Here is a 56,176-nt window from a genome sequence, read left to right on the forward strand (position 1 = left end):
AGTGATCGAGATCGCCATGGACTGCGGTTTTCCCGACCACGGGCAGTTTTCCTCGAAATATCGCGCCAGATATGGGGAGCTGCCGTCTCAAACGCTCAAGCGGGCCAGGGGCTGACGAGCGCTTTCTGCGACCGGCATTCTCGCCAACGGAACAACTGGCTGAAAAAAAGAAGGCCGTCAGCGCTCCCACGCTGACGGCCCTCGAAAACCGGACCGCTCCGGGCCGGTCATCCACTTACCTTACGCGATTAGAGGCGCGTCAGGGTCACAGCGGAGATGACGATCATAGCCAACATGCAAGCGGGAATCAGCCAACCCATTTGAACCTCCCTCTGGGAAACGCCATTGATGGCGTCGTTATTTGCAGCTTTATGCGTCGATCAGTACATCGGAGGGGCTGCTTTTTGTCAAGCCCTAACGCGCCTCGCCAAGCTTCTTCGACGCTCCGAGGCGCCTGCGCCGCCGCCTGGCCTGAGCTTGCGCTCGGGTGGCGACGTTGCGCCGCTCTCAGACGGCTCCGCGCTGGATTCATGCGAACAAACAGCCCTGACGCGCGTTGCAGGCCATCACCCGCCCAAAGCAGGCGCGGCGCTCCGCCCGCGCCTCGGATGGAGACCGCAATGCGAGCCAGGCTTTTTCTCTCTGTCGCCATTACGGCGTTGTCTCTGGGGATAGCCCCCAGCTACGCCCAGAACACCGCCCGGGACCAGACCGGCGGCGAGCCGCCAAAACCCGCCAAGGAAGAGCCTGCGACGCACCATGCCAAGCCGGCCGAGCCGGGCGCGCGGGAGCAGCATGGCGAGATGCAGAATCGCGAGCGCGGCGAGGTCCAGGGAGAGCGGAAGGCCGGCCCGTCTGGCGCCAATGAGCCCGGCGAAAAGGCTGCGCGTTCGGAGGAGCGCCGCCTCGAGGAACATGGCGCCGCCGCGAAACACGGCGAGAAAAAGGATGAGCGGCATGGCGCCGTGAACGAGAACGCCGAACAGACCCCTAATGCGAAAGCCGAACGGCGCCAGCACCATGGCGCCCGGCAAACGCCGGCCGGTCATCCTGGCGCGGAAACGCAAGGCGCGAAGGCCGAAAAGCAAGGGGCGAAGGAGCCCGAAAAGCAGGAGAAGACCGGACGCGCAGGCGTCTCGCCGAATGAAGGCGCCGAACGGACCGGCCCCGCGGCGACTGAGAACGAGCGGCAAAGAGCGGCGAGCCCCGAGCAACGCAACAAAAGCGCAGCCGAACGCGCGCCTGGCGCAGCCGAACGCGCTCCCGGAGCCGCTGAGCGCACTCCCGGCGCAGGCGAACTTACTCCCGGCCAGGAAATGAAACGCGGCGCAGAGGCGACGCCCCAGGGCGGCGTGCAAGGACGGGAAACTTACGGTTACGCCGGGCGGGAGGCGCAGCGTGGCGGCGTCCAGCTGAACGCGCGCCAGGAAAGCCGCGTGCGCGACATCATCGAGCAGCGCGGCGCGCAAAGGATCTCGCGCAATGAATTCGATCCCCGCATTGGCGTCGTTGCGCCGCCCAATGTGACTTTCGCCCCGCTGCCTCCGGAAGTGGTCTCCATCGTCCCGCAATATCGCGGCTATGATTTCGTGCAGGTGGAGAATGAGATCGCCATCATCGATCCGAGCGATCGCCGGGTCGTCAGCCTGCTCGACGTCGGCGGGCCGATGCCAGGCGGCTCAGGATATTACGAGGAGCGAGAAGGCCGTTATGGCGGCGGCTATGAGCGCCGTGAAGGCGGCCGATATGGCGCCGCGCGCGGTCGCGAATATGGCCAGCGGGAAGGTGGCGGCGCGTATGGCCGGCGGGAGCGAGGCGGTGAAACCTATGGCTACGCCCCGCGCGTGCGGCTGGACGCCCGCCAGGAACGCGCGCTCTATCGCGGCGTGATGAGACAGGCGCGCGAGAATTTGCGCCAGGTCTGCGTCCATGTCGGCGACCGTGTGCCGGATTCCGTCGATCTCGCGCCCGTGCCGCGAAACGTCGCTCTCGATGCGCCGGATATCGAACGTTACGATTACTTCGTCCTCAACGATCAGGTCGTGCTCGTCGATCCCGATAGCCACGTGGTGGTGGACATTGTCGAGGAGCCGAAGTGATCAAAGCGGCGCCGGGCTTTTTTCCGCCCGGCGCCGTTTCTCGACCTTACGCCTTGTGCCCTTTCACGAGCGAAGAGTGGCGTTCATGCCCATGATGCCGATGGGCCTTATGCTTGACGGGCTTCGGCTTGGCAGGCTCACTCGCGGCCGGGGCCGGCTCTTCCGTGGCGGCGAAGCTCGGTTGGACGAAAGCGGCGCCGGCGATGAGAAGGGCGAGAGAGAAGAGAGCGCTTTTCATGTCTTAAGCTCCATGTTGTCCCCAAGACGCGAGATCAATCGCACAAGCCCGCTGAACTCTCTCTGAAACGGATATTCATCTTCGGTTCAGACCAAAGCATCAGCTGAGCGATAACAGCGGAAGCCCAACAATTTGCTGCACATTTTAGTGTCGTCCTTGCCGGTGCTTGTGTAAGCTGAGGCGACATACAACTGACATTCGCGTAGTGAGTAGGGGATCAAAAGGTGGACGACTATACGCGCGACTACCCTCGCGATTTGCGATACGAGCCTCCCCGAAAATCCGGCATCGAGACCGTGGGCGATTTGCCTTGGGGATCGCATTTTTGCCTTTTGTACAACACTGCGGAAGAGCTGATCGAGATTCTGATGCCCTATTTCGCCGAGGGCCTCGCCGCAGACGAATTTTGCATGTGGGTAACCTCCGAGCTGGTAAACGTCGAGCAAGCCAAGGCCGCGCTGAGGGCGGCGGTTCCCGATCTCGACTCGTTTATCGGCTCCGGCCAGCTCGAAATTATCAGCTACGCAGACTGGTACCTCCAGGATGGCGAATTCGACGCGGATCGCGTGCTTCGCGCATGGACGGACAAGCTCGCGGCCGCAGAGCGGCGCGGCTTCGAGGGGCTGCGCCTGACTGGCGATACGTTCTGGCTCGAGAAAGTCGCTTGGCAGGGATTCATCCATTACGAGTCGATGGTCGATCGCGTGATGGGATCGAAGCGCATACTGGCGCTCTGCGCTTATCCATTGTCCTCGTGCAGTCCCCGCGAGATTTTCGACGTCGTCGCAAACCACGACTTTGCGGTCGTCAATGAGCAAGGTCGCTGGCTGTCGTTCAAAAGCGCGAACCGGGGACGCATGGGCCGCGCCCTGCGCGAAAGCCAAAGACGGCAACATGCGATCCTGGAGACCGTCCAGGACGCAATCATCGCTTTCGACGCCGCCGGCGCGATCTATTCGATCAACGCCGCGGGCGCGAACATGTTCGGCTATGGAGAGGACGAGCTTCTGGGCGCGGACATTCTGTCGATCCTGCCAGAGAGATGGGCGACCGATCTCAGCGAGCATAAATTCAAGGCCAGCAAGGAGACAAAGGGGCGGCACAAAACCGGCGAGCTGTTCCCCGCCGAGATCACCTTGGCGGCGACCCACCACGATAACGCTCCCCTATTCGTCGGAAGCGTCCGCGACCTGTCCGAGAAATATCGGGCCGAGACGCGCCTCAAGCAGATACAGATCGATCGCCTGGCGGCGATGGGCGGCATCGCGGCCGGGCTCGCGCATGAGCTCAACCAACCGCTTTCGGCGATGAAGACCTATCTCAAGGTGGCCGAGCGCCTAATCGAGATTCCGCCCGAGAAGCGCCAGCTCAAAATAGAGGAAGCCTTGGCGCGCGCATCGGCGCAAGTGGACCGCGCTGGACGCATCATCAGCAGCCTACGCGGCCTCGCCTCTCATGGCGAGCCCAACAAGCTCATTCTAAGCCTCCATGAATTGATCGAAAAGACATGCGAGTGCTTCTCGACTTCGTTCAAGGACCGCAACGCCGAGATCATTCTCGACCTCGGCGCCAGCAAGGATACGGTCCTCGTCGATGGTGTTCAGATCCAACAGGTTCTCACCAATCTGATCAAGAACGCCAAGGAAGCGATGACGGACGCACAAGCTCGCCGCCTCGTTATCTCGACCCGCACAACCGAAGACGAGAGAATCCAAATTGACATCTCGGATAGCGGCCCGGGAATTCCGGAGCATATCAAGAGCCAGCTGTTCGAGCCCTCGCCCTCGACAAAGGAAGGCGGCATGGGCGTCGGACTGCCGATGTCGCGCGTGATCATCGAAGCGCATGACGGGAAGATATGGGCGCAACCCAATCGCGAATCCGGGGCGGTGTTCAGCTTCACATTGCCGCTGATGGACGCAATCGGCAGCTACGAGGAAGCCGCGGAGTAGCGCACTTGCGGCTTTGTCATTCCCAGCGGGCTGAAAGCCCGACCGGGAATCCAGAGTCAGAGTAGCTAGTTTTGCTCTGGATTCCCGATCGCTCGCTTCGCGAGCGTCGGGAATGACGGGGAAACGATCGAGATACAAGCCTAACCCTGCTCGCGGACTCGCTCTCGCTCGATGAGCCGCTCGCGCAGCGAGTGATAGATGGGCGGATCGTTCAGCAGCGTTGGCGCCAACATGGCCAGGAAACAGGCGGCGAGCATCGGCAAGAGCAGGAACACCGCACCTGTCATTTCGGTGACGAGCACGATGCCGGTGAGCGGCGCGCGCACCACGGCCGTAAATAAGGCGGTCATACCGACAATGGCGAAGGCTTGCGGCTGAATATCGAGCCCAGGCAGCAACAGCCCGCAGACGACGCCGAAAAAGAGTCCCGCCAGCGCGCCCAGGGCAAGGAGCGGCGCAAAAATGCCGCCCGGCGTTCCCGAGCTGTAGGAACCGGCGCCGAGCGCAAATCTCAGCGCCAGCACGAAGGGCAAAAAGAACACATCCTGCGAGCCTGAAATCGCAACCTGGGTGAAGGCGTCGCCGCCGCCGACGAGCCCCGGCGCAAACCAGGCAAGTGCGCCCACCATTGCGCCGATCATCGCCGCTTTGTTCTCGGGAGAGAGCCGAAGCCGCTCGACGGCGGAGAGCGTGGCGAGCAAAACCCTGTTGTAGACGACCCCGAACAACCCCATGACCGCGCCGAGGATAAAAAACAGCGGGCCGATCGAGGCCGCAGGATAGGCGAGCTTGGGAATGGTGAAATCAGGCGCGTCGCCGAGCAGCAGATGAGCGACGGCGATGGCGGTCGAGGACGCCGCCAAAGCCGCAATGGCGACGCGCTGGTCGAATTTCTGGGTCAGCTCCTCCAGCACGAAGACGGCGCCGGCCATGGGCGCATTGAAGGCGGTGGCGAGCCCCGCCCCTGCCCCCGCGGCAAGCAGCGCGCAATTATCCGCTTTGCTGCGCCGGAAGGCGTCGCCGGTCAGATGGCCGATGACGGCGCCCATTTGCACGCTTGGCCCCTCGCGCCCGAGCGCGAGGCCGGCGCCGATGGCGAGACAGCCGCCGAAGAATTTTACGGGCAGCAGGATGAAGGGCGCCGGCGCGGCCTCACCATGCAGCACAGCCTCGACATGCGGAATGCCGCTCCCCGAGGCATGCGGCGCAAAGCGGCGCACCATCCAGACGGAAATGAGGGCGGCGATCGCGCAGAGACCGACGACGACGAGAAACCCAACGACCGCCCCGCCCTCCGCCCATTGGATAATTGCGTCGCGCAAACGATCCGCCGCCATCAGCGCCAGTCGAAACATCGCGCCGACAAGCCCTGCCAGGCCGCCGACGAGGAGCGCCAGGACCGAAAGAAAGAAAAGGCTCATATGGCCGCTCTCGGCTGCGACCTCGCTCTCGACCTCGGCGCGCATGTTCATCGCGCCTCGCCCACGGGTTTGATGTCGACGCTGACGGAGAGCGCCTGGCGCCCTGCCCCGACGATCACGCCGTCAATTGGCGACACATCCGCGTAATCGCGGCCGATCGCGACAACGATGTGATTATCGTCCGCATACATTGCATTGGTCGGATCGAGGTGAATCCAGCCGAAGGGCTCGCCGCACCACACGGCGACCCAGGCGTGGGAGGCGTCGGCCCCCTCTAAACGCGCCTCTCCCGGCGGCGGCTCGGTGCGAATATAGCCGCTGACATAGGCCGCCGGCAGCGCGAGGCCGCGCAGCCCCGCGATCATGATATGCGCGAAATCCTGGCACACGCCGCCACGCGCCTCGAAAGCCTCTTCGAGCGGCGTCGCCACATGGGTGGCCTCGGGATCATAGGCGAAATCCGCCTTGATGCGGCGCATCAGCTCTTGCGCGCCTTCGAGCACGGGGCGGCCGGCGGGAAAGCTCGCGCGAGCGTAATCGGTAGCAGGCGCGTAAAGCGGCGCCTGTCGGCTTGGGAAAAGCCAATGCGCGGGCGACTCCCGGTTCAGCGAGCGCGTCGCCATCGCGGCGCGGGGAATGGTCTCCCACACGGGAGTCAGTCCAGCCGCCGGCGGCTCCTCGCGCGCCACCTCGACCCGCGCCGAAACGGAAATGCGCAATGTCTCATGCGCCTCGCGGATCGTCGCCTCCACAACGCGATTTCCAAAGAAATCGACGCTCTCGCGCGTTGTCTCGGGCGACGGCGCGGCGTCGACGCGTGCGCGCAGGACCCGCTGGCCCTTGCCGTCACGCGGCGTGAGCCGGATCGCGCAGCGCGTCGAGGCGACGGCGGTCTCATAGCTGTAGGTCGTGACGTGGCTGATGTCGTAGATCACGCGAGCTTGGATCGCTTGTCGGCTGGCGCCGGGTCGCTGGAATGCGAGAAATACCGTTCAGAAACCGCATTGGCTAGCGCCATCAGCCGCTGCTCGACGACGGCCACCCGCTTGCCGTCGAGGCAACGCGCGTCCTCGGCCTCCAAATCGGCGCGCAGAGACACGGCGAGGCGGCGTTGCGGCTCCATCATGCCGTCGTCGACGAGCGCCGGGAGCGAAGCCAGATGTTCGTCTATTCTCCGCATCTGAAAGGCGACCGAACGCGGATTGAATGGGTCCAGCAATGCAATGTCGAGCGTCGGCGCCAGCGCCGCCCCCGCGAGATAGCGCGAGCGATAGGTGATGTGAGAATCAACAAGCTCCAGTAATGCGTCTAGCGTTTCGATCGTCGCATCATTATCCGCAAATTGCCGGGTAAATCGGCACGTGTTGATGGCGCGCTCGATGCGCTTGCCGAGATCGATGAAAGCCCAGCCGGAGACGCGGTTGAAATTCTCCTCCATGAGGCCCGAGAGCGCCGCGAGCGTTTGCAAGGCGCGCTCCGTGAGCTCCAATATTTCCGGCTCCAGCGGCGGGCGGGCCGCCGCGCTTTCGAGCCGCGCCTCCAGCCGCACGAGCAATTGCCACATGTCTTGCGACAAGCGCTCGCGGATGATGGAGGCGGCGCGCCTCGCCTCCCCGACAACGGCGCGCGCTGAGCCAAAGAAATCGGCGTTGCTCGCGGCGGTGAGCGCGATGATCGCGCCCGGATGCGCGGCGGCGAAAGGCGCGGCGGCGCCCCAGTCGAAGAGCAGACGCTCGCAACGCTCGATCGGCTGGCGCCCCTGTATCGTGTTGCTCTGAATCTCCGTCATGCGGTTACAGAGGCAGCGCACGATGCGCAACGTCGCTTCCGCGCGCTCCAGATAGCGGCCCATCCAGAAGAGATTGTCGGCGGCGCGGCTCGGCAGATGGCCCGGAACGCGCACGACCGGAACATCATTATTGGGCGGCAGCAGCGTGGTCGCATGCTCGGACGCCTTTTGACCGATGACCCAGACGTCGGCCGTTTGCGCCCCGGCGCCCATGGTGATGGCGCGCGCGTCGCGGCGATCCGAGACGCGGCAGAAGCCGCCGGGCATAACCTTCCAGCCCTCGGGCGTCGCGGCGGCGAAAATGCGCAGCGAGAAAGGCCGCGGCGTCAGCGCGCCATTGTCCCAGGCGGGCGTGGTCGAGAGCTTCACCACCTCCTGCCCGACATAATCCATGCCGCGCGCATTGATCGCGGCAATGAGCCGCTCCTTTTGCGCCGCGTCGAGCTCCGCGCCGACGGCGGCGGACGCGCCCAGGAGCCCCTCCGCTTTGTCGCCGAAGGCGCCGGCGATGGCGCGGCTGTCGAAATCGCGTAGGATTTCGGCCCGCTCCGCCTCCTGCCCGCACCACCAGGTGGCGACATTAGGGAGCCGCAGGCTCTCGCCCATGAGCCGTTGCGCCAGCGCCGGCAGGAAGCTCATCAGCGCGCGCGATTCGACGAGCCCCGCGCCCGGCATATTGGCCATGGCGACCGAGCCGCGCCTTATGGCGTCGAAAAAGCCGGGCGCCCCCAGCCGCGAGGCGGCGTTCGCCTCGAGCGGATCGAGCCAATCGGCGTCGACGCGCCGCCAGACCACGTCGGCGCGCTTCAGCCCCGCGACCGTGCGCACATGCAGCTTGCCCTCGCTCGTCGCGAGATCCTCGCCCTCGACCAGAAGAAAGCCGAGATAGCGCGCGAGATAGACCTGCTCCGTATAGGTCTCGCTCCACGGCCCCGGCGTCATGAGACAGATGCGCGGATCGTTGCGCGTCGCGGCCGCCGCGAGCCCGGCGCGGAAATCGCGGAAGAAGCCCGCGAGCCGGCGCACCTTCATCTCACGATAGAGGCTCGGGAAGGCGCGCGCGAGGATGAGACGGTTCTCGATGGCGTAGCCGGCGCCCGAGGGCGCCTGGGCGCGGTCGCCGAGCACCCACCATTTGCCGTCCGGGCCGCGCCCGATGTCGACCGCATAGAAGCGCAGCCAGCGCCCGCCGACGGGCGCGACCCCGCACATCGGGCGGATGAATTCCGGCGAGCCGGCGACCACAGCCGCCGGAAGCGCGCCCTCCGAGATCAGGCGGGCGTCGCCATAGACGTCATGGAGAATGCGATCGAGCAGCTCGGCGCGCTGGGCGACGCCCGCCGCGATCTCCGACCACTCGCTTTCGGTGAGCAGTAGCGGCAGGCGGCCCAAAGGCCAGGGCCGCTCGCGCGCCTCGCCACGCACGCGATAGGTCACGCCCATGTCGTTGATGCGGCGCGCGGCGGCGGCGAAGCGGTTCTCGACGCCCTGCCGCCCGAGGCCCGCCAGAGTCTCGAGCAGCGTCGTCCAATGGGCGCGTGGGCGCCCGTCCGGGCCGATCAGCTCGTCGGGGACGCCCGGCATCGGTTTATAATTGGCGATCCACGCCGCGAGTCGCCTGGCTTCTTCGCCCAGAGCGGCTTCGGCGTCGTTCACCGGCGCGTCGAGTTCAACGGCCAAATCGCCTCCGCAAATCCAGCGTCAGCGGGAACTCGCCCGCGGGCTCCTCGCGCGGCGGCTCGATGCGGCCGGGCGTATGGCCGTGGCCCTGGAAGCGCGAGAGGCGCCGCGACTCGGCCTCGTGAAAATTGACCGGGAAGGTGTCGTAATTGCGCCCGCCCGGATGCGCGCTGTGATAGACGCAGCCGCCCAGCGACCGGTTGCTCCAACTGTCGACAATGTCGAAGGTGAGCGGCGCATGGATGGGGATCGTCGGATGCATGCCCGACGCCGGCTGCCACGCCTTGAAGCGCACGCCGGCGACGGCCTCGCCGGGCGTTCCGGTCGAGTGCAGCGGCACGCGGCGGCCGTTGCAGGCGATGACATGGCGGTTGGGCACGATGTTCCTCGCCCGCACTTCGAGACGTTCGACAGAGGAGTCTACATAACGCACCGTGCCGCCCGCCGCCCCCTCCTCGCCCATCACATGCCAGGGCTCGAGCGCGTGGCGGATTTCGAGCTGCACCCCGCCATGCTCGACGCGGCCGGCGAGCGGGAACCGAAATTCATATTGCGCCTTGAACCACTCCGCCTCGAAGCCGTAGCCCGCGCTCTTGAGATCATCGAGCACGCCGAGGAAATCGGCCCAGACGAAATGCGGCAGCATGAATTTATCGTGCAGCGCCGTTCCCCAGCGCACGCAATCGCCGTCCTGCGGCTCGCGCCAGAACCAGGAGACGAGCGCGCGCAGCAGCAATTGCTGAGCGAGGCTCATGCGCGCGTCCGGCGGCATCTCGAAGGCGCGGAACTCGACGAGGCCGAGACGGCCCGTCGGCCCATCGGGCGAATAGAGCTTGTCGATGCAGATTTCCGAGCGATGCGTATTGCCGGAAACGTCGACGAGCAGATTGCGATAGAGCCGGTCGACGAGCCAGATCGGATAGCCCCAATCATTCGGCCCCGGCGTATTGGCGAGCGCAGTCTCCAATTCGTAAAGCGCGTCGTGCCGCGCTTCGTCGATGCGCGGGCTCTGGCTCGTCGGGCCGATGAAGAGGCCCGAGAACAGATAGGACAGCGAAGGGTGCCGCTGCCAATAGAGCACGAGGCTCTTCAAGAGATCGGGCCGGCGCAGGAAGGGCGAGTCCGCCGGCGTGACGCCGCCGAGCACGACGTGATTGCCGCCGCCCGAGCCGGCGCATCTCCCGTCCGTCATGAATTTGCTGGTGGTGAGCCGCGCGTCGCGCGCCTCTTCGTAAAGCGCGCTGGTGTTCTCGACCGCTTCACGCCATGAGGCGACGGGGTGCACATTCACCTCGATGACGCCGGGGTCGGGCGTCACCTTGATAACTTCGAGACGCGGATCGACCGGCGGCGGATAGCCTTCGATATGCAGCGGCATGCCGAGATCTTCCGCCGTTGTCTCGACGGCGACGAGCAGCTCGAGATAATCCTCCAGCCGCTCCAAGGGCGGCATGAAGACGCAAAGAACGCCGTCGCGCGGCTCGACCGCGAGCGCCGTTCGGACAATGCCCTCGACAGCCGACTGGCCGAGCTGCTCGCCCCGGCTCGACCGCGTCTCACTGTAAACCTGCTGGAGATGCGACGGATCGGGCAAAGGTCCACGATCCTCCAACGGATCCTGGTTATGGACATAGGGATAGACGGAAGGCGGAACCCAGGGCAACGCGTTCAATGGCAGGCGCAGACCGACGGGCGAGTCGCCCGGCGCCAGGAATAGTCTACCGCGGCGCAACGGCCAGCGCTCCGACATCCAGCGCGGCTCGGCGCGCGCATTCCAGCGCTGGATCGGCAACACATAGCCGGTCGGCGTCGAGAGGCCGCGCTCGAAGACGCGCAGCATGCGCGCGCGCTCTTCGGGGTCTTCGATCTTGGGATCGAGCGGATCGACGTTGACCGGCAGCTGCCCCTCTTTCACCATCCAAAGCGCGGGGTCTTCATAGGCCGGGATCACATAATCCTTGCCGACACCGAGCGTCTTGGCGAGCTCGAAACTGAAGCGCCCCGCGTTGACGGCGTTGGCCACATTCGAATTGGGAGACATGCCCGCGACCAGCGCGGGATTTTTCCAGATCGGCTTGCCGTCCTTGCGCCAATAGAGCGCGAAAGCCCAGCGCGGCAGGCTCTCGCCCGGATACCATTTACCCTGTCCGTAATGCAGAAAACCGCCGGGGCCGAAACGGTTTTGCAGGCGGCGGATGAGATCATCCGAACGCGCGCGCTTGGTTGGACCCACCGCCGCCGTGTTCCACTCGGGCGACTCGAAATCGTCGATCGAGATGAAGGTCGGCTCGCCGCCCATGGTGAGGCGCACGTCCTGCGCCTGCAAATCCGCGTCGATGTTTTCGCCGAGACGATCGAGCCGCTCCCAGGCTGCATCCGAGAAAGGCGCGGTGATGCGCGGCGCCTCGCGTATGCGGTCGACGCGCATCTCGAAGGCGAAGTCGCATTCTGCGGGCTCCACCAGTCCGGAGACCGGCGCGCAGGAGCGGTAATGCGGCGCGCCGCACAGCGGCAAATGCCCCTCGCCACAAAAGAGGCCCGAGGTCGCGTCGAGGCCGATCCAGCCCGCGCCCGGCAAATAGACTTCCGCCCAGGCGTGAAGATCGGTGAAATCGTGATCCGTGCCCTTGGGGCCCTCGATCGGATCGACGTCCTCTTTCAGCTGGATGAGATAGCCGGAGACGAAGCGCGCCGCGAAGCCGAGCCGCCGTAAAATCTGCACGAGCAGCCACGCGGAATCGCGGCAGGAGCCGGAACGCTGCGCCAGCGTGTCGTCCGGCGTCTGCACGCCGGGCTCCATGCGGATAACATAGCTGATGTCCTGCTGGAGGCGCATATTGAGATCGACAAGAAAGTCGATCGTGCGCCGCTTCTCGCACGGGATCGTGTTCACATAGTCGTCGAGCGCGGCGCCGGCGGACTCGATTTCGAGATAGGCGGCAAGCTCGGTCGCAAGCTCCGCGTCATAGACGAAGGGAAACTCTTCGGCGTAAGGCTCGATGAAAAAGTCGAAGGGATTGAACACCGCCATCTCAGCGATGACGTCGACCTCGATCTTGAACTCGCGCGTCTTCTCGGGAAAGACGAGCCGCGCCTGCCAATTGCCGTGCGGGTCCTGCTGCCAGTTGATGAAATGCTCGGCGGGGAGGATTTTCAGCGAATAGCCGGCGACACGGGTCCGGCAATGCGGCGCTGGCCGCAGACGGATAATCTGGGGTCCGAGGGCGACCGGACGGTCGTATTTGTAATGCGTGACGTGGTGAAGCGCGACCTGAATAGACAAAGGGATCACCGCCTTCGCGACAACGGCATATTGCGCCGCAGCAGCGAATTAGCGGGAGCGCAAGCGGGGAAGTCAATCCAATCCGCAGGCAATCTGCGGATTTTGACGGCAATTCCCGCAGGATGACCGGGGGTTGGGCAGAAGTTGCACAAGCGGCGGGCGGCGGGTTGGAATTATACTATTTACGCTTGAACGGCTCGCGTTGGGAGGTGTCATTCTCGGCGGGCCGCAGGCCCGACCGGGAATCCAGAGCCACAAAAGCGCTGGTTTGGCTCTGGATTCCCGATCGCTCGCTAAAGCGAGCGTCGGGAATGACACTGGACCATGGTAAATCTTCCTAAGATCGACCCTGAGAGCGAGCTTCATCCTTTGAAAAACAAATTCCTCGACGCCAGCAAATATATCGACGTCGACCATCCTGCCGTCGCCGAAGCCGCCGCGCGTATCGCAAACGGCGCGCAAAGCAAGACGGACCTTGTCCGCAACGCCTTCACATTCGTTCGCGACGACATCCGTCATAGCTGGGACGACCGACGCAGCGGCAAGCCAACGTGCAAAGCGTCGGAGGTTCTTCTGGAAGGCACGGGATGGTGTTACGCCAAAAGCCATCTTCTGGCTGCGCTGCTGCGCGCCAACCACATCCCCGCCGGCCTCTGCTATCAACGCCTCATCCTCGATGAGGCGGCCGCGACCTACTGCCTTCACGGTTTGAACGCGGTCTACCTCGAAGATCACGGTTGGCTGCGTCTCGATGCGCGGGGAAACAAGCCGGGCATAGACGCGCGCTTCGATCCGCCGGGGGAGTTCCTGGCCTTCGCTCTCTCACATCTGGGAGAATTTCAACTGCCGGAAATCTGGCCCGAGCCGCTCAACGAGATTACGCGCACGCTCGAGGCCTGCGAGAGCGATGAAGCGGTTTTCCTCAACCTACCCGACGTAACCGTCTTGCCTCACCTGATCGCCTCCAACGGCAACCGCAGCCGATAGGTCAGCCCCTTCTCGCCGAAATCCAACGCCGCCTCGCCGCCAAATTGCCTGGGCGTCTCCAGCAGGATGAAAGAGCCGAACCCCTTGCGCATCGTGGTCACGGCGGGCGGACCTCCGCTTTCCGACCATTGGAAAACAAAAAACGATTGGCCGTCGACTGTCTCGATCGCTTTCTCGATCGCGACCGCGCCGCGCGGCGAGGACAGCGCGCCGTGCTTCACCGCATTGGTGACGAGCTCGTGAACGATGAAGGAAATGGCTTGAGCGGCGCGCGCATTCACGGCGATGTCGACGCCCTTTGACGCGATTTGGTCTTTGAAGCTGCCGACGCCGATGTCGATCAGCTTATTCAACGGAATATTCTTGAACATCGATTCTGAGAGCACGGCATGCGCATCCGCCATCAGCTGGACGCGCTGCGTCAAAATCTGCGCCGCCTCTACGATGTTTCGTCCCCGGATCAAAGTGCGGCGGATGGTGGCGAGAATGACCGCGAAAATATTGCCGACGCGATGCTCCAATTCGCGCGCCAGAATCGCCTGCCGCTCCTCGTGCTGCTTGCGCTCGGTAATATCCGTCACTGTCGCAAGCACGGCCCTCTGGCCGTCCCACTCGATGGGATTGAGGCCGATTTCGAGGGGAAACTCGCTGCCGTCCCTGCGCCGCCCGCTCAGATCGCGTCCAGCGCCCATGGCGCGCGTCTCGGGCGCCCGCTGAAATTTCTTACGCAAGCCGACGTGAACACTGGCAGATTTGGCGGGCACGAGAATTTCCACGCGCTTGCCGAGCAACTCGGAGCGTTCATAACCGAAGAGCGCCTCCGCGCTGTGGTTCAATCCGATGATGGCCCCGCCCTCGCCGACGATGACGATGCCATTGGGCGCCGACTCGATGAGAGAGTGCTGGTTATGCGCCTGGGCGGCGATGCGGTCGATCGTCTGCTCGAAGAATGAAACGACGGAGACAGTCCCAACGCTGACCAAGCCGAAGGCAAATAGAGCAGTATCCGTCGGCGGCGGGCCGAATATTCCGGCGACAGTGCGGTTCAGGCAGAGAACCCATATCGCGACCATCGACGCCGCCGTCGCGAAAAGGCCGACCCCGAATCCGCCTACAACCGCGGCGATCAACACCGCGGGGAAAAAAGTAATGAAGTGAACGCCTGCCCCTAGCGGACCGGCCGCGGCCCAGCGAACCCACGCCGCCAGCGCTACCGCCGCCAACGCGACCCCGTATGCGGCCAGGGGGCTCCGTCGCCTGACGACTGGCGACAGCCGCGCGCCCAGCGCCGTATCGATGCGCATCTCTCGCCTCCGATGAGGCGATCACATAGTGGCCAAGCCTGCCGGGACGAGAGCGCCGCGCGCCAAATTGTTACGCCTGGCGGCGCCCGCCCTTTTTTCATCCAGCTCCACTGCAAGGGTGGGCGGAGGGAGCGCGTAAGACGCTCACCTATAAGTCGCGGTGGAGTGGCGGACCTCGAAACCTTCAAAGCCTTGGGAAGCGAGCGCCATGCTCACTTCGATCCCATTGTTGAGAGAGCGAGGACCAAGCACAACTTCTTTTACGAGACGCGGGCCAAGCCCATCGAGGGGGAGGTCGATGTAAGCTACGATACCGCCTTTCCGTGCGCGATAACGTATCTGTTGTTTTTCGTTCGATCGGGTATCCTCCGAGCTCCCTTCGCTATCTCTTAGACTCCAACGTCCGTCTTTCAGCATCTCAACAATAGTCGCCCTGATAAGACGAACCTCTTTTTCTTCAGAAAACGCTGGATTCTTCATCAGACAAGAATCAAATGCCAAAATAAACAAGAACTCCTTGAACTCGCCGCGTAGTTCAGGCTTGCTATCTGTGGCCTTCCAGATTGCCTGTGCGAAAGACAGAAATTTGCGAAAATATTCAAGCTGCTCGGTTTCGTCATAGACAACCTGACCAAAACGCACTGCGAGCCTTCCAAGAAGCGAGGTATCAAGGCCGAGAGCCACTCCCGCGCCATCGTCGGCGTATGCCCGCCACTGACTGAGGACATCCCCATCCCTTGAAAAGCAGCCTATGAGCGGAAGGCTGGAAAGCTGGAGGCCAGAAAGCACTGTATCAATTTCGTCAAGAAATTTCCGGTCGTAGTTCGCCAAATCAGCATTAGCAGCTGCAATAAATTTATTGTATGCCCAGTGCATTTCGTGAAAGTCATTCATTGTGTTTATGTCTGAGAGACGCAAACATTTATTTTGGATGATTGCAAGGAATGTATCCACGCTGCAATAGTGATATAAAATCGGGGTCGAGGCCTCATCAACAACTCCGAAAGAAGAAAGCCCCTCGATTGACTTTTCTTTAATCATAAGCTCCCCGCTTTGATTATCTTTTCTTGAATATCACCCCGCCGCCCGCAACTGCGCCACGCGCACCGGCACCGGCGGATGCGAGAAGTAGAAGGTCGCATAGAGCGGGTCGGGCGTCAGCGTCGACAGATTGTCGCGCGTCAGACGCGTCAAGGCTGAGATCATCGGCTCTTTGCCAACGATCTGCCGAGCGAAATCATCGGCCTCGAACTCATTCTTGCGCGAGCGCCAGGCGAGCAAGGGACGCAGCAGATGCGAGAGCGGCTCCTTGGCGAGCAGCAGCGCGACGATCACCACGCCGGGATCATTGGGCAGGCCAAACCAGCCCGCGAAGGTCTCGTTGCCGAACGCCCAATACAGCACCGCGAAGCCAACAAAGGCGAGGATCGCCGCCTGAAGAATCATGCCCCGCACATGGCCGAATTTGAAATGGCCGAGCTCATGCGCGAGGATCGACTCGATCTCGTCGACGGAGTGTTTCTCCAGCAGCGTATCGAAGAAGACGATGCGCTTGGCCTTGCCGAAGCCCGTGAAATAAGCATTGCCATGCGCCGAGCGCTTGGAGGCGTCCATCACGTAAAGGCCGTTGGACTCGAAGCCGCATTTGGCGAGCAACGCCTCCATGCGGGCCTTCAAAGTCCCCTCCTCCATCGGCGTGAACTTATTGAAGAGCGGCGCGATGAAGGTCGGATAGATCACGGTCATGGCGACGGTGAGCGACATGAAGGCGACATAGGCGACAAGCCACCAGGTGTCGGGCAAGGCGCCGAGCAACCAGAACATGCCGTAAAGCAGCGGCGTGCCGATCGCGGCGCCGAGCAAGGCTTCCTTCGCTTCGTCGAGAATGAAAGTCTTCAGCGTCAGGCGATTGAAGCCGAAACGCTCCTCCAGCCAAAAGGCGTTGGTCAGGGAAAAGGGCAACTCCAGGAGATGCCCAAACCCCGCGACGGCGAGCACGAAGACGACGCTGCGCGTCAGACCCGGCGCGAGAAATTGCGACACTAGCGCGTAGAGCGGCGCCATCCAGACCGCAAGCCACAGGATGGAGACGGCGGCCTCGTAGAGCGTCTCTCCCATCGCGAGACGCGTGCGGGCGATGGTGTAGTCGGCGGCCCGGCGATGTTCGTCGAGCGGGACGTCACGGGCGAAATCAACTGGCACCGCCTCACGGTTCGCCGCGACATTGTCAGTCTGGCGTTTACGCAGATAGACGCCCAGCGCTGCCGATAGGGCGATGGCCAAACAAATTACGACGCCCATGGCGCTCATTCTGTCTACTCCGAGTTTCTGATTTTCATCAAAAATAGGCGCTTCGTCCCAGCTTTGCCAGAGTAGAGTTCCTCACAGCGCCGGCCGTGCGCAGTCGCTTGCCTTTTCGACAGCTTGAACAATGCTTTGCGCTTCTCGCCTGAACTCGGTTTCAGAAAAAATTGAAACTTTGTCTCAATCATTCGGCGAGACAAGCTCTCTAGGAATTCACGCCACGCCCAATGCAGCGGCGCTCGAGCCTTCGAGACAAACGGAAGCTCGGGAATATGCCGAAGTGATTTCGGCCCTCCCACCGTCGCAGCGCTCCGCTGTGAAATCACCCCAACCAGAAGGCGCGTCGCGGCAGGCGAAGGCCAAGGCGTGGACTAATCATGCGTCGTTCCAGAAAGAACATTGCCGCCCTTTTCCTTTCCGGCCTGGCCGCCGCCACGGTCGCCACGCGGGCGCATGCGGTCGAGAGCTTCGACGCCCATAAGGAGAGGATCCAGACGGAAGCCGCGCAGAAGGCTTCGGGCGCCGCCCCGGACACGCGCGAGCGCGTCCCCGATGGCCGCGGCCGCGGCATCCTTGCGCCGCCCTGGGCGCCGAAGGTTTCCTCGGGCGTTTACAAGAATGGGATTTCCTATCACGGCGGCCCGCTGATCCTCGGGACGACTAATGTTTATTATATCTGGTACGGCAATTGGGGGACCAATACGGCCCAGACAATCCTGCCGAACCTCGCGGCCTCGATCGGCGGCAGCCCCTATTTCAACATCAACACGACCTATTACAATGGCTCCGGAACGCGCGTTTCGAACCTCGTTAAATTCGCGGGCTCCGCGACCGACAATTACAGCCAGGGCGCGACGCTGAGCGACACCGCGGTTCAGTCGATCGTTTCCAATGCGATCGCCACCAATGCGCTGCCCAATGACACGAACGGCGTCTACTTCGTCCTGACCTCCGCCGACGTGAAAGAAAGCTCGGGCTTCTGCACCCAATATTGCGGCTGGCACAACCACGGCCTGATCGGCGGCAAGGACATCAAATACTCCTTCGTCGGCAATCCGGACCAATGCCCCTCGGCCTGCGAGGCGCAGAGCGCGTCGAGCCCCAATAACAATCCTGGCGCCGACGGCATGGCGAGCGTCATCGCCCATGAGTTGGAAGAGACCGTCACCGATCCCCAGCTCAACGCCTGGTACGATTCCAGGGGCTATGAAAACGCCGATAAATGCGCCTGGACGTTCGGGACGACGTCCACGGCGTCGAACGGCTCTAAATACAATGTCACGCTCGCCGGCGCGCAATATCTGATCCAGCAGAACTGGGTGAACGCCTCCGGCGGCTACTGCTCGATGAAATACTAACCACGAGTGTTGAAACCATGCGTCTCCCTGCGGTCCTGATCCTGCTCGCGCTCTCGTCCGCAGGGAGCGCATTCGCCCAGTCGCCCGCGCCGATCGGCCTTGCCACCCGTCTGGTGGTCGTCTACTCGCGGCTCGAAAACGAGCTGACCGACAAAGCAAAGCTCGACCAGCTTCTCTCCCCCGACTTCGAGGAGATGCACGTCGCCCGTGACCCGGCCGCAGCCGAACCGGTCGTCCGGCACATCCCGCGCGACGAATGGATCAAACAGGGCGCCGGCGCGCCGTCCATGGCGCAAATGGCGGTCCACGACCAGGACGCCCTCAGGATCGTCAGCTATGTCGCCTCGGCGAACGGGCGGCAGAGCTATGTCGTCGATGTCTGGAAAGGCTCCGAGCTTCAGCCGTTCCTCGCCACACGCTACCGCACTGAGCTGTGAGCGGACCGCGAGCCTTCAGGCTCCCTCCACCTAAAGCGGCTGGAAAGGCTCGCGGTCCGTGGCCAGCCCCCGACGTGTCACCGCCCGAGCAGCACGTCCCTGGCGGCGTTGAGCGCCGAGGCGCGCTCGACAGAGCCGCCATGATCCGGATGGGCGCGTTTCATCTGCGCGCGATAAACGCGCTCGATCTCGCGTTTGGAGGCGTTGGCGCCGACGCCGAGGACCTGCCGGGCCTTGGCCTCCGCTGTCGTAGGGGCGCTTGCCGACGACGACGTTTCGCGGTGACCGAAGCCGCTTGCTGTCTCCGTCTCTGGCCCGCGGGCGCCGGAGCGGCGGCGGCTTCTCTGGGACTGCCCTGTTTTGGACGACGCGCCCCGTGGCTCCTCACGCGCTTCGACGAGGCCGAAGTCTTCCAAAGCTTCTCGCAGCCGATAGCCAATGTCGTGACCAAGCACGAGGAAAAATGCGACGAGCGCAGCAAGCGCTGCGCCGCGCTCAAGCAGAAAGACCAGAGGCGATAGCTGCGCGCTTCGCCCGTCCGCCGCCAAAGATGTAAGCAGATAGTCGAGCTTCTGCGGCGACACGCCGGGGAAGATCCACGTCGTCAGACCAAGCCCGACGACGCTCAATGCCCAAAAGGCGTTGGACCAGCCGCGCGGCCGGGGATTGGCGTAACCGCGCCGGCAGCCATAGGCGAAGGACATCAGCATGGCGAAAAGGCCGCCGAAGCTCTGGAACCCGGCGAGCGCCGCCAAAGCGCGCCGCTCCGCCGCGCTCGCGGCAGCCATCAGCGAAAAATAGCCCTGCTCCGCGTAACGGCGCATGTCTTCGTCGCTCGCGGGCAGCGCCGCCAGCTCGCCCGGCGCGGTCGCATGCAGCGCAAGGACTCCGAGCAGCGACAGGCAAGAGACCGCCAGCGCCGCGATCAGCGCCGGCGCCAGCATGCCCCGGCTCTCGCCTCTCTCGATTTCACGCCAAGGCGCGTCGAAGGGGTCGAAGCTGATGGCGCCCTCCCCTCGCTACGCCGCGACGCGCCGGCCGCGGTTCATCACCGCGAAAGGCGCGCCGCTCAGCAATATGTCGAGCGCAGCGAGGCTCTGATGCTTGCCATTGACCGACAGGCGCGGCAGCGCGTGTAAATAGTCGCGATGCTCGGGAAAGATCATTCCCGGCCGCGTGGTGACGGCGCTCTCGAAGCCGAGCTCCGTGGCAAGCGCGAATTCGCGCGCGCCGGCCGATGTGGGATCGCCGACCGGATAGCAGAAATGCTTGGGCGCAGCCCCCGTCTTCTGCTCGATGAAATCGCGGCTATCCGCCATCTCGCGCCGCGCTTCGGCCGCGTCGAGCTTTGCGAGACGCGCATGCGTGACCGAGTGCGCGCCGATCGTCGCGAGTTCGTGACGCGCAAGCGCCGCGATACCCGACCAATCGAGGCAAGCGTCAGCTGTGAGGACATGGGAGTCGACGCCCGCCTCTCCCGCAAGGCGAGCGACGACATCGAGCAGCTGCTCCTCTGCGCCGTCGCGGATCGCCCAATAGATATAGCTGAACGCCTCCCGCTTTTCCTGCGCCGTGGCGCAGGCGCGCACGATCCGCCGCCCGGCTACGACGACCTCGACCCGGGAAAGACGGCGCAGCGCCTCTTCCATCTCGAGCCACCAAAGCCGCGCCGTTTGGTCCGCGAATCCGCACGTCACATAAGCGGCGAAGGGCGCGCGCCGCCGCTCCAGCACCGGCAAGGCGTGCTCCACGAGATCGCGATAGCCATCGTCGAACGTGAGAACGACAAAGGGGCGCGCGGGAGCCTCGCGCCCGCGCAGCAGATCGAGCGCCGCGTCGAGCGAGAGGAGATCATAGCCTCGCGCGGCGAGATGGGTGAGCAAAGCGTCGAGGAATTGCGGCGTGATCTCGAGGCCGGCGTTGGGCGCGAAAGCCTCTCCCCGATCTGGCCGCACGCGATGAAACATCAGTATCGCGCCGAGGCCGCTGGTGAAGGGGGCGGCGAGTCGATGCACGCCGCTGGCCTTGAAAAGCTGCATCCCGGCTTCGATCGCAAGCTCCCGCCAGGTCGCCATGAAACCCTCAATCGACATAAGAAAGCCTTCATAGCTTTAGGGCCAAGTTTCTAACGATGTGTTATGCGCCTTGTGGCGATTATCTTGGTCGGCGCACGCCCTCGGTGGCGCGCTTCTTGGCGGCGAGTTTTCATGAGACGCATGGTTACGGAGTTGGAAACCATTCAATGCGCGCCCGAGAATAGGCGCGCAAGCGCCGCCGGCTCCATCACCATCGACGTCTTCGCCACTTTGGAGGAAGCGCGCGGGGACTGGGCCGCACTCTCAGAAAAAGCGACTGCCAGCCCCTATCAAACCTATCTCTTCCTCTCCGCCTGGCGCGAGACGATGGGCCGGGCGGATGGCGCGCGGCCGTTCGTCATCGTCGCGCGCAACGCGGCCGGGCGGCCGCTCGCGCTCCTGCCCTTGTGCGTCGAGCGTCATGCGGGGCTCGACATCGCGCTTTTCCTCGGCGGGCGCGAAAGCAATTTCAATCTGCCGCTGCTCGACCCGGCCGCCGGCGTCACGGAGACGGACTTGCGCGGATTGCTTCAGGAAGCCGCGCGGCGGGCGCCCACCCGGCCAGATCTCATCTATCTGCGCAATCAACCGCGACGCTTCGAAGGGGTGAATAATCCCCTTGCCTTTCGAACAGCCAGGCCGAGCGCCAGCTTCGCCTATAGCGCGACGCTTCCGGCGACAATCGGAGAGCTGACCGCGCGCCTTTCAAAGGATACGCGCAAGAAATTACGAAGGAAGGAGATGCGTCTCGCGGAGCGCAGCCCTCTTTGCTACGAGCATTGCGTGACTGGCGCGCGCGCCGAGAAAATCATCGACGCGCTGATCGCGCAAAAATCCGTGCGCTTTTCCGACATTGGCGCAGAAGGCTCGCTCGATATGGGGCGCGTGCGCGCGCTGCTTACGCGCCTTTCCGCCGGGGCCGGCGAAGGCGCCATAGAATTTCATGCGTTGAGCGTCGGCGAGCGCATTGTCGCGACCTATGCGGGGATCGTGCGCCGCGGCCGCTTCTCCGCCATGCTCAATTCCTTCGACATGGACGCAGACATCGCGCGCTCGTCGCCTGGAGAGCTGCTGCTGCACGCGCTGATGCGCAACCTTGTCGCGCGCGGCATGACGCATTTCGATCTCGGCGCCGGCGAAGCGCGCTACAAGAACGCCGTCTGCGACGAAACGATCGAGCTATGCGACGACGTCATCCCCCTCTCGACGAGAGGCGCCCTCGCCGCGCCGCTGTTCTCGGCGTTTCTCTGCCTCAAACGGTACGTCAAGCAGAACCCGAAGCTCACGCGGCTCTACCGCAGAGCGCGCAGCTGCCTGTCCTAAGGAAAGTCCGTCAATGCGAGTGAAGCGAAGCAATCCAGAGCCGCGATCGCCGCCCTGGATTGCTTCGTCGCTTACGCTCCTCGCAATGACGGATGCCTTACCGGACCGCCGCGCTGTAGAGAACGTTCGTGGTGATCGCCTCGCATTGCCCCAACAGCGCAAGATTTCTCTCGCGAACCCGAGCCAATGTTGCGGCGTCGAGCTGGGCGAGCGTCCCGCGATAGCCGCTTCCCATGGCGATCAGCCACCAATCATCGGGGGAGCTGATGGCATGGCTCCCGGGTTCCGCAACAATCTCCGCCTCGGCAATCCCGGCTTCGGCAAGCATCTCGCGCAGGCCTGTAGGCGTCGAAATCCGCTCCCACGGGTTGAAGCCCCTCAGAAGATCCGGGCGTTCGTCGCGGATGGCTTCCCAGAAGGCCGAGTTGGCAGGCTCGAACAGGTCGGGTCCCCATGTGGTGATGGCCAAGCGCCCGTTTGGGCGCACCATGCGCCAAAGCTCTTTCGTGGCCGCGACCATGTCGGGCACAAAGAAAATCCCAAAGACGCAGACGACGACATCGAAGCTCGCGTCGGGATAGCCAAGCGACAGCATGTCCGCCGCCTTGAATTCGATATTGCCGAGGCCTTTCTCGCGGGCCTTCGCCTCCCCCAAGGCGACGAGCCGTTCGGCGAGATCGACCGCGACGACTTTCCCTTCGGGCCCAACGGCTTCAGCAACGGGCAGCGCCGAGCCGCCGCTCCCGCAGCAAACGTCCAGGACGGTTTCGCCCATCCGCAACCCGAGACGCTCGACCGTGCGTCGCCCGAAGCGGTGCCAGAAAGAGCTGACAGGGTGGTCGAAATAATCGGCCGCCGCATTGTAAGCCGTGGCGGCTTTGGCTTTCGCCGCTTCCAACTCGGTCATTTTCATAGGTCCGCTTCTCAAGCGGCAAGGTCGTCCGCGCTCGCGGCGTCTTCGAGAAGATGCGCATCTGCGCCTTCTTCCGCCAGCGTCGCGCGCAGGGCTTCCGCGGCAGCGTCCCCGCCGAGCACGAAGGCGAGGTCGACATGCCACGCAAGGTCGAGCGCCTGCGCCGCCGACGCCGCAAACACCACGAAGTCATAAGTATGCGCGACCGCGGCGACAAAGAGGGAAAGATCGCGTCGCTCCGCGCTTTCCGCGAGGCCACCCGGCATCACATGCAGGCGCGAGCAGATGTCGCGGTGGATCGCCTCGGCGAAATCCGCTTCGCCCGCCAGCAGGTCCGACAGGCCTTTCGGCGTGCGGCCGGGCGAATGCACCAGCGCCTCCAAGCTCCTCACGCCCGCATCGGCCGCCACCAGCAGCGTGCGTCCGCGCCGCGCGAGACTGCGGCTCAAAGCAATCGCCGTCTCGATCGGCTTGCCGCCTTTCTCACAGGGCGTCACCAGCACCTTCACGCAGGAACTCACGGCGCGCGCGCTCTCGATCCGGCGCAAGGCGTCGGCGTCGTCCCGCCCCGGGTCTTTGTCGATGATTTCCGCAGGCGCGGCTTCGAGCGCAGGAGCCAGTTCGACCTGCGCCGCCGCCGTCGCACCGGCAGGCGCTTGCGCCGCCACTTTCGTGGCCGCTCCTGCCGCCGCAATGCCGGACGACGACGCCCGCGCGCGGCCGCTCAGCAATTCCCCGCCGACGACCGCGCCCATGGAAAGGATCAGAGTGGCGAGCACAGCGAAGGCCGTGATCGGAATTTTCTTTGGGAAGGAGGGAAGCTGCGGGGCCAGGGCGCGCTGGATGATGCGGGCGTCGGCGGGCGTCGCCTTCACGCGTTCGCGCGCCAAGGCCTCTTGATATTTGGCGGTCTCCGCCTCGAGCTGGTCCTTGAGAAGCCGCGCCGCGCGTTCGAGATCGCGCAGCTTCACTTCCTCCGAGCCGGCGGCGCCGGCGACGCGTTTTTGGTCTTCGAGGGCGCGGGTCAGATTTTCAACGCGATTCGAAGCGATGCGGGCGTCGTTTTCGAGCGTGTGCGCGGTGCGCTCGGCGGCTGCGCGCCATTGCATATCGAGATCGGTTAGCTGCGCAGTCAGCTCCTTGATGCGCGGATGCTGCGGCAGCAGCGTGCGCGACTCAAGCGCAAGCTGCGCGCGCAAGGAGACGCGCTGCTCGAAAATCCGGCGCATGACCTCATTATTGGCGACGTCCGGAATTTCGCCGATGCGGTTCTGACGCAGCATGTCGCGCAGAAGATTGGCTTTCGCCTGCGCATCCGCCTGCGCGCCGCGCGCGATGGAGAGCTGGTTGTTCAGCTCGCCGAGCTGCTGCGTCGAAATGACCGTATTGTTCGAGCCGACGAGAAGACCCGTTTTGGCGCGGTAATCCTCGACCTTGGCTTCAGCCTCGGCGACGCGCGTATGCAGGTCCGAGACGAGCGTGGCGAGCGACTGAGCAGCCGAGCGCGCGATATCGCGCTTGGCTTCCTGCTGCATCTCGATATAGGCGTCGGCGACGGCGTTGGCGCCGCTCGCCGCGAGATCGGGATCGCGGGAAGAGAATTCGATCGACAGGACGCGCGTCTTCGTCGGCGAGAGCACACCGAGCTTCTCGCCGAATTTTTCCAAAATGCGATCCTCGGGCGACATGCGCGTGGGATCGCGCGCGATGCCGAGCAGGACCATCACGCGGGTGAGGGCTCCCACGCCATTGGCGAGCGGATCGAACTCCGAATTTCCCTGGAGATGGAGCTGTTTGATGACCCGGCGCGCAAGATCGCGCGAGGTGAGCAGCTGAATCTGGCTCTGAACGTTTTCGGCGTCGGGCTCGCTGGCGGAAACGCGCTCGCCCTTATCGACGCGTGTGAAAAAGCTGTCCTGGTTTTCGAGAAGCACTCTCGCGTCGGCCGTGTAGCGCGGCTTCACCATATTGACGAAGATGAGCGCCCCGACGAATGCGACGAGGGTCGGGCCGAAAACCCACCAGCGCTTTTTGGCCAGCACGCGGCCGATCCGTGACAGATCTATCTCGCCGGTCGTGGCCTCTGTCTCTAATGGAACAGCCGAACGCATCGCTTACTCCGAGGGTAAAGCGTCCCCGTGATACGAAATTATGGTTGAGGCCGGGTAAACGCCCCGGTTCGGGCGGGTCAAAGTTTTTTTAACCATGAAGCAATAAAACGTAGCCGTCGCGCTGCGGCGGTCATTTGATTTGTTTAAAGGCACGGAACGGAAATGGCGAAGACAGTCGCCTCAAAGAGGGCCGCGCGCAACGCGCTTACCCTAGCGATGGCAATGATGACGAGCGCTTTCCTGTCGTCCTGCGCAGCGCCCGGCGATTATCGGCCGGAGCTCTTCGCCGCCACCGCCAATGCGCCCTATACGCTGGCCGCCGGCGACAGGTTGCGGATCATCGTCTTTGGCCAGGACTCGCTTTCCAACAATTATGCGGTCGATGGCGCAGGGCGCATCGCCATGCCGCTCATCGGCTCGGTGCCGGTGCAAGGACGCACCGTGCCCGATGTCGAGCGCGAGATCGCAGCGCGGCTGCGCAATGGCTTCATCCGCGAGCCGCGCGTCTCAGTGGAGGTGGAAGCTTTCCGGCCTTTCTTCGTGCTGGGAGAAGTGACGAACGCCGGTCAATTTCCCTATGTCGAGGCAATGACCGCGCGCACGGCCGTCGCCATCGCCGGCGGCTTCGGACCACGCGGTTATCAAGGCGCCGTGGATGTCACGCGCGTTATCGACGGCTATCCCGTCACCGGGCGCGTGCCGCTCGATACGCCTATCCGGCCTGGCGACACGGTTACTGTGAGAGAACGAATTTTCTAGATGGAAGGGCGGTTGTGGCCCATTGCAATAAAGCTGAGGATGGACACGAGGCCCTGCGCGTCCTGCATGTGATGCGCTCGCCGGTCGGCGGCCTGTTCAGGCATGTCGTCGACCTCGCACGCGCACAGACGCAAGACGGCCATAGCGTGGGCGTCGTCGCGGATTCGCTGACGGGCGGCGACGCGGCGGCGCGCGCCCTCGAAGAGCTTTCTCCCCATCTCGCCCTTGGAATAACCCGCTTTCCCATGCGGCGTTTGCCCCACCCGGGCGATTTCGTGGCGGGCTGGCGCGTTGCGCGCCTGATCCAGCGCCTTTCGCCGGATATTGTCCACGGGCATGGCGCCAAAGGCGGGCTCTATGCGCGCCTCCCCGCCTTGGCGCCGCTGTTTCCCAAGCCGGCGCGACCGTTGGCGCGGGTTTACACGCCGCACGGCGGAAGCCTTCATTTCCGGACGAACACGCTTTCCGGACAAGTTTTCTTTACCGCCGAGCGCATAATGGGCCGCGTGACGGATTTGATGCCCTTCGAAAGCGACTTTGCGCGGCGCCGCTTCAACGAAGCGGTCGAGCCGCCACGGGCGCTGACGCCCGTCGTCCACAACGGCCTCGCGCCGGGGGAATTCGAGCCGGCGCCGCCCGTGGCGGACGCTGCGGATTTTCTCTTCGTCGGCGAGATCCGCGCAGCCAAGGGCGTGGAAGAATTGCTTTTCGCCCTTCGCGCTTTGCCCGATCAATTCAGCCTTGCGCTCGTAGGCTCCGGGCCGGACGAGGCGGCCTTTCGCGATTTGGCCGACCGCATCGGCCTCACGCCGCGCGTCCGCTTCCTCGATCGCATGCCCACACGCGATGCGCTGCGTCAGGGCCGCATTCTGGTTGTGCCGAGCCGCGCCGAGTCCCTGCCTTACATCGTGCTGGAAGCGCTCGCGGCGAGAATGCCCGTCGTTGCGACGAATGTTGGCGGCGTGCCAGAGATATATGGGGATGAGGCGCATCGCCTCGTTCCTCCCAATGACGCGCCTGCGCTCGCCGCCGCCATGCGCGACATGCTCGAGACGCCGCCCGAGGCGCGCCAGGCGCTCGCCGATCGCATGGCGCATTTCGTTCGCTCTCGTTTCACCATTGCGGCCATGAACGAAGGCGTCCTGCGCGGCTATCGCGACGCCCTTGTCTCTGCGCGTGCGCGCTCCTTGCCTGGCGCGGCGTCGTAACCGGGGAGAGACGGAAAAATGTGCGCTTTTGCCACCGGCGACATGAAGGGCGCGCCGCCTCAAAAAGATCCCGCCGAAAAGGGAACGAGCGAGAAAGCATCGTTGAACCCGACGCTGGCGGAAATCGCCGGCAATAGCGCCCCGGGAAAGGCCTATTCGCCGATTGTGCTCGCCGGGAGCGTGCGGCTCGTCGAGTTCGTCATGCTCCTCGCCGCCGGCGTTCTGGTTCACGAGCTGCACGTCGCGCCGAACTGGGGAAGGTCGCTCGACTATTACCTCGTCATGCCGGCCATGGCGCTGGCAGCAATTGCGGTCATGCAGTCTTTGGAGCTTTACACGCCCGCCTCCTTCCGTGCGCCGACGCGTGACGGAATGAAAGCAGCGGCCGCCTGGTCCCTCGTCTTCATCGTCGCTCTCATTGTCCTATTCTTCTTCAGGCTCGACGATTCTTTCTCGCGCGTCTGGCTCCTTGGCTGGTATGCGACGGGCCTCGCGCTGCTCGCGGGCGAGCGGCTGGCGCTCTCTGTCATCGTTCGCGCCCTCACCCGCCAGGGCAAGCTCGAGCGCCGCACCGTGATCGTCGGCGGCGGCGAATTGGCCGATCCCGTGCTGCGGGCGCTTGCGGCGCAAGATAACGGCGATCTTCGCATTCTCGGCCTCTTCGACGATCGCGCCGACGAGCGTTCGCCCGACGTCGTCGCCGGCTATCCGAAACTCGGCAATATCGTCGATCTGGTGGAGTTCGCGCGTCACACGCGCGTCGACCTCATCATCTTCACCCTGCCGATCACGGCCGAGGATCGCATTCTGGAGATGCTGCGTAAGCTCTGGGTGCTGCCGATCGACATCCGGCTGGCGGCGCATACGAACAAGCTGCGGTTCCGTCCGCGCTCTTACTCCTACATCGGCAGCGTGCCGGTGATCGACATTTTCGACAAGCCGATCGCGGATTGGGACGTGGTCGTCAAAAATATCTTCGACAGGGTCGTCGGCGCCCTCTGCCTGATCCTCGCCTCGCCGATCATGGCGCTCATCGCTATCGCGGTGAAGCTCGACTCGCCCGGGCCGGTCCTGTTCAAGCAACTGCGCCACGGCTTCAACAACGAGAATATCGAGGTCTACAAGTTCCGCTCGATGTACGTCGACAAGCTCGACCACTCGGCGGCGAAGCAGGTGACCCGCAACGACCCGCGCGTCACGCGCGTCGGCCGCTTCATCCGCAAGACCTCGCTCGATGAATTGCCGCAGCTCTTCAACGTGGTCTTCAAAGGCAATCTATCGCTTGTCGGCCCCCGTCCGCATGCGATCATCGCACGCGCCGCCGAGCACGTTTACGAAGAAGTCGTCGATGGTTACTTCGCCCGTCATCGCGTCAAACCGGGCATCACCGGCTGGGCGCAGATCAACGGATGGCGCGGCGAAACCGACACGCCGGAGAAGATCCAGAAACGCGTCGAATGCGACCTCTACTACATTGAGAACTGGTCCATACTGCTCGACGTCTATATTCTCGCCATGACGCCATTCGCGCTCATCAAGGCTGAAAACGCCTATTGAGCGCCAGCAGGAGAACCCGCGTGAACAAAGGCGCGATCATTGCGACTATCGCGGCGCTGCAGGGCGCAGCCGGCGTGTCTCTCGCCGCGGCGGCCGCGCATGTCGACGCCAATCCGCTGCTGACGACGGCGAGCCAGTTCCTGATGTTTCACGCCGGCGCCGGATTGGCGGTCTCGGCGTTGACGCGGGGCTCTCCGCTCTTTCCGCGCTTGCTGACGAGCGCCGCATTCGCCCTGCAGGCCGGCGTGACGCTGTTTTCCGCCGACCTGGCGGCGCGCGTCTATCTCGGAGGCAAGCTCTTCCCCTTCGCTGCGCCCACCGGCGGCTCGCTGACGATCATCGCCTGGCTTGCGCTCGCTCTCTGGGGCGCATTGCGAATCGGCCGCGCTGACTGCGACTGAAATGCAACAGTCGAGAAGCTTTTGTCAGCGGACAAGACGAGCGCTGGACTCGTGCGGTGATCGGCCGCACCATTCTTGCTTATGTCTGTCTCTGACGCGCCATACCCCAGATCCGGCGGCGCATCGAGCGATGCGACGCAACGCCCGAGCGACCCCTTGCTCGGGCGCAGGGTGCTGATTGTCGAAGACGATCCTTATATCTCGCTCGCTCTGGAAGAGACCCTGACGGACTTTGGCCTTGTCGTCGCCGGCTCGGCCCGCACCCTGTCCCAAGCCCTGCGTCTTGCGCTAGGCGCCGCCTTCGACATCGCCCTCCTGGACGTCAACATAGGGCCGGACCGGATCGACCCGGTCGCCGACGCAATTTCCGCGCGCCGAATTCCCTTCGTCTTTACGACCGGTTGTGGGCGCGCCGGCCTTCCGGAAAATCATCCCCTGCGGCCGATTATCGAGAAGCCTTTTTACGTCGAAGAGATCCTGCGGACCTTGCGAGAGCAGCTCGCCCACGCCCAAAATGACTGACTTCTCCCCTCCAGCGCTCCCCCGATTCGCGGGAGAGTGAGCCTGCCGCCTTCGTGAACAATCATAATCTCGGGTCGGCGCCACTTTGTCGCCGCGCTTGCCCGCGAGAAATCAAAAGAACAGCGAAGGAGAGAATGAGCGTGTCGTCGGATTGGGAAGGCGGTCCCAAGGAGGCGCCGCGCGCCAGAGGCAGATTCGCGCAGGTCGCGGTCAGCAAGCGAAATCTGCTGATCGCCGCGCTGGCAGCTCTTCTCAGCGTCTGCGTCGCGGCGGTCGCGATCGCGCCCTGGCTCTATTCTTCGACAGCCGCGCAATCGGCGATCGCCGTACAGATCCAAGACGCGACAGGCCTTTACATCCAGGCGCGCGGCACGCCGCGCCTCCTGTTCGCGCCTCGTCCGAGCGTTTCGATCGAAGGCGTCGCTTTCGCCGATCACAACGGCGCCCTCGTCATCCAGGCGGAAGAGCTTTTCGGCGGGCTGAAGCTGCTGCCCCTTCTCTCCGGCCGACTGGATGTCGACTCGATCACCTTGAAAAGGCCGCGCATAAAGGTCGATCTCGATCAGAAGCCGATCGATGCGCCCGGCGCCGCCGCGCGCGCCGCCGCCACCCAGCCGGCGAGCCCCGCCGCTCAAAAGGCCGATAATTTCCGCCTCGGCGTCCTCAATCTCGTCGATGGTTCGCTCCGGCTGAGACGAAACGGCAAGGACTATGCCGCTGACCGCATTTCGGCGACGCTCGACTGGCGCAAAGTCGGCGAGCCGGCGGCGCTGACGAGCGCCTTCGACTGGCGGGGCGAACGCCTGCAGCTCATTCTCTGGGTCGCGCGGCCCGGCATGCTCCTGCGCGGCGACCCCTCGGTCGCCACCGCCCGGCTCGACGGCGAAAGCCTAAGGCTCGAGGCGCAAGGGGTGGCGGAAGCGAACGCCAATGGCCGTTACTCCGGGCGCGTCGCCGGTTCGGCGACATCGGTGCGAGACGCATTGAGTCTCTTCGACCTCGACGCGCCCCTGCCCGGCCCGTTCGGGGACGCGCAGTTTTCCGCCCAGGCTGTGATCACGGCGCGAGAAGCGGCGCTGAAAGAGCTGCGCGTCCATGTCGACGGCAATGCTTTCGAGGGCGAGCTCACCCTGCGCGACGACGACGGCAAGCCAAGCCTCTCGGCTGCCCTGAAAAGCGATTTCGTGGCGCTGAAGCCGATGCTAGCCGACGCTCCTCCCTTGCTCGGGCCCGACGGGCAATGGAGCCGGGAGCCGCTCGATCCGCCCAATCTTTCCGGGGCCGACGTCGACCTCAACCTCACGGCCCGCCACGCTCGCTTGGGTCGGCTCACGATCGACGAGGCCCGCATCTTCCTCGCGCTGCGAGATGGTGTGCTCGATCTCTCCCTGGCTGAAGCTCAAGCCTATCGGGGCAGGCTGAAGGCGCACGCCACGTTCAAACCAGCCGACGGCGCGCTCGCCGTGCACGCCTCGGCGCAAACAACCGGCGTCGACGCCCGCGCGCTGCTCTGGGACGCATTCGGCACGCAGACGCTGGGCGGCGCTCTGGATTCATCGCTCACCCTCGACGCCTCGGGCGGCGCTGTATTCGATATGATGCACAGCCTGAACGGCAGGTTTTCGGCGGCCTTGAGCGACGGCGAAGTCACGGGGGTCGATTTCGAGCGCGCGCTTCGCCGCTTTGAGAAGCGTCCGCTCTCCAGCGCCCAGGCCGCCCGCTCGGGCAGCTCCGTGCTTCAAAGGGCAAGCGTGAGCCTGCTCATCGAGAATGGCGTTGGGGCGTTGAGCGACGGCGCAGCCTATGGCCCTGGTTTCGCCTTGCGGTTCGAAGGGAGCGCCAATCTGGCCGAGCGCATCCTGTCGTTGAAAGCCGCCGCCCAGGAAGCCGACGCCTTAGGCAAGCCGCGCGACAAAGGCCTGCAAATCGCTTTCGATCTCAATGGCGGATGGGACGAGCTGCGCCTCGCGCCCGATCCTCAGGCCTTCATTCGCCGCTCGGGCGCCGCGGCTCCTCTGCTGCCGGAGCCCCCGCCGGCGGAATAACTTAAGCCGCCTCCGTCTCACGCGGGGCGTGCTCGAGGAGCTCGGTCAGCGAGCTTGGAATATCGAGATAACGGAACCGACGCAACTCGAACCCGATCCCGACCAGGCCCCAGGGCGGCGTATAGGTCTGCCAGGGCCGGATTTCGCCCAGGACCACGACATAGCCGCCGTCGATAGCCGGCGCGATGCGCTCGACTGTGTATATCGCGCCACGCAGCAGGCCGCCGTCGCCATAGCGTCCGGGCCCGGCGTCGACGCAGACGACCTCCGTTCCGGGAGGGGTGTCCGGGCTGATCATCTTGCTTCCTCATCCCAAAGGCGCTCGCCGCACGCCGCGCCCTCATGCGGTGATATGGAGGGCGCGGCGGCTTCGGAAGCAAGACGCAAATCGTCAGCGCAGGCCACTCACCAGAATTTGAACAAGCCAAGCAGGCCTTTTTTCAACTTCTTACGATCGAGCGCCGCGAGTTCGTCATAGATTTTTCGGGCATCCGAGCGCAGCGCCAGCAATTCGTCGTCCGGGACGTCGAAATTAATGGCGGCGAGGCGTAGCTGACGACGCGCTTCGTCGAGCCGGGCCTGTGCGTCGGCAATCAGAGCATGCAACATTGTTCTCCCCTCTTCAGGTGAGCGCGGCCGATTTTTCGGCGCTTATTGCCCATCCGCGTGCATTTTAAGCGCAAATGGCGGAGATGAAAATGGACGCTGCTGCGCTGCGAAAAGAACGGGTTAATGAAGGCGGCGCGCCACGCTTCGCCATCGTCATGGCCGGGCTCGTCCCGGCCATCCACGCCGTGCAGCTGACCGAGGCGCGGGGGCGCGTGGCGGAGGAACTGGGAGCGCCACGAAAGCCTGCGAAAGCTCATCCATGGCGATCGCACCTCCAAGTGGACTGCGCCCCTCGGCGTGGATGGCCGGGACAAGCCCGGCCATGACGGTCCCCGAAAAGTGTGGGGTTCCCGCAGGGGCCAAAGCGCCAGAATTTGCTGATTTTTTGAGGTGGAGGCCTCGGAGGGAGGCAAACAAGCAAGCAATTTCAATTGCTTAATTCCAAGGTGCGGGGAAAATGCCGACATTGAATATAAACGGCATTTTTCGACGCCCCCCGCACCTAAGCAGGGCGATTCTGACCTCACGTGCGGCCACAGGCCCCTCCCGCTCCGAGCGCCATTTTCGTGTCAGCTCTGCGACCGGTTGACTGTTTAATCCGGCATTTCGCCTACAATTGCGCCCCGCAAAGAAGCAGCCCGGTTATCCGGTATTAGGTAGCAAACACACCTAGTAAAATTAAAGCAAAGGTAGTGTCCTAATTTGAAGCGTCGTCCTCAAATTTCCTCAACCGTTCAATCAGGCTGCCAAGCTCGGCCTGGCATAGCTCTAAATGGGTGCGTATCTCATTTCTCTCTGCCTCCCGAAGAGGATTTGAATAAAGCTCGCCCCAATCGATTTGGATTGACTCCCTGAGCGTATGGATATCCCGGAGGAGTTTCTCTATTTCGCTCATTTGGCTCCCCTACGCACCACCGCGATTGCGGCTTTCAGCGTGTCCTGCGGCGACCATACGCCGCTCAAATGCAATATTGCGAACATGCGCCGCATGTCGGTTCCTTCAATAGGATCCGACCACACATCGTCGCGGCTTGCTTTGGGGTTGCCTCTGGGTTGGAAACCTCAACCACGCCTTCCCACACGGCGCGGCGCTAGGTAGCAAGCAGGCCTAGCCCATTGCGTAAAATATAAGACACTGATTTACGTGCAGTTTCTATTCTGGAAAGTTATCCACATCCTGATGGTCGATCTCGCCGCACCGGCGCCCAAGGGGGCGGCGACGCACTGACTGGCAGGCCTGATGACGTCATCCGAGGATTAAGGATCGTTAGCTAAGCCTACCCGAGCGCCGTTGCCGCAGCCAGAAGGTCTGCCCCTAAGAAGCCAAGCGCGAACATCGCGCCGACGCCAATCGAAAGAATACGCCAGAAGGCCTGCTCTCGCGTCATGTGCGTGAGCCCTCGCGAAGTGGTGGAGCCCCACACCCCCATTTAGGATGACAGGCCATCAAATCGAGCGGCGCCTTGGAGGCGCGCGGACTGATGTTCTACCGCTGTGGATACGGCTTTCCGAGAGGACCGCCGATTGGCAGCACCGTAAACAGGGGCTCGGTAGCGGTGATCGATAAGAACTCGTTGGCGATCATCGTCCGTAACCGCTGTTTTCAGGCCACCTCTTTGAAGGCCGCGGCGGATTGTGCATAGGCCCAAGGCATCAGTTCGTCGAGCTTACTGGCGAGATGGCCGTTGACGATCTTAGAAAGAGCGTCAGCGATGTAGGCCAGCGGATCGACGCCATTGAGCTTGCAGGTCTCGATGAGCGAGGCGACGATCGCCCAGTTTTCGCCGCCTCCGTCCGAACCCGCGAAGAGAGCGTTTTTCCGATTGAGGGCGATGGGACGGATTGCACGTTCGACGACATTGGAGTCGATCTCGATGCGCCCGTCGTCGATGAAGCGTGTCAGGCCGTCCCAGCGCGAGAGCGCGTAGCGGATCGCCTCGGCGAGCTTGGTCTTCTGGCTGATCAGCGCGAGTTTTTCACGCAGCCATGGCTCGAGCGCGTCGAGGATGGGGCGGGATTTCTCCTGCCGCGCGTCCCGACGTTTGCCGGCGCTTTGGCCGCGGATGTCGCTCTCGATGGCGTAGAGTTCGCCGATGCGCGCCAGAGCCTCGCTGGCGATCGGCGCGGGACCTGCTGCGGCGAGTTCGTAGAAGCGCCGGCGGACGTGAGACCAGCAGAAGGCGAGCGACACGCTGTTCTTCTGCGTCAGCGCGCGATAGCCGGCGTAACCGTCGACCTGCACGACGCCCGTGAAGCCAGCAAGATGCGTGAGCGGCTGCTCGGACTTTCGGTTTTGCGCATAGACATAGACTGCGATTGGCGGATCGGCGCCGCCCCATGGCCGGTCGTCACGCGCATAAGCCCAAAGTTGGCCAGTCTTGGTACGCCCGCGCCCGGGGTCGAGCACCGGCGCCCTTGTCTCGTCAGCGAAGATTTTCGTCGACGATCTGATGTGTTCCAGAAGCCGCTCGTGCACGGGCCGCAAATGCCAGGCGGCGCGACCAACCCAGTCGGCGAGCGTCGAACGGTCGAGGGCGATCCCCTGCCGGGCGTAGATCTGTGCTTGGCGATAAAGCGGAAGATGATCGGCGTATTTGGAAACGAACACATGTGCGACTGTCACCTCCGTCGGCAAGCCGCCTTCGATCAGCCGCGCCGGGGCCGGCGCCTGCACGACCGCGCCCTCGCAGGCGCGACAAGCGTATTTGGGTCGACGCGTCACCAGCACGCGGAACTGCGCTGGCACGACGTCGAGCCGCTCAGAGACATCTTCGCCGATCTGGTGGAGCGCGCCCTTGCAGCAAGGACAGGCTTTATCCTCGATGTCGATGATGGTTTCGATGCGCGGGAGATGGGCAGGTAGCGCGCCACGGTTCGTGCGGCGCTTTCTGGCCGCCTTTTCACGTTCGGCGGCGGACTTGGCTTCCCCCTCCGCCGCGGCGCCCGCTTCCGTCTGCTCGACCTCTTCGAGCGCGAGCAGCATCTGGTCTTCGGGAAGGGTCTCGGCGCGCCGTCCAAAGCGATGGCGCTGCATCTCCTTGATGATCTGAACGAGACGCTCGTTGCGCGCCCGCTCGGCAAGCAGCATCGCCTTCAGTTCGTTTGGATCGTCGGGAAGCGTCTCGATCGCCTGCGCCATAGTCGCAGAAGACCATATTTTCCGCCGCCTTTCGACGTTCTTCGATGCCCTGATTCACTGTGTCGCGGCTTATCCCGGCAAGGTCGGCGCCGCCGTCTCTTTCGCCGCGCGCACGCGGCGAAAGTCGAGCCCCTCCAGCAGCGCCGAAAACTGCGCCGCGGACAACCGCATCACCCCGTCTTCGATCTTCGGCCAGCGGAACTCGCCATCTTCCAGCCGCTTGGCAAAGAGACAGACGCCCGTGCCGTCCCAGAACACCAGTTTGATGCGATCAGCCCTTTTCGCGCGGAACACATAAACAGCGCCGTCAAAAGGATCTGCCTGCATCGTCTCTCGGACCAGCGCAGCCAAGCCCTCGGCGCCCTTTCGGAAGTCGACGGGCTTCGTCGCCACCATGACGCGGATCGCGCCTGTCGGCCCGATCATGAACTCGCCTTCAAGGCGTCGATAATCGCCGTGACCATGCCCATGGGCGCGTCACGCCAGATCCAGACGCTTGCACCGTCAATTGCGAGCTCAATCACGTGCGGGCGAGCAACCGGTCTGCTCTCCGACCCCAGAGCGACGGGCGCTTCCTCTCGTCGCTCGACAACAACCGGCGCAAATGAAACAGCATCGAGTTCCGCTTGCCGTCGCGCCTTTCGTCGCCACGAAAACAATTGCTGCGGCGCCAGCCCATGCCGTCGCGCGACAACTGAAACTACCGCGCCAGGCGCAAGCGACTCTTCGACGGCTTGCGCCTTCTCCGCAACCGACCATCGTCGACGACGTTCGCCGCCGCCCGTGATCACTTCGATCCGGCGCACCGCTCCGCCATTAGGCTCAAGCGTAGGGTCAAGTCTGGACACAAGCCTTATCTCCAAATCAGGAGATCAGACTCGCTGCTTTCAGCATCGGTTGGAAGGTGGGACCGCAACAGCGCTTACCATCGTCCGATAAAAGAAACGCATTTTCTTCTCGTAAGGGTCGAACATCGACCAGCCAACCATCCCGGTGTCTGGCCTCCATCCGCCTGTCGGATAGTGATGGTTGTCCCTGAAGCCGGGCGCGCTCTTGATCATATGCTTAGCCAAAGGCATACGCGCGATTTCCAGGTCTCGAAATAACGATTTCAGTGCGTCGAATTTTTCCGATTTCTGGTCCTTAAATGTTCTCAACACTTCGTAGAGGCCGAAAATCCACAGTTTCGAATGAGCGGAGCACTCGCAAATCAAAAAATCGCGTTCGTCCTTGGCAGAATTATTAGGTGCGAGAAAAGCGATACGCTTTTCCAGATCCAGCAAATGCCGTTCAGCATAGCCGAGGTCATACACGCTCAGAGGAATGGTCGGCGTTTCGTTGCTGCTCAGCCATACGGAGCTTCTAATCCATAGCTCTTGGCGGCGTGGGAAATCGAGGGGGCGCGCTTCCGTAATCCTCTGGCTCTTCGCCCGTGGCTATGCGCATGACTTTGACGGCGCGCGCGATGGCGTCGGCGGGCCGCTTCTCGCCTTTAGGGCCAATTGGCACTTTCCCCCTCCTTAAGTTTGGAGAGAACCATATCAGGGGACTCGTTAACTCGGACTAGTCCATTCTCGCCGACGCCGGCTAAGAACCATATCTCTGATCCATCTTCTACGGACCAAACAGAACTAGCTTTTGATAGGTTCACGTAAACCGTTTCTCCCGGTTTCCCCTGCGGCGTTAGCTTGACCCACTCTGAAGCCACCATCCCCTCCCGCTTTCAGCTAATCATATCAGGGAGATTGGCGTGGCGCGAGCCGGAGTCAACCCCGCCAAATTTCAAACTGAGACACTACCCGTTGTTCGGCAGCATCGTCACCGGGATATCGTTGGCCTCGGCGCGCCTCACCGTCTGAAAGCCGATATTCGCGCGTTTCCCGCCCTCTCTTGAGGCGGCCGAATAGGGATCAGACCCCGCCCGAAGCTCACGGGGCAGCCGCCGGGTCTAGCGGTCGTCAGAGGGCCACCTTGGCGGGGCGGTCTTGGAGCTTCATTCCGTCCGCTCGATCACAACGCCCGAAAGCGTCGCTCGCTATCAACCCTTTGAACACTTTTCGGTTCGCGGCTGCGGCAGCAATTTTCCGCGGGCTTTCCCCGCCCATCCAGCTTGTCGCCCAATCTAGTGGTCGAAATCTAACGCTTGGTTCCCGCTGGCGGCGGATTTTGCCTTGCGTCTGTTGCCGTTTGTGTCGCAACCCCGCATCCGAAATCTCATCCAAGAGGGATCAGGCGCGAGACGGTTCGCGTTGGAACCAAATCAATGAAGGGAATCGCCAGAGGGGTTACAATGCAAAAGATCGATATTTTCTTGCGCCGTGTGATCACGAATAACGCCTTGGCCTTCGTTTCCATTTCGATTGTAGCAATTCTTTGCAACGTTATCGCTTTTTGGATTCCTCTATACATTGGCGTATTAGACAGACAGCTGGGAGCATTTTGGATTTTGATGTTCATCCCGTTGATCTTGCTTGGCACGCCTACGGTTTACGCGGTGTATATTTTTACGTCATTTGAATTCAGGAAGAATAACTCTACCGCATTAAATGCGCTAGCTGCAGTCATTTTCGCATTCCTAGGGTCAGCGTTTCTGTTGTGGCTGTCGCTCGCGTTGGCGTTTCGAAACCTTTAAACGAGATAGGCCCTTACCGACGATGCGAATCCCGAAAAGGACTCTATCGTCAGATTTTATCTACTAGGGAGCAAGGCCTTGCCTTCCCCGAATCGCTCGCGTAGCTTCCCCGCAATGGCGTCGTGGCGCGGCGCCAAAGAGAAACACCCCGACCGTGGATGTAACGGCGGGCGTTTTTCTTATAATGTTAACTCTTCTGTGGATCGTCTTTTTGAGCGATAGCGCAATATTCGGCTTTCCACGGCAACGTGTCGAAATCCGGCTCATAGCCCTTGTCTCGATACTCTTGCTCAGGAATGTCTATCCCGATCCTGCCAATTTCGACGAGAGCGGTATTTGGTTGACCGCGCTCGCCTGACGTCCGGTAACGTCCCTGCGGTTTTTCTGGCATAGCTCATCCTCCCGCTTTCCTTAGGTAGCGCGTTCGATGCCGAGGCTGCGTCGGCCTACCGTAAATACGCCCTCTGGGGTGTTTTTTCCCGGGAACGACCTATTTCCCATTGATCGCCTTCATCAAGCCCCCAGAGGCCCGCCTGGCAGACGCGAAGCGTCGCGCCAGAGCTGCTGAAATTCGGGCCGGCAGGCATGACTGCGATATAAAGAGCGACCGTCTTCCAATGTGGCCAGCGACGGTGAAAGGAGGTCGCCCATGAAGCTATTCACTTGGCTTCTTACGACCAACCCCGGAAAACCCATAGGGTAAAAACCAGAGGTCGCCGGGCTTTCGACAGGGAGAGCGAATGACCAACAATATCTGGCAATAACGGCGGGCTCTGCAGTCAGCCGCCACGGTTTGAATCCGCAGGGAAATTGCGAGTAGCCCCTGTCCCCCCTGCCTCACTTCGCAGAGCCTCTGTACGAAGACGAAGTCAGCAATGCGCCATAAGCGGTCCACCGAGGCCAACCGTCGACGGAACGGCTGGCCTCTTTTTCAGCGCCTCGAGATCGGTCTTTCGCCTCTCAAAATTTTGCGGCTAGGCCCTGGGGCTGATCGAGGACCGTCAAAGGGCCCGATAACGTCAGTCGGACCGCGGGCGGATCCTGAGGTTTGAAGTAACGATCCATGATGCCGTTGCTGCCCCCCGCATAACCCGGGAAGAGGAAATAGTCTTGCCGGGCGAAAGCGCCGTAACCATAGTCGATCGCGCTCGACCGGTTATTGGTGATGTTGAAGGCGTCGACCTGCAGTTTCCAGCCATTCTCGAGCCGATAGCCGACCCGGGCGTTGACCGTCGCCATGGCGGAGGATTTGATCTGTCCGTCCTCGGTCAGTGGGCGCGAGCCGAAATAGCGGTAATAAAGACCGCCGAACCAACCCGTTTTTTCGCCGAGATCAATGCCGCTCTTCGCCACCCACACGGGCGCCAGCATCAGATAATTGCCGGGGGCATTGCCGGGAATGTTGAAGGGAAAGAGCGGATCGCCCGCGCCGGTGGTCACGAGCTGCAAATAGGCGGCCTGCTGAGGCGCGTCCGAACCGCGGAAACGCGCATGGGTGCCGGTCACTTCCGCATAGGCGTTGATCCAGGTGGTCGGCGCATAATTGCCCGTCCATTCGAAGCCGAGCCGACGCCCAGGGCGTCCGTAGCCCGTTACGCCGGCGTCGCCGTTGAAGACGTTCTCGGCGTCGAAATCCTGCCAGAAGAGCGAGAGCGTCGTATCCAGACCGGGGAAGGGCTTGGCCCGAACGCCGGCCTCGGCGCCGCGCGTTTTCGTCAGGAGCTGGTTGTTGGGCCCATAGGCTCCGGCGGCGGGGTCCCAATGGGCGACCGAGCCGCGAAGATCCTCTTCGCGAAAGCCTTCGCCGAAGTTCAGGAAGAACTCGGAATGGGCGATGTCCTGGAAGGGGCCGAACACGGCGCCCGCCTTCGGGCTCGTGAACCACCGGCCGAGCTGGCCGTCATTCGCCGTGCCGAGAATGAAGGGCGTTCCCGTGAACCATCCCGGCGCCAGGGCCGGGTTCAGCACGGAGTTCACCGAGCCATGCACGTAATCGAGACGGAAGCCCCCCGTCGTGCGGAACCAGGGCGTCCAATAGACGGTCGTGTCGGTCCAGAGGCCGTGCGAGAAGTTCTTCAGATAGTCGTTTCTGACTTCGTCATATTGCTGGCGGAAGAAGGAATCGCCTGAGCCGTTGCGGATCTCGTCGTAGCGCGACTGAAAGCCCACGCGCGTCTCGACGGGTTTCGACGCAAAGCTGTAATTCCAGCCATGCAGCGCATTGATCCCATACATCGACCGTCGGTCGAACTGATGCACCTGGTCGTTCAACGGCAGCGGATTGGTGAGATTATAGGTGAAGTCGTCATAGAGATTGGTGGTGGTGCGGATCAGATAGCCCTCGAAGCGCGAGAAATCCGTCTTGTTCGTCTCGCTCCAACGCATCGAGAGGCTGTAGCGCGTGGCGTTGCCGCCGTCGCTCGGGTCCTGCGTGCCCCAGCGCGACATCAGCCCCATGGCCACGTCGTGCATGGGAATCTGGTCGGTCGCGAACCAGTGGTTGGAATAGGCCATGGCGGTGACGGCGAGGCCGTTCGTCTCCGTGCCCATGCTCCAGCGCGCCACGCCATTGATCTTGCGCTGCTCGTCCGGGCGCTCCCAGGGGCCGTTATAATTGTTGAGCTCGAGCGCCATCAGCAGATCGCCGCCGCCGACGGCGTAGGATTTCACGCCGAGCAAGCGCCCATAGCCGAAGCTGCCGCCCGTCGCCGTGACAAAGCCCTTCGGCGCGGAATTGAGATATTGCATGTGGATGGCGCCGACGGAGGAGAACTGCCCTTCGTCCGCGAAATAAGGTCCCTTGCGCACGTCCACCGAGCTGAACAGCTCCGGGATGATGAAATTGGCGTCCGCATAGCCGTTGCTGTGAACGTGCGAGGCCTGGTTGATCGGCATGCCGTCGATCGTGAGCCCGATGTCATAACCGTGATCGAGCGCGAATCCGCGCAAGAAATACTGGTTGGCTTTGCCCGCGCCGCTGTGCTGCGACACGATAAGGCCCGGGACGATCTCGAGCGCCTGTCCTGGTTGCTCATAGGAGCGCGACGTCACCTGGTTGCCGGTAAAGCTCCGTGTGCTGGAGGACGTGACTGGGGCATTGCGATAGGAGGATTTTGGATCGACATTTTCTCCCGCTGCGGCGAGACCCGCCTCGGTCGTCGGCGTGGAAATGGTTGGAGCCGATGTGCGGGCTCGGGCGACTGCGCGGCCGGTCCAAGTTGCATTTCCGCGCTGGGTCTGACGCGCTTTGGCTCCGCCAACGTCGATGGTGGGCAGAGTATGCATCGCAAAGGCGGTCGGCGATGCGAGCACGAACGACAGCACAAATAGGCTGATGCGGTTGGCGTGTTGCTTTAACATGATGCAATCTCATGGAGCGCCGTCGCGGCGCGATCGGCAACGCTGCGAGCCGCATTGAGACGACCGCCGCAAACGCTGCCAATTGAGTGGGAACGCGGTAATTAAACGAGCGAGCCGGTAGGCTTCACGCGTCATCAGACTCGAACGCTCGGTGGCGGCGCGCGAGCGCGAGTAGTGCGCCCTTCAGCCTCACGCGACCGACTTGGCGTTTCGATGATCGCTGGCAGTCTTTCAGGTTCCCGTCGCAGGAAGCTGGAAACGGCCTTGCCCGGCAGTAGCGCAAAATCTTTGATGGATGTCTGGCAGATTGGGCATCCGTCCACGCAATCGTGATTGCCCGGAGCCGGCGCACCATTGGACAAATAGCAATGCTGGAGATGTCCCCAGGTCGCCGACGAGGAGAAATGGAACGCAATTTTGGCGTAACCGCCGCTCAGAGTGAGCAGTAGGATCAGATTGATCGTTAAAATGTGTCGAAAAAGCGTTGTCATCTGCTTCCTGGCGCGGGTGGCCATGGGCATATATCCTAGACGCGAGCAACACTGTTGGGCGAAGCAAAAACGTCTCTGTCAAGCTAGTTTTTCGGAGGCTGTTGCAGAGTTGCTACAATTCAACTGGCTAAAGAACATTTGACAGGCGCTTTTTACTAATTCGTTTCCGTTCATTTGCTGGATTGTTTCTCAGACTCCTCCGAATGAAACGAAGGCCTCCGCTACATTCATGTCCGAATGGCTGAAATGCCGAAGTCTGCAAAGGGTCTGTAGAGGCCTTTCGCGAGGGACTGCTTTGCGCCATTAGCTGACTTCGTCGCTCGCCCCGATCGCCAAGATCGTAGCGGCTCGTTGTCCCAGTTCTGCCCGGGCGCAGGCTTAAGCGTCGGGGCCTCTCGGATCACAAAGAGCAATCGCCGCCCACCATTGAGAGGGGCAGATTTATAGCGCAGCGACAAAAGCATTTTCGGACCACAAATAGATTTGGCCCTGCCGGCTCCTGTAAGAGCATGATATGGTTTAGCACATGCCGTCATTCGTGGGGGCCGTGTTCCCATTTGGGAAATCAACTCGAAAGGCCATGTTTGATCTCTCGGTTCCTCCATCTCGCCATTGGTTACTGGCAAGGAAAGTCACGGACCGCCGCATGGGCTATATCGATCGGATTTCTGATATGCCTTGTTGTGAATACATACATGGCCTTGGCGATCAATCGCTGGAGTAAGGGCTTTTTTGACGCGCTTTCGTCGCATGGCGTCGAAGAAATCTTTCAAAGCATGAATAGACTTGCGCTTTTGGCCATCGGCACCGGCCTGGCCTCCATCGCAACGACGCAGTGCCGCATGCGCTTGCAGGTGGGTTGGCGGTTGTGGTTGACAGGCACGCTTCTCGAACGATGGTTGCAAAAAGGCAATCAGCGCGCCTGCGCGATTTCGCCCTCCATCGACAATCCGGAGGCGCGCATCGCCGACGACGGCCGCCTCGCCGTTGAATTGCTCGTCGATCTCGCCGGCGGTGTCGTCAATATCGTCTTGGTGTCGGCGGCTTTTATACTCGTGCTTTGGAATGTGGGCGGTTCATATACGCTCTTTGGAAACGTCGTGCCGGGGTATCTGGTTCTTGCCGTTGTCGTGTATTCGATGCTGACGTCGCTTGGAATGTGGGTTTTGGGTCGTCCGCTGGTCGCAAGCGTCGAGGAGAAGGCCGTTGCAGAAGGAAACTTCCGCTATGCACTCACGCGCGCCCGACATGAATTTGAAGCATCGACGATCATCGAGGACGAGGAGCGCCGGCGCGCGCTCGATGACTACCTAAAGCACCCGGTAAAAAAGACTTTGGCTCTCGCCGCAAATCCACAAGCCTCATCCGAAAAGGAGTGCGTCGCAGGCAATCCATTCGATCGCTTTCTTTATCACCTTGCAAATTCGTGGGGCCGCGTCATCCAGGGTCAGACAAAAGTTGTCTTTTTGACTCACGCGAACAATCTGCTTGCGCCAATCGTTCCGCTTATGCTGGGCGCTCCGAAATATCTTGCGGGCGATATGTCGCTCGGCGACCTGATGCAAGCGGCGGCGGCCTTTCTTCAGGTCCAGCTTTCGCTCAATTGGCTCGCCGACAACGCCCTGAGCATCGCAAACTGGTCAGCGTCGGCGCGTCGGGTGGCCGCTCTCGACCTCGCGATGGATGCGCAACCTATGGAACTGGAGAACGAGAGCCTACGGGAAAAGGAACACACAGCGTTTGGCGCCGAGCCCTAACAGCTCAATCCTGAGCGGACCGTCAAGGTCCGCTTTGGGTCTTGGTTGTGTGAAAACGGCACTGCGCCAGTCATCACAACGCTCAACCATAGCAGCGCGCTCCGGCGCCTGCGCTGGGGACTTAGAGCTGGCCTCGCAAATTCGGACGGTAGCTTGAGTGGATTTTCTGCCTGACAGCGGCGAGGATTCTCGCCGCGAATCAGGAGGATTCGATGACGAAGAGGAGCCGCCGGACGCATTCTCCGGCGTTCAAGGCGAAAGTAGCTTTGGCCGCGATCAAGGGGGAGAAGACTCTGGCCGAACTGGCGCAGCAGTTCGACGTGCATCCGAACCAGATCACGACGTGGAAGAGCCAGTTGCTCGAAGGTGCGGCGGGCGTGTTCGGGCAGGAGAAGGCGGAGCCGAAAGAGGCAGCCGTGGATTTGAAGTCGCTTCACGCCAAGATCGGCGAGCTGACCCTGGCCAATGATTTTTTAGAGGGCGCGCTCAGCAAAGCCGGCCTGCTGAGCGCAAAGCGATGATCGATCGCAGCCACGCCTTCCCGATCAAAGGGCAAGCAAAGATGCTCGGCCTCGCCCGCAGCACGGTCTATTACAAGCCTCGGCCGGTCTCGACCGAGGACCTCAAGCTGATGCGGCGTCTCGACGAACTGCATCTCGATTATCCCTTCGCCGGGGCGCGGATGCTTCGCGATCTCTTGCGGCGCGAGGGCGCCGTCATCGGTCGCCGGCACGTGGCGACGCTGATGAAGCGAATGGGGATCGAGGCGATCTACCGGCGGCCAAATACGAGCAAGCCGGCGCCGGGCCACAAGGTCTACCCGTATCTCCTGCGCGGCGTGACGATCGAGAGGCCGGATCATGTCTGGGCGATGGACATCAGCTACATCCCCATGCGGCGTGGCTTTGTCTATCTCGCGGCGGTCGTCGACGTGGCCAGCCGCCGCGTTCTGTCGCATCGCGTGTCGATCACGATGGAGGCGGCGTTCTGCGTCGAAGTGCTCGAAGAGGCGCTGGCGAAACATGGCAAGCCTGAGATTTTCAACACGGATCAGGGGAGCCAGTTCACCAGCCTCGACTTCACGAGCGTGCTGCTCGATGCGAACGTCGCCATCAGCATGGACGGCAAGGGCGCCTGGCGCGACAATGTCTTTGTCGAGCGGCTGTGGCGCAGCGTGAAATATGAGGAGGTCTATCTGCGCGCCTACGACAGCGTGTCCGAGGCGCGCGCGTCGATCGGGCGGTATTTGGCCTTTTACAACGAGCGGCGCCCGCATTCGTCGCTTGACGGGCGCACGCCAGACGAGGCCTACTTTGGCATCAAGGAGACGGCGATGCCGCATGATATCGCCTTTCGATTTATCGCACCTCTGGTCGGGCCTACGGCCCTCCCGGCGCCGCGATAAATCGAAGAACCCCGCGTTCAGCAAACCCCGGCAGAGATCCACTCAAAATCCGCGGGGAGCCGTCCAAGCGACCGGGGCCAGCTCTCTAGTTCACGCAACTTTGCTCGTGAAGGATAGCAGGCTTCTGCTCATGGGAAGTGACTTGGCTCGACTCGGCGCTAACGACAGCTTCTTGTGCGCGTCGCAGTAAATAGCCACCGATGAGCATACGCAACCGCAGAACCGAAATGTCTCCAAATGGTGCGAATCGCCGATTGGCCAACGGCACATGCCGTTACGAAGCTCCATGAATCTTACGGGAACCGAAGCCAAAAGGGGTTTCCAATTGTTGCTGTGTTCCTGGACGCCTATGAAACGACGACCAGCATCCTGCCGTGCTTGGATAATACCACCTGTGGCGTCGGGTTGGGGAATGATCCCCCTTGTTTTGGTCATTTCGATCCCGCAATCCTTTCTTTGGCCGAAGCGCAAATTTCAGCTTTACGGGCATTACAAATCAAAATTGAGGCGTGAAAGACCGGTTTGGGTCAAAAGAGGCCCTTCGGCAACCGAAGAGCGTGCGCGCGTTCTATTCGACGATCGCAATTGAGAGCCTAGACGCATTCGAGCCCCACCCTGCCCGTCCGTCGCAGCCGGATCTGACGGCGACAACGATACCCTTTATCAATCTCTTGTAGCTGTCCTTGCTACCTAATACCGGGCCTTCGTGTCGATCTGGCGCATCTCATCCCAGTCCCCAGGCGACAGCGCAGCCTGCAGCACTGTGTCCGCCTCCTCGAGGTAGCTCATCCACATCGGCCGTCCCTCGAACGTCGAGTCCTCCGGATTGCCAGCCTTCCGACAGAGCGCCCTAGCCGCTCGCTCCCGAGGCGATTTCAGCGACCGTTCCGATTCCCTACCTTCGACGGAAGTGCGCCGCCCTTTCATTGGACGCCCCCTAATAGCTCGAAAGCTCGATGAGGTGTAATTGCTTTCAAATACCAGAAATCCGGGCGGCCCGCTGGGCGCGGCTCGAGACAAGTGGCGGCACTACCGCCCCATCCCGCTCGCCCGATATTGCGCCCAATCTGGCCGAACGTCGCACGGCCGGCCGCCGCATGCTGTACAGCGCAATTTCCGCTTGAGCGACGGCAATTCAACCGAGCCAGGCAGCGCCGACACGTCGACGCTCTCTCGGCGACCGCAGGCGCATTTGACGGCCACGGCACATATGCCAAGGCTGCGCATATTCGTCAGGTCCATGGCAGGGCCTGTATAAGCGGGACGAAGGCGGCATTGGGCATAGAGTAGGCAGTCGGCGCCACGGAGGGAGATCGGCGCTGGCCTAAGATGATAGCGCCCGGTGGCAGCTGAAATCGAACCCTGGGCATACAGCTTGGGAAGCTGTCGTTCTACCACTGAACTACGCCCGCGTGGCCGGTGAACGGCTTGGTTTCTATAGCCTTCTGGACGATTTCATGCAAGGCGGGAGCAAGGCTATTTGGCGTAAACGCGAACAAACGAAACTCTTCTGGAGCACAAAGTCCCGTAAAATCCCCGTCGGCGTTCTGGCTCGTCTCGCCCCCGACCCTACCCCGCGGTGGCGCGCCCCTACCGCCCCTTCCGCTCGCGCGATACTGAGCCCAATCCTGGCCGAAGGTCGAGCTTTCCAGCTCTCCCAATTGACCTTTAATCTTGTGATCTTGGCGGCGGAGTTAGGAGCGCGCGAATGACTGAACACGCGATCGCCCTTGCCGGCCTAATTTTGGGGGCATGTCTCATCCTGCGCATCTTGTTGAGCGCTAGGCCTTAGGCGCCGGAATGAACCAATCGGCGACCACCAGCACTGGAAGTCGCGCGCCGTCGCGACACAATGCCACGTATTTATGACGGCTGGCGACGGCCAAAATATCTCCATCAAAATAATTACCTAGGCGAGGATGCAATGTTCGATAACGAGCACCGCGGGATCGCTTCGCGCCTTCTTGAATGCGCCCTGGAAGGGATTACGGGAATGAAACTGATCGAGTGCGTTAGGGAGAAATTTCCCCACGCAGCTTTGAGCACGATAAAAAGCGCAGCTTTCTTCGCAATTACTCGCCCTGACATAAACCCGGATGCCGTTCAGCCGATCTATGAATTTGGAATGATGTTGCGACAGAATCAGCCAAGCTAACTTCCTTCCAAAGTTGGAAGTTGAATCTAAGCAAACACCCCGCTTCTGGATCGGTTAGCCGCCTCCGCCGCCTGCAGCCTACGGTTCAGCCCTTCCTGACATGGCCGCATTACAAAAGTTGCATATTTCTGGTGACGCATCCTACCCTGGTCAGGGTACGGAATCGATAAATACGAGAGGATATAGCCATGGAACGTCGCGATTTTATTGCTACGCTCGGCGCGGTTGCCGCGGCTGCGTCGGTCTCTTCTGCATTCGCCGAAGATCAGAAACCCATCCACCACCATCACCCTGCGAAATACAAGGCCCTGTCCGACGCTGCCGCAAAATGCGTCCTGGACGGCAATAACTGCCTCCGTCACTGCTTCGGGATGCTGTCGATGAATGACACGAGCATGGCTGAGTGCACGAAGGCGACCTTCGACACGATTGCGGCTTGTGGCGCGCTGGAGAGCCTTTCGTCGGTCAATTCGGACTTCACCCCGGCAATGGCCAAGACTGTGGCGACCATCTGTGAGGCGTGCAAGAAGGAATGCGACAAATTCCCAGACGTCGCCGAATGCAACGCCATGGGCGCAGCTTGTAAGTCCTGCGCCGAGGAATGCCACAAGGTCGCGGCTTAACCCTCTCCAATTTAAAAAAACGCCCCGCCGCTACCTCTGCGGTCGGGGCGTTTCTCGCTCCGGGTTCCTGGCAGGGGCCGGAGCGAACGAATTCTCAGCGTCCGCTGCGCCGAAAACAAGGCCTATTCCGCCCGTGTCATGGCCCTCGTCTCCCGTTTGTTACTGCAACGTGAGGCATCGGGTTGCGCGAAGCGAGCGAATAAGCGGTGAGGCGCTTGAACGGCGTCGTCCTCGCATTTGAGTTCGCCCCGGACGGCCGCCTGCTTAATCACGAAGCGACCGCCGAGACGCCGCCCGGGATGACTGAGATGGCTGCGGCTGCACAGTTTTGTGCGTCTGTAACGACCAACTTCAACGCGCTTGCCGAAGCATTCTCCAAACTGAGCGGCATGCAGTGGATACCCCAACAGGGGTGGGCGTATTCCGGGGGTGAGTATACGATAGCCATCGGCTGCAATGGCTATCGCGGGGTTTTCATCAAGACCGAAAAGGCCGACTTCAACCAACTGTTTGAGCTGCTGGTTGCCAGCAAATAGCTGGCTTGCGATGAGCGCAGCGCGGGCTATGGATGGCGCAGCCGCGCGGATAGGTCCGGCCCGGCGATCGGCGCGCCATAGCGTCGATGAGGGTGCGGCGTTATTATCGCCCCCATGTGCGGACGGTTCACACAATCCTACACATGGGCTGAGGTCGAGCGCTTCCTGAGCGTCATCGGCCCGGCGCGCAATCTACGGCCGCGCTACAACATTGCGCCTACCACACCGATCGACATCCTACGGCTTGGGGGGACGGGCCGCGAGCTCGTCACCATGCGCTGGGGCCTTGGTAGCCATCCGGCGTAGGCCGCAGGCGATGCAGTCGGGCTGTTTCAGCGCCTGAGGAGCGTCGGATCGTTTTTATGCATTTTGATTAGTTCGATTAAATTCTCGACGCCGAAGTCGGTGAAGGCCATCACGGCGTCGTCGCCGATCCCCGACACCCATATGAGCCCGTCCTCGGGCTCCATCTCGGCGGCGACGTCGAACAGCCAATCCTCGTTTTCGCCGAGGTCCGAGGCGACCCGATTGATTGTCGTGACGTGAGAGACTTTGTTGACGTGCATGATCAAGCTGCACGAGCGGAGATTACCGGACCTTGTATCGCCCAGTTCCAGGGCAGCAACTCTTCAAGCCGATGTGCGGGATGGGCGGCGATACAGGACAAAACGTCTGCGAGCCATGCCTGCGGATCGACGCCATTCATTTTGGCCGTGACAATGAGACTATACATGGCCGCAGCGCGCTGCCCTCCGCGATCGGACCCGCAGAACAGCCACGATTTTCTTCCCAGCGCGATGCCTCTTAGCCCTCGTTCTGCAGCGTTGTTGGACAAGCACACGCGTCCGTCTTCAAGGAAAAGCGTGAACGCGGCCCAGCGCTTGAGCATGTAACTGATAGCCTTGACCAGGTCGTGCCCGCGCGAGAGCCTGGCCGCCTGCTCGCGCATATAGATCCGCAGATCATCGACCAATGGACGGCTCAGCATCTGGCGGACCGACAGGCGTTCTTCCGCGCTCTTTCCATTGATGGACCGCTCGATTTCGAACAGCGCGTCGATGCGACGCACCACCTCGATCGCGATGGGCGACAAAGGGATTTCCTTCTTGCCAGCAGCCTTGCGTCGCGCGTTCTCATCCAGATCAGCCATGGCGAAGAAGGGGCGTCGCGCATGGACCCAGCACGCCGCCTCGCGGATCGGGCCCGGCTTGCGGTCCGCTAGGTAGAGCCTGTTGTAGCCGTCATAGGCGTCGGCCTGCAGGATGCCAGCATATCCCGCCAGATGCGCCTGCGGATGTTCGCCTTTGCGGTCGCGTGAGTAATAAAAGATGGCCGCCGGCGGCCCGGCGCCGCCGAAGGGCGCGTCGTCGCGGACATAAACCCAGCACCGACCCGTGTCGGTTTTGCCCTTCGCCAGCACGGGAACCGTGGTGTCGTCGCCGTGTAGGCGCTCGGCGGCCAGGACATGCGCCTCGATGAGACGCCGCAGCGGATCCAGCGCCGCACAGATGGAGCCGACGGCGTCGGCCATGGTCGACAAGGAGATCGGCGCGCCTTCCAACGCATAGCGCTCCGCCTGACGGTTCAGCGGCTGATGTTGGCCGAACTTCTCGAAGGCGATCATCGCCAGAAGGCTTGGCCCCGCCCAGCCGCGCGGAACGGCATGGAACGGCGCCGGCGCCTGTGTGATCTTCTCGCAGTCCCGACAGGAGAATTTCTCTCGCACGGTCTCGATCACTTTCCACTGACGCGGCGTCGTCTCCAGCGTCTGCGTCACGTCTTCGCCGAGCTTCCGCAGCCGCGATCCGCCGCAGCAAGCGCAGCTCGTCGGCGCCTCGATTACGACGCGCTCGCGCGGTAGATGTTCCGGGAATGTGTGGCGCTCGGACCGTTTGCGCGTGAAGCCCGCGACCAGCGTGGTTTTCGTGACCGCCTGCTCCGCCGCGAGCTCATCTTCCGTCGCGCTCGCTTCCAGCTCTTCGAGCTCGAGCGACAACTGATCGATCAGCCGCGCAGCGCGCTCCGACTTTTGCCCGTAGATCTGCCGCTGCAACTTGGCGATCTGAAGCTTTTGCGCGGCGATCAGCGCCGTGTCTTCCGACGCCTTCGCCCGTGCGACGGCCAACTCTGCTTTCAGCGCAGCATTTTCGTCGAGAAGGGCCTGGGCAGCAGCGTCCATAGGCGAAGTGAATCACATATCTTGCGATTTGTGGCGCCCCAAAATGCCTCCGCCCTGGATTTTTTGCGATTCACCCCGCGCTTTGCGGCCGAAAGGTCATTTGCGGATTTCGCCAATCTATCCCTTCGAGCATATAGGCCATCTGCGCCGCCGAGATCGACACCGCGCCCGCCGTCGCCGAGGGCCATATGAACTTTCCGCGATCGAGGCGTTTTGCATACAGCGACAGTCCGACGCCATCATGCCAGAGAATTTTTGCGAGGTCGCCCCTGCGCCCGCGGAAAATGTAGAGATCGCCGGCGTGCGGGTCGCGCTTCAACTGCTCCTGCACCTGAAGGGCGAGGCCCTGCATGCCGCGTCGCATGTCGGTGTGGCCGGTGGCGATCCAGACGCGGCAGCCCGCCGGCAACGGGATCATCGCCGCAGCGCCTTCACGACCCGCGACAGCGCGGCTGCCTCGACATCGGACCACACGAGGATCCGGTCACCCTCGGCGAGGACGATCTCCATCTGGCCGGTCGGCCCCGGAGCGGAATGCTCCCCCACTGTGTCCGGCGTGATCGTCACGGGCAGGATCGGCGCGAGGTCCTGCGGCGCAGCCAGATCGACGCCGAACTGCCGGCGCCAGGTGAAGAGCTGGTTGGTGTTGAGGTCGTGCCGTCGCGCAACCTCGGCGATCGAAGCTCCGTCCTCAAGGCTCTCCTCGACGATCCGGCGCTTCTCTTCGAGAGACCAGGATCGGCGTCGGCGCCGGAGAGCCGGCGGATCGTCATCGTTGCGCGACATCGGCGATAGTGTCCGCTTGTAATAGAAGTGGACACGATCATCGCGCCACCCGTCAGGCAGCTATCTCAAAAACCGCAATCAACGCCAGGCGGCCGCCGCCGGAGGGATACGGGCCTTGTCCCGTCCTGGTGGAAGAAACCGCTCAGCGAACTGCCGTCGACATTCAACGCCCGCGCCGAGACGCTTGCCGAAAAGCCGATGTTCCGCTCGGCGCTCAAGTCGCGTCGCTGCATCATCCCGGCGTCGGGCTTCTATGAATGGACCGGCAAGCCGGGGGCAAAAACGCCCCACTATTTCTCGGCGCGCGACGGCCGCCCGCTGGCTTTTGCAGGCCTATGGGAGTGCTGGCGCGATCCTGAGACACAGGAGCCCATGGAGTCCGCAACGATTGTCGTGGGGCCCGCAAACGAGTGGATGCGGCCGTTTCATGACCGCATGCCCGTCATTCTCGACTGGTGCGACGCCGGCGCCTGGATGGCGGGAGAGCGCCTTGGGGAGCTTCTTTGTCACCCGCCCGAGAACGCGCTACACGAATGGATCGTATCGCCGCGGGTGAACCGCTCTGGCGTCGGGAACGATGATCCGGCGCTAATCGAACCCTCGCGGGCGGCTTGATTATGCTGCCGCCCAATCCCGCTCGCCCCAGCCTGAGTCTCACGTTTCCTGTTCGCCCCGGCCGCTGCCTTTGTCAGTGATCGGCGTGCGCTCCCCAGTGCCCGTGGCCAATTGGCGTCAAAAGCACATGGAAGAGAAGAACGCCGAAGCGGCGCTTCTGCGCATCGTCGAGACTGTCGAAGAGCGGCTTCGCAGCGTCCGCGAGCTTGCTTAGCTCTGCGCCCCGTGAAGTAAGCCCCTGAGAGCGCAGTCGTAGCCCCTCGACGACGTTGTGATGCTCGCGAATGTCTTTCCATTTTCCGCGCAACTCAGCGACGCGATCCGCGCGAGCTTTCCATACCTCGCGCAAAGCCGTTTCGAGCGCGGGCCATGATTTTTCCTGCACCACAGTAAGCTTCAAACCCGATTTTAGCGCTGCTACCCGGGCGTCTAAAAAAGCCGCGCGGTCTTCAGGAGAGAAGCCTTGATCCCCGGCCTGAGTGGGCTGATCAGTTGCGGGTGGGTCGGCAAGAGCGGTCCCTGCCAGACCTGCGGCAGCGAGCATCGCCGCGGACATGATGGTGAGGAGTCGTTTACGCAAGACGCAGCCTCGATGTAGGAATGGATAGTTAGCCCGATGTATGTCCGCGCCTGAAAATGGCAAATTAAGCTTCTGTAACCAATGACTTGCTCGCCATCGAGCGGGCAAGCAGCGAGGGGCTTGAAGGGCAGCTACGGGGCGCTACCTCAAAAATATCAAGGGCGCGTCGTCGCCCACCCCCATCCCGGGGGATACGCGCCCAGCCCGGCCCTGAGCGGCCGGGCTTCGTTGCTTTCGAGTCGTAGGAAGCCGATATGGACGAAGCGGCCGGCGTCATTGCAGATGACAAACAGAGCGAGCCGGAACAGCCCGGCATCACTTTCGAGGAATTGCGCGAGGGCCGCTGCAAATTCCCGCTCGGGCGCCTCAGCGACCCGCCAGAGCGCTTTTGCGGGGAGCCAGTGGCGATCGGCTCGCCATACTGTCCCGCATGCCGGCGTATTGTCTACGCCGAGCGTGCGACACCCTAGGTAGACTGCGTTCAAAATCCAGAAACGTTGTCGAAAAGCCCAGACCACGAGTGATCGTCTAGTTTCGGCTGCCCTCGATTCGCCCCCCAAGCCCCCGAGGGCGCAGGTCCTCGGTAGCCCGCCGGCGCCGAGGGCTTGCTTTCTAAGTTTCAAGAGCGCGAGCCGCGCTCAGGCCACTGGCGCAGTGGATGGCGCTCATCCCAGACTACGCATGCTAGCTGTTTGATCCCAGGATTTGATGGTGCAATCTTTTCCAGCGAATGGAAGGATGCGCTATGGGCCAGGTTCTCCACGGGAGCGCCCGCACGACTGAGGCGGTGCGTCGAGCGATACAACATAGTCAAGAGAGCCTGAGAGCTCTCGCCAAGCGGTATGGCGTCAACCAGAAGACGATCGCCAAGTGGAAGAAGCGGGCGTCGGTTTGCGACGAGCGCACGGGGCCTAAAGAGCCCAGATCCACGGTTCTCACGATCGAGGAGGAGGCGATCATTGTCGCCTTCCGCCGTCACACATTGCTGCCCTTGGACGACTGCCTCTATGCCCTCCAGGCGACTATTCCCCACCTGACGCGATCGTCGCTGCATCGCTGTCTTCAGCGCCACGGCATCTCACGGTTGCCGAGCGTCGAGGGCGAGGTCTCCGCCAAGCGGAAGTTCAAAGCCTATCCGATTGGCTATTTCCATATCGACATCGCCGAAGTGCGCACGGCCGAAGGCAAGCTCTACATGTTCGTGGCGATCGACCGAACGTCGAAATTCGCTTTCGTCGAACTGCATGAGAAGGCCACGACGCGGATCGCCGCCGACTTCCTGTTCGCGTTGATCAAAGCCGTTCCCTATAAAATCCACACGGTGCTCACGGATAATGGAACGCACTTTACTGATCCCCGCGGCGAGACCTGGACCCCTGCGGAAATCAAGCAAATGCTGGCGGAGGGGCGACCCTTCAGGGCGCATGCGTTTGAGTTCGCCTGCGCCCGCGCCGATATCGATCATCGCCTGACCAAGCCCAAGCATCCTTGGACCAATGGCCAGGTTGAGCGCATGAACCGCACGATCAAGGAAGCGACGGTTAAGCGCTACTTCTATGAAACGCACGCAGAGCTGCGAACGCATCTCGACCACTTCGTCACCGCATACAATTTCGCCCGCCGCTTGAAGACCCTCAAAGGCCTCACGCCGTACGAATTCATCTGCAAACTCTGGACGAAAGAGCCAGACAGATTCATACTCGATCCGCTCCATCAGATGCCGGGACTAAACAGCTAGCGAGGTCCTTTGCAGGGCCGGTGTAGGCGGAGGCCGCGGCAAGAATTCACTGCCTAGCGCAGCTTTCGTAGTTGACGAAATGTGCAACCACGCCATGTCCGCCGAATTGCCGGTTCGTCGGCAACGGAGGAAGACGCCCATGACGTATCTCATGCTCCGAGCGACCCTTGCTGGCGCAGCGCTGTTCTCTGGCGCACTACTCGCTCAAGCTCAGTCAGTCCCACCGATCGATGCTCCTGCTCAGATGGCGCCGGCCCCCGATGACCAAGGAGGCCCCGCCGATCTCCCAACTACGCCAGGCGTGCCTGAGCCCGACGACGACTCGGATGGTGGCTGATACAGAAGTGGGTTTCTGCAACTGCAGGCTATACAGAAGGGTGATCACCTGCTCGCGCAGCTAGCGGGCTCTGATGCGCATCTAAACAAAGCCCGCCCCTATAGAAGCCGTCGAGGCGCTGCGTCGATGCGCCAGGTGGGGGCAATGCAGCGGGCGGCTCGGCGCGGGCGCCAAGGGCTTGTCCCAAAAACCGAGCCGCCTTGCCCGGTTGGCGGATGGAGGCCGGGCGACCTTGTTTCACACCGCCATCAACCGCCCGCAATTGGGGGGAATACTCAGCAACCAGTCGCGCAGCGCGCCGCCGGCGTCAGCGCACGCGGCTGACTTGTTGGCGGTTCTGCGTCAGTTCCTCGACGATTTCCCCGAAGCGCGTGTTTTTTCGTGCGCCTGCCATCAGCTGGGGTGAGAGCCTGTCTACGTACTTCGCAACATAGGCCGCGCCACCTACTGTGAGCGCCTATGCTGGCATTGTCCGCCAAACGCCGCCAGCCCTGCATGCAACCCTGCCGAATTCGAGAGCAGCGTAGGACCTCACGTTCAGCCGCCCGCGACCGCCATGGCGAGGCCACCCATCGTCGCGACAACGATCGATAGCAGCACTGCGTTTGCGATTTGCGCACGGATGAACATGCCCGAGAAATTAACGCCCTGCCTTGGTCATCACAATTAGCAGAAACCGAGCGGTGGATTGTCGCACGGAGGCGACGCTACAGGATTGCGGACCTACGCCTTTGACCAGAGAAACCTTGGAATTCCCGCCACGTTTGCCGCAGGCGAGGGTCATCTAGCGGGATCGTGGGATGTTTTTGGGCAAAGCGATCATCAAACGCTCTGCGAAAATGGCGGTCTTTACCAATTGCCGGGTCAACGCTGCGGCTCCGGCCGTTTCAGCCATCAGCGCGCTCGTCGCGTTGCCGCAATAAGAAAGGAAATCATTCGGCATAACCGCGCCGTCCGTCGCTTTGGCTATGGCTTCAAGAACTGCGAGCGTTGGGTTGATTTTGCCGTTCCGCAGCTTGTTGATTGTGCCCTGAGCATAGCCAGTCGCTTCCGCGAGAGCTTTCTCCGAGACCCCGTATTGACGAAGGTAGGCGTCGAGCTTCATGCCCACGATATTCTCTACCGGAATAAATCTTGTCAAGAATAATATTCCGGAAGCGGTCTGGCGATCCGAGGCAATCGCTGCGACGATGCAAGCCATGGAAAACTCAGACGAAATCAAGCAGAGACGGCAGCCAACGTTTCTCCGTCAATGGCGAAAGCACCGAGCGCTATCGCAGGAGGAGGCGGCAGATCGCATCGGCGTGAAGCAGGGAACCCTGTCGAAGGTCGAACGGGGCGAGCTCCCCTACAATCAGGATTTCCTCGAGCGCGTCGCTCTCGCGTATGGCTGCGAGCCGGAAGATTTACTCAGTGTTAACCCGTTGAAGCCCGACCCGCTGAGACTGGTCGTTTCAGATCTGCGCAA

53 protein-coding genes (2 of these 53 cut by a window edge) are annotated in these 56,176 nt (G+C 62.3%); 25 read left to right on the forward strand and 28 right to left on the reverse strand.

The window, feature by feature from the left end:
* Both OGR47_RS11790 and OGR47_RS11795 read left to right on the forward strand, forming a co-directional pair.
* On the forward strand, positions 1–115 hold the final stretch of the coding sequence (locus tag OGR47_RS11790; protein ID WP_165053745.1) for a helix-turn-helix transcriptional regulator. 881 nt of this gene lie to the left of the window's left edge; the window shows 115 of its 996 coding nt (coding positions 882–996); its start codon lies off the left edge, out of view; its stop codon occupies positions 113–115.
* 505 nt (positions 116–620) lie between these two features.
* Positions 621–2,099, forward strand: a complete 1,479-nt coding sequence (locus OGR47_RS11795) for a DUF1236 domain-containing protein (RefSeq protein ID WP_165053742.1) — start codon at positions 621–623, stop codon at positions 2,097–2,099.
* 46 nt (positions 2,100–2,145) lie between these two features.
* On the opposite strand, the gene OGR47_RS11800 is transcribed toward OGR47_RS11795, so the two are convergent.
* Positions 2,146–2,337, reverse strand: a complete 192-nt coding sequence (locus OGR47_RS11800) for a hypothetical protein (protein ID WP_165053739.1) — start codon at positions 2,335–2,337, stop codon at positions 2,146–2,148.
* A gap of 224 nt (positions 2,338–2,561) precedes the next feature.
* Between OGR47_RS11800 and OGR47_RS11805 the strand changes: the two genes are divergently transcribed.
* Positions 2,562–4,289 (forward strand): MEDS domain-containing protein, encoded by a 1,728-nt coding sequence (locus OGR47_RS11805; protein WP_165053737.1) that lies wholly within the window; start codon positions 2,562–2,564, stop codon positions 4,287–4,289.
* Positions 4,290–4,429: 140 nt separating this feature from the next.
* Here OGR47_RS11805 and clcA read toward each other — a convergent pair whose 3' ends face one another.
* Genes clcA through OGR47_RS11825 form a run of 4 tightly spaced genes read right to left on the reverse strand, consistent with a single transcriptional unit; the run spans position 4,430 to position 12,462 of the window.
* A complete protein-coding gene (gene clcA / locus OGR47_RS11810; protein ID WP_165053734.1) occupies positions 4,430–5,761 on the reverse strand; it encodes a H(+)/Cl(-) exchange transporter ClcA in 1,332 nt (443 codons plus the stop codon).
* Entirely contained in the window at positions 5,758–6,645 is an 888-nt protein-coding gene (locus tag OGR47_RS11815) for a transglutaminase family protein (RefSeq protein ID WP_165053731.1), read from the reverse strand. Before OGR47_RS11815 ends, clcA begins: the two co-directional genes overlap by 4 nt.
* Positions 6,642–9,179, reverse strand: a complete 2,538-nt coding sequence (locus tag OGR47_RS11820; protein ID WP_306792339.1) for a circularly permuted type 2 ATP-grasp protein — start codon at positions 9,177–9,179, stop codon at positions 6,642–6,644. The genes OGR47_RS11815 and OGR47_RS11820 overlap by 4 nt, the downstream gene beginning before the upstream one ends.
* Positions 9,169–12,462 carry a DUF2126 domain-containing protein gene (locus tag OGR47_RS11825; protein ID WP_165053728.1) on the reverse strand — a complete coding sequence of 1,098 codons (3,294 nt, stop codon included), beginning with the start codon at positions 12,460–12,462 and terminating at the stop codon, positions 9,169–9,171. The genes OGR47_RS11820 and OGR47_RS11825 overlap by 11 nt, the downstream gene beginning before the upstream one ends.
* Before the next feature lie 324 nt (positions 12,463–12,786).
* On the opposite strand from OGR47_RS11825, the gene OGR47_RS11830 reads away from it, so the two are divergent.
* Positions 12,787–13,449: a transglutaminase-like domain-containing protein gene (locus OGR47_RS11830; RefSeq protein ID WP_165053725.1), complete on the forward strand. Its 663-nt coding sequence runs from the start codon at positions 12,787–12,789 to the stop codon at positions 13,447–13,449.
* Here the strand turns inward: OGR47_RS11830 and OGR47_RS11835 are convergent.
* The 3 genes from OGR47_RS11835 to OGR47_RS11845 form a co-directional block, all read right to left on the reverse strand.
* Positions 13,413–14,753 (reverse strand): PAS domain S-box protein, encoded by a 1,341-nt coding sequence (locus tag OGR47_RS11835; RefSeq protein ID WP_165053721.1) that lies wholly within the window; start codon positions 14,751–14,753, stop codon positions 13,413–13,415. The genes OGR47_RS11830 and OGR47_RS11835 overlap by 37 nt on opposite strands.
* A gap of 144 nt (positions 14,754–14,897) precedes the next feature.
* Complete coding sequence (locus tag OGR47_RS11840; protein ID WP_165053718.1) at positions 14,898–15,794, reverse strand: DUF2971 domain-containing protein; 897 nt, start codon at positions 15,792–15,794, stop codon at positions 14,898–14,900.
* Positions 15,795–15,827: 33 nt separating this feature from the next.
* The gene (locus tag OGR47_RS11845) at positions 15,828–17,063 is read right to left on the reverse strand and encodes a M48 family metallopeptidase (protein ID WP_165053715.1); all 1,236 of its coding nucleotides are present in this window, start codon (positions 17,061–17,063) and stop codon (positions 15,828–15,830) included.
* 371 nt (positions 17,064–17,434) lie between these two features.
* Here OGR47_RS11845 and OGR47_RS11850 point away from each other — a divergent pair, with 371 nt between their 5' ends.
* Positions 17,435–18,415 carry a hypothetical protein gene (locus tag OGR47_RS11850; protein ID WP_165053711.1) on the forward strand — a complete coding sequence of 327 codons (981 nt, stop codon included), beginning with the start codon at positions 17,435–17,437 and terminating at the stop codon, positions 18,413–18,415.
* A 17-nt stretch (positions 18,416–18,432) separates the two neighbouring features.
* The gene (locus OGR47_RS11855; RefSeq protein ID WP_165053709.1) at positions 18,433–18,852 is read left to right on the forward strand and encodes a hypothetical protein; all 420 of its coding nucleotides are present in this window, start codon (positions 18,433–18,435) and stop codon (positions 18,850–18,852) included.
* 77 nt (positions 18,853–18,929) lie between these two features.
* Here the strand turns inward: OGR47_RS11855 and OGR47_RS11860 are convergent, their stop codons facing one another.
* Together OGR47_RS11860 and OGR47_RS11865 are read right to left on the reverse strand one after the other, a co-directional pair.
* A complete protein-coding gene (locus tag OGR47_RS11860) occupies positions 18,930–19,796 on the reverse strand; it encodes a J domain-containing protein (RefSeq protein WP_165053706.1) in 867 nt (288 codons plus the stop codon).
* Between the two features lie 75 nt (positions 19,797–19,871).
* Positions 19,872–20,945: a polysaccharide deacetylase family protein gene (locus OGR47_RS11865; protein ID WP_246729738.1), complete on the reverse strand. Its 1,074-nt coding sequence runs from the start codon at positions 20,943–20,945 to the stop codon at positions 19,872–19,874.
* A 114-nt stretch (positions 20,946–21,059) separates the two neighbouring features.
* Here OGR47_RS11865 and OGR47_RS11870 point away from each other — a divergent pair, with 114 nt between their 5' ends.
* Positions 21,060–22,250, forward strand: coding sequence for a GNAT family N-acetyltransferase (locus tag OGR47_RS11870; protein WP_246729737.1), 1,191 nt, complete (start codon positions 21,060–21,062; stop codon positions 22,248–22,250).
* A gap of 97 nt (positions 22,251–22,347) precedes the next feature.
* Here OGR47_RS11870 and OGR47_RS11875 read toward each other — a convergent pair whose 3' ends face one another.
* Together OGR47_RS11875 and OGR47_RS11880 are read right to left on the reverse strand one after the other, a co-directional pair.
* A complete protein-coding gene (locus OGR47_RS11875; protein ID WP_216697904.1) occupies positions 22,348–23,157 on the reverse strand; it encodes a class I SAM-dependent methyltransferase in 810 nt (269 codons plus the stop codon).
* A 17-nt stretch (positions 23,158–23,174) separates the two neighbouring features.
* Positions 23,175–25,274 carry a GumC family protein gene (locus OGR47_RS11880; protein ID WP_165053700.1) on the reverse strand — a complete coding sequence of 700 codons (2,100 nt, stop codon included), beginning with the start codon at positions 25,272–25,274 and terminating at the stop codon, positions 23,175–23,177.
* Positions 25,275–25,436: 162 nt separating this feature from the next.
* On the opposite strand from OGR47_RS11880, the gene OGR47_RS11885 reads away from it, so the two are divergent.
* From OGR47_RS11885 to OGR47_RS11910, 6 genes are all read left to right on the forward strand, one after another.
* Positions 25,437–26,033 (forward strand): polysaccharide biosynthesis/export family protein, encoded by a 597-nt coding sequence (locus OGR47_RS11885; RefSeq protein ID WP_165053697.1) that lies wholly within the window; start codon positions 25,437–25,439, stop codon positions 26,031–26,033.
* Positions 26,034–26,047: 14 nt separating this feature from the next.
* Complete coding sequence (locus OGR47_RS11890) at positions 26,048–27,241, forward strand: glycosyltransferase (protein ID WP_246729736.1); 1,194 nt, start codon at positions 26,048–26,050, stop codon at positions 27,239–27,241.
* Positions 27,242–27,259: 18 nt separating this feature from the next.
* Positions 27,260–28,798 carry an undecaprenyl-phosphate glucose phosphotransferase gene (locus tag OGR47_RS11895; RefSeq protein ID WP_206527462.1) on the forward strand — a complete coding sequence of 513 codons (1,539 nt, stop codon included), beginning with the start codon at positions 27,260–27,262 and terminating at the stop codon, positions 28,796–28,798.
* A gap of 20 nt (positions 28,799–28,818) precedes the next feature.
* Entirely contained in the window at positions 28,819–29,199 is a 381-nt protein-coding gene (locus OGR47_RS11900) for a DUF423 domain-containing protein (RefSeq protein ID WP_165053694.1), read from the forward strand.
* A 156-nt stretch (positions 29,200–29,355) separates the two neighbouring features.
* On the forward strand, positions 29,356–29,721 hold the full coding sequence (locus OGR47_RS11905; RefSeq protein WP_246729735.1) for a response regulator: 366 nt from the start codon (positions 29,356–29,358) through the stop codon (positions 29,719–29,721).
* Between the two features lie 134 nt (positions 29,722–29,855).
* The gene (locus OGR47_RS11910) at positions 29,856–31,766 is read left to right on the forward strand and encodes an AsmA family protein (protein WP_165053688.1); all 1,911 of its coding nucleotides are present in this window, start codon (positions 29,856–29,858) and stop codon (positions 31,764–31,766) included.
* A gap of 1 nt (position 31,767) precedes the next feature.
* On the opposite strand, the gene OGR47_RS11915 is transcribed toward OGR47_RS11910, so the two are convergent.
* The 6 genes from OGR47_RS11915 to OGR47_RS11940 form a co-directional block, all read right to left on the reverse strand.
* Positions 31,768–32,064, reverse strand: a complete 297-nt coding sequence (locus tag OGR47_RS11915) for a hypothetical protein (protein WP_165053685.1) — start codon at positions 32,062–32,064, stop codon at positions 31,768–31,770.
* Between the two features lie 107 nt (positions 32,065–32,171).
* Entirely contained in the window at positions 32,172–32,375 is a 204-nt protein-coding gene (locus tag OGR47_RS11920; RefSeq protein WP_165053682.1) for a hypothetical protein, read from the reverse strand.
* 1,603 nt (positions 32,376–33,978) lie between these two features.
* Positions 33,979–35,514 carry an IS66 family transposase gene (gene tnpC / locus OGR47_RS11925; RefSeq protein ID WP_216697905.1) on the reverse strand — a complete coding sequence of 512 codons (1,536 nt, stop codon included), beginning with the start codon at positions 35,512–35,514 and terminating at the stop codon, positions 33,979–33,981.
* Positions 35,515–35,583: 69 nt separating this feature from the next.
* A complete protein-coding gene (gene tnpB / locus OGR47_RS11930) occupies positions 35,584–35,940 on the reverse strand; it encodes an IS66 family insertion sequence element accessory protein TnpB (RefSeq protein WP_165056354.1) in 357 nt (118 codons plus the stop codon).
* Complete coding sequence (gene tnpA / locus OGR47_RS21880) at positions 35,937–36,362, reverse strand: IS66-like element accessory protein TnpA (protein ID WP_371824408.1); 426 nt, start codon at positions 36,360–36,362, stop codon at positions 35,937–35,939. Before tnpA (OGR47_RS21880) ends, tnpB (OGR47_RS11930) begins: the two co-directional genes overlap by 4 nt.
* Positions 36,363–36,401: 39 nt before the next feature.
* Positions 36,402–36,797, reverse strand: coding sequence for a hypothetical protein (locus OGR47_RS11940; RefSeq protein WP_165056259.1), 396 nt, complete (start codon positions 36,795–36,797; stop codon positions 36,402–36,404).
* Positions 36,798–37,804: 1,007 nt separating this feature from the next.
* Between OGR47_RS11940 and OGR47_RS11945 the strand changes: the two genes are divergently transcribed.
* Positions 37,805–38,146, forward strand: coding sequence for a hypothetical protein (locus OGR47_RS11945; protein ID WP_165056257.1), 342 nt, complete (start codon positions 37,805–37,807; stop codon positions 38,144–38,146).
* 187 nt (positions 38,147–38,333) lie between these two features.
* Here the strand turns inward: OGR47_RS11945 and OGR47_RS11950 are convergent, their stop codons facing one another.
* From OGR47_RS11950 to OGR47_RS11960, 3 genes are all read right to left on the reverse strand, one after another.
* Positions 38,334–38,537, reverse strand: coding sequence for a hypothetical protein (locus OGR47_RS11950; protein ID WP_165056255.1), 204 nt, complete (start codon positions 38,535–38,537; stop codon positions 38,334–38,336).
* Between the two features lie 569 nt (positions 38,538–39,106).
* Entirely contained in the window at positions 39,107–41,506 is a 2,400-nt protein-coding gene (locus OGR47_RS11955) for a TonB-dependent receptor (protein WP_216697907.1), read from the reverse strand.
* A 134-nt stretch (positions 41,507–41,640) separates the two neighbouring features.
* On the reverse strand, positions 41,641–42,021 hold the full coding sequence (locus tag OGR47_RS11960) for a hypothetical protein (protein WP_165056251.1): 381 nt from the start codon (positions 42,019–42,021) through the stop codon (positions 41,641–41,643).
* 671 nt (positions 42,022–42,692) lie between these two features.
* On the opposite strand from OGR47_RS11960, the gene OGR47_RS11965 reads away from it, so the two are divergent.
* Both OGR47_RS11965 and OGR47_RS11970 read left to right on the forward strand, forming a co-directional pair.
* A complete protein-coding gene (locus OGR47_RS11965) occupies positions 42,693–43,754 on the forward strand; it encodes a hypothetical protein (RefSeq protein ID WP_246729905.1) in 1,062 nt (353 codons plus the stop codon).
* 212 nt (positions 43,755–43,966) lie between these two features.
* Positions 43,967–45,159, forward strand: a protein-coding gene (locus tag OGR47_RS11970; protein WP_371824415.1) for an IS3 family transposase whose coding sequence is annotated in 2 segments (ribosomal slippage) — positions 43,967–44,222 and positions 44,222–45,159 — 1,194 coding nt in all. Because the reading frame shifts where the segments join, the coding sequence is not laid out codon by codon here.
* A 90-nt stretch (positions 45,160–45,249) separates the two neighbouring features.
* Here the strand turns inward: OGR47_RS11970 and OGR47_RS21885 are convergent.
* Positions 45,250–45,447 (reverse strand): GcrA family cell cycle regulator, encoded by a 198-nt coding sequence (locus tag OGR47_RS21885; RefSeq protein ID WP_371824440.1) that lies wholly within the window; start codon positions 45,445–45,447, stop codon positions 45,250–45,252.
* Here OGR47_RS21885 and OGR47_RS11975 point away from each other — a divergent pair.
* The 5 genes from OGR47_RS11975 to OGR47_RS11995 all read left to right on the forward strand — a co-directional run bounded on the left by OGR47_RS11975 (position 45,397) and on the right by OGR47_RS11995 (position 48,779).
* Entirely contained in the window at positions 45,397–45,672 is a 276-nt protein-coding gene (locus tag OGR47_RS11975; protein ID WP_253948112.1) for a hypothetical protein, read from the forward strand. The genes OGR47_RS21885 and OGR47_RS11975 overlap by 51 nt on opposite strands.
* Positions 45,673–47,083: 1,411 nt before the next feature.
* Entirely contained in the window at positions 47,084–47,314 is a 231-nt protein-coding gene (locus OGR47_RS11980) for a hypothetical protein (RefSeq protein WP_165056348.1), read from the forward strand.
* 188 nt (positions 47,315–47,502) lie between these two features.
* Complete coding sequence (locus tag OGR47_RS11985) at positions 47,503–47,937, forward strand: four-helix bundle copper-binding protein (protein WP_165056350.1); 435 nt, start codon at positions 47,503–47,505, stop codon at positions 47,935–47,937.
* 215 nt (positions 47,938–48,152) lie between these two features.
* Positions 48,153–48,473: a DUF2173 family protein gene (locus tag OGR47_RS11990; RefSeq protein WP_216697909.1), complete on the forward strand. Its 321-nt coding sequence runs from the start codon at positions 48,153–48,155 to the stop codon at positions 48,471–48,473.
* Positions 48,474–48,587: 114 nt separating this feature from the next.
* Positions 48,588–48,779, forward strand: coding sequence for an SOS response-associated peptidase family protein (locus OGR47_RS11995; RefSeq protein ID WP_216697910.1), 192 nt, complete (start codon positions 48,588–48,590; stop codon positions 48,777–48,779).
* A gap of 26 nt (positions 48,780–48,805) precedes the next feature.
* Here the strand turns inward: OGR47_RS11995 and OGR47_RS12000 are convergent, their stop codons facing one another.
* The 4 genes from OGR47_RS12000 to tnpA (OGR47_RS21890) form a co-directional block, all read right to left on the reverse strand.
* Complete coding sequence (locus OGR47_RS12000) at positions 48,806–49,039, reverse strand: hypothetical protein (protein WP_165056343.1); 234 nt, start codon at positions 49,037–49,039, stop codon at positions 48,806–48,808.
* A 2-nt stretch (positions 49,040–49,041) separates the two neighbouring features.
* A complete protein-coding gene (gene tnpC / locus OGR47_RS12005) occupies positions 49,042–50,652 on the reverse strand; it encodes an IS66 family transposase (RefSeq protein ID WP_165056342.1) in 1,611 nt (536 codons plus the stop codon).
* A 70-nt stretch (positions 50,653–50,722) separates the two neighbouring features.
* Positions 50,723–51,070, reverse strand: coding sequence for an IS66 family insertion sequence element accessory protein TnpB (tnpB, locus tag OGR47_RS12010; RefSeq protein ID WP_165056340.1), 348 nt, complete (start codon positions 51,068–51,070; stop codon positions 50,723–50,725).
* The gene (tnpA, locus tag OGR47_RS21890; RefSeq protein ID WP_165056339.1) at positions 51,067–51,438 is read right to left on the reverse strand and encodes an IS66-like element accessory protein TnpA; all 372 of its coding nucleotides are present in this window, start codon (positions 51,436–51,438) and stop codon (positions 51,067–51,069) included. Before tnpA (OGR47_RS21890) ends, tnpB (OGR47_RS12010) begins: the two co-directional genes overlap by 4 nt.
* A gap of 27 nt (positions 51,439–51,465) precedes the next feature.
* Here tnpA (OGR47_RS21890) and OGR47_RS12020 point away from each other — a divergent pair, with 27 nt between their 5' ends.
* On the forward strand, positions 51,466–52,053 hold the full coding sequence (locus OGR47_RS12020; protein ID WP_253948113.1) for an SOS response-associated peptidase: 588 nt from the start codon (positions 51,466–51,468) through the stop codon (positions 52,051–52,053).
* Between the two features lie 73 nt (positions 52,054–52,126).
* On the opposite strand, the gene OGR47_RS12025 is transcribed toward OGR47_RS12020, so the two are convergent.
* On the reverse strand, positions 52,127–52,633 hold the full coding sequence (locus OGR47_RS12025) for a Spy/CpxP family protein refolding chaperone (RefSeq protein WP_253948114.1): 507 nt from the start codon (positions 52,631–52,633) through the stop codon (positions 52,127–52,129).
* A 254-nt stretch (positions 52,634–52,887) separates the two neighbouring features.
* Here OGR47_RS12025 and OGR47_RS12030 point away from each other — a divergent pair, with 254 nt between their 5' ends.
* Positions 52,888–53,103, forward strand: coding sequence for a GcrA family cell cycle regulator (locus OGR47_RS12030; protein ID WP_165056393.1), 216 nt, complete (start codon positions 52,888–52,890; stop codon positions 53,101–53,103).
* 275 nt (positions 53,104–53,378) lie between these two features.
* Entirely contained in the window at positions 53,379–54,371 is a 993-nt protein-coding gene (locus OGR47_RS12035; RefSeq protein WP_216697911.1) for an IS481 family transposase, read from the forward strand.
* Between the two features lie 1,121 nt (positions 54,372–55,492).
* Here the strand turns inward: OGR47_RS12035 and OGR47_RS12040 are convergent.
* Positions 55,493–55,909 (reverse strand): helix-turn-helix domain-containing protein, encoded by a 417-nt coding sequence (locus tag OGR47_RS12040; RefSeq protein ID WP_206527439.1) that lies wholly within the window; start codon positions 55,907–55,909, stop codon positions 55,493–55,495.
* Here OGR47_RS12040 and OGR47_RS12045 point away from each other — a divergent pair.
* Positions 55,908–56,176: the 5' portion of a helix-turn-helix domain-containing protein gene (locus OGR47_RS12045; protein ID WP_165051657.1), read on the forward strand. 64 nt of this gene lie beyond the right edge of the window; 269 of the gene's 333 nt are visible here — the first part of the coding sequence; its start codon is at positions 55,908–55,910; the stop codon falls past the right edge of the window. The two genes, OGR47_RS12040 and OGR47_RS12045, sit on opposite strands and share 2 nt — an antisense overlap.

Origin of the sequence: Methylocystis sp. MJC1, from assembly GCF_026427715.1 — a bacterium.
GTDB lineage: Bacteria > Pseudomonadota > Alphaproteobacteria > Rhizobiales > Beijerinckiaceae > Methylocystis.

What these genes read in the sequence shown, in the direction of transcription:
- OGR47_RS11920 (WP_165053682.1), bottom strand. Translation starts at nt 32,375, where the DNA reads ATGTTGCATGCTCTGATTGCCGACGCACAGGCCCGGCTCGACGAAGCG.
- OGR47_RS11915 (WP_165053685.1), bottom strand. Translation starts at nt 32,064, where the DNA reads ATGATCAGCCCGGACACCCCTCCCGGAACGGAGGTCGTCTGCGTCGAC.
- OGR47_RS11955 (WP_216697907.1), bottom strand. Translation starts at nt 41,506, where the DNA reads ATGTTAAAGCAACACGCCAACCGCATCAGCCTATTTGTGCTGTCGTTC.
- OGR47_RS11800 (WP_165053739.1), bottom strand. Translation starts at nt 2,337, where the DNA reads ATGAAAAGCGCTCTCTTCTCTCTCGCCCTTCTCATCGCCGGCGCCGCT.
- tnpB (WP_165056354.1), bottom strand. Translation starts at nt 35,940, where the DNA reads ATGATCGGGCCGACAGGCGCGATCCGCGTCATGGTGGCGACGAAGCCC.
- clcA (WP_165053734.1), bottom strand. Translation starts at nt 5,761, where the DNA reads ATGAACATGCGCGCCGAGGTCGAGAGCGAGGTCGCAGCCGAGAGCGGC.
- tnpB (WP_165056340.1), bottom strand. Translation starts at nt 51,070, where the DNA reads ATGATCCCGTTGCCGGCGGGCTGCCGCGTCTGGATCGCCACCGGCCAC.
- OGR47_RS11910 (WP_165053688.1), top strand. Translation starts at nt 29,856, where the DNA reads ATGAGCGTGTCGTCGGATTGGGAAGGCGGTCCCAAGGAGGCGCCGCGC.
- OGR47_RS11840 (WP_165053718.1), bottom strand. Translation starts at nt 15,794, where the DNA reads ATGATTAAAGAAAAGTCAATCGAGGGGCTTTCTTCTTTCGGAGTTGTT.
- OGR47_RS11865 (WP_246729738.1), bottom strand. Translation starts at nt 20,945, where the DNA reads ATGTCGATTGAGGGTTTCATGGCGACCTGGCGGGAGCTTGCGATCGAA.
- OGR47_RS11795 (WP_165053742.1), top strand. Translation starts at nt 621, where the DNA reads ATGCGAGCCAGGCTTTTTCTCTCTGTCGCCATTACGGCGTTGTCTCTG.
- OGR47_RS11870 (WP_246729737.1), top strand. Translation starts at nt 21,060, where the DNA reads ATGAGACGCATGGTTACGGAGTTGGAAACCATTCAATGCGCGCCCGAG.
- OGR47_RS11985 (WP_165056350.1), top strand. Translation starts at nt 47,503, where the DNA reads ATGGAACGTCGCGATTTTATTGCTACGCTCGGCGCGGTTGCCGCGGCT.
- OGR47_RS11845 (WP_165053715.1), bottom strand. Translation starts at nt 17,063, where the DNA reads ATGAGCGCCATGGGCGTCGTAATTTGTTTGGCCATCGCCCTATCGGCA.
- tnpC (WP_216697905.1), bottom strand. Translation starts at nt 35,514, where the DNA reads ATGGCGCAGGCGATCGAGACGCTTCCCGACGATCCAAACGAACTGAAG.
- OGR47_RS12030 (WP_165056393.1), top strand. Translation starts at nt 52,888, where the DNA reads ATGGACGAAGCGGCCGGCGTCATTGCAGATGACAAACAGAGCGAGCCG.
- OGR47_RS11830 (WP_165053725.1), top strand. Translation starts at nt 12,787, where the DNA reads ATGGTAAATCTTCCTAAGATCGACCCTGAGAGCGAGCTTCATCCTTTG.
- OGR47_RS11960 (WP_165056251.1), bottom strand. Translation starts at nt 42,021, where the DNA reads ATGGCCACCCGCGCCAGGAAGCAGATGACAACGCTTTTTCGACACATT.
- OGR47_RS12035 (WP_216697911.1), top strand. Translation starts at nt 53,379, where the DNA reads ATGGGCCAGGTTCTCCACGGGAGCGCCCGCACGACTGAGGCGGTGCGT.
- OGR47_RS11975 (WP_253948112.1), top strand. Translation starts at nt 45,397, where the DNA reads ATGGTGCGAATCGCCGATTGGCCAACGGCACATGCCGTTACGAAGCTC.
- OGR47_RS11835 (WP_165053721.1), bottom strand. Translation starts at nt 14,753, where the DNA reads ATGCGCATCGATACGGCGCTGGGCGCGCGGCTGTCGCCAGTCGTCAGG.
- OGR47_RS11965 (WP_246729905.1), top strand. Translation starts at nt 42,693, where the DNA reads ATGGCCTTGGCGATCAATCGCTGGAGTAAGGGCTTTTTTGACGCGCTT.
- tnpC (WP_165056342.1), bottom strand. Translation starts at nt 50,652, where the DNA reads ATGGACGCTGCTGCCCAGGCCCTTCTCGACGAAAATGCTGCGCTGAAA.
- OGR47_RS21885 (WP_371824440.1), bottom strand. Translation starts at nt 45,447, where the DNA reads ATGGAGCTTCGTAACGGCATGTGCCGTTGGCCAATCGGCGATTCGCAC.
- OGR47_RS11850 (WP_165053711.1), top strand. Translation starts at nt 17,435, where the DNA reads ATGCGTCGTTCCAGAAAGAACATTGCCGCCCTTTTCCTTTCCGGCCTG.
- tnpA (WP_165056339.1), bottom strand. Translation starts at nt 51,438, where the DNA reads ATGTCGCGCAACGATGACGATCCGCCGGCTCTCCGGCGCCGACGCCGA.
- OGR47_RS12000 (WP_165056343.1), bottom strand. Translation starts at nt 49,039, where the DNA reads ATGCACGTCAACAAAGTCTCTCACGTCACGACAATCAATCGGGTCGCC.
- OGR47_RS11885 (WP_165053697.1), top strand. Translation starts at nt 25,437, where the DNA reads ATGGCGAAGACAGTCGCCTCAAAGAGGGCCGCGCGCAACGCGCTTACC.
- OGR47_RS11980 (WP_165056348.1), top strand. Translation starts at nt 47,084, where the DNA reads ATGTTCGATAACGAGCACCGCGGGATCGCTTCGCGCCTTCTTGAATGC.
- OGR47_RS11875 (WP_216697904.1), bottom strand. Translation starts at nt 23,157, where the DNA reads ATGACCGAGTTGGAAGCGGCGAAAGCCAAAGCCGCCACGGCTTACAAT.
- OGR47_RS11950 (WP_165056255.1), bottom strand. Translation starts at nt 38,537, where the DNA reads ATGCCAGAAAAACCGCAGGGACGTTACCGGACGTCAGGCGAGCGCGGT.
- OGR47_RS11855 (WP_165053709.1), top strand. Translation starts at nt 18,433, where the DNA reads ATGCGTCTCCCTGCGGTCCTGATCCTGCTCGCGCTCTCGTCCGCAGGG.
- OGR47_RS11860 (WP_165053706.1), bottom strand. Translation starts at nt 19,796, where the DNA reads ATGCTGGCGCCGGCGCTGATCGCGGCGCTGGCGGTCTCTTGCCTGTCG.
- OGR47_RS11945 (WP_165056257.1), top strand. Translation starts at nt 37,805, where the DNA reads ATGCAAAAGATCGATATTTTCTTGCGCCGTGTGATCACGAATAACGCC.
- OGR47_RS11880 (WP_165053700.1), bottom strand. Translation starts at nt 25,274, where the DNA reads ATGCGTTCGGCTGTTCCATTAGAGACAGAGGCCACGACCGGCGAGATA.
- OGR47_RS11895 (WP_206527462.1), top strand. Translation starts at nt 27,260, where the DNA reads ATGTGCGCTTTTGCCACCGGCGACATGAAGGGCGCGCCGCCTCAAAAA.
- OGR47_RS12040 (WP_206527439.1), bottom strand. Translation starts at nt 55,909, where the DNA reads ATGGCTTGCATCGTCGCAGCGATTGCCTCGGATCGCCAGACCGCTTCC.
- OGR47_RS11995 (WP_216697910.1), top strand. Translation starts at nt 48,588, where the DNA reads ATGTGCGGACGGTTCACACAATCCTACACATGGGCTGAGGTCGAGCGC.